Origin of the sequence: Nocardia sp. NPDC059154, assembly GCF_042755705.1 — a bacterium.
Lineage (GTDB): Bacteria > Actinomycetota > Actinomycetes > Mycobacteriales > Mycobacteriaceae > Nocardia.
The window spans coordinates 1-57,671 of sequence record NZ_JBHZCS010000061.1 but is presented as its reverse complement, the minus strand read 5'-3'; the positions used below and the strand labels follow the sequence as shown (position 1 = coordinate 57,671).

At 65.9% G+C, this 57,671-nt stretch carries 39 protein-coding genes and 1 pseudogene (1 of these 40 running past the window's edge); 7 read left to right on the top strand and 33 right to left on the bottom strand.

Annotated elements, in window-relative coordinates:
- The 11 genes from ACFXN1_RS38285 to ACFXN1_RS38235 all read right to left on the bottom strand — a co-directional run.
- Nucleotides 1–601, bottom strand: the beginning of a protein-coding gene (locus ACFXN1_RS38285; protein WP_379440750.1) for a protein kinase. It extends 2,642 nt beyond the left edge of the window; 601 of the gene's 3,243 nt are visible here — the first part of the coding sequence; the start codon lies at nucleotides 599–601; its stop codon lies off the left edge, out of view.
- Between the two features lie 741 nt (nucleotides 602–1,342).
- A complete protein-coding gene (locus tag ACFXN1_RS38280) occupies nucleotides 1,343–1,930 on the bottom strand; it encodes a 3-hydroxyacyl-CoA dehydrogenase NAD-binding domain-containing protein (RefSeq protein WP_379440748.1) in 588 nt (195 codons plus the stop codon).
- A gap of 731 nt (nucleotides 1,931–2,661) precedes the next feature.
- The gene (locus tag ACFXN1_RS38275; RefSeq protein ID WP_379440747.1) at nucleotides 2,662–3,138 is read right to left on the bottom strand and encodes a hypothetical protein; all 477 of its coding nucleotides are present in this window, start codon (nucleotides 3,136–3,138) and stop codon (nucleotides 2,662–2,664) included.
- The gene (locus ACFXN1_RS38270) at nucleotides 3,135–5,204 is read right to left on the bottom strand and encodes a hypothetical protein (RefSeq protein WP_379440745.1); all 2,070 of its coding nucleotides are present in this window, start codon (nucleotides 5,202–5,204) and stop codon (nucleotides 3,135–3,137) included. The genes ACFXN1_RS38275 and ACFXN1_RS38270 overlap by 4 nt, the downstream gene beginning before the upstream one ends.
- Nucleotides 5,201–6,163: a hypothetical protein gene (locus tag ACFXN1_RS38265; RefSeq protein ID WP_379440743.1), complete on the bottom strand. Its 963-nt coding sequence runs from the start codon at nucleotides 6,161–6,163 to the stop codon at nucleotides 5,201–5,203. Before ACFXN1_RS38265 ends, ACFXN1_RS38270 begins: the two co-directional genes overlap by 4 nt.
- Nucleotides 6,075–6,986 carry a hypothetical protein gene (locus ACFXN1_RS38260; protein ID WP_379440742.1) on the bottom strand — a complete coding sequence of 304 codons (912 nt, stop codon included), beginning with the start codon at nucleotides 6,984–6,986 and terminating at the stop codon, nucleotides 6,075–6,077. The genes ACFXN1_RS38265 and ACFXN1_RS38260 overlap by 89 nt, the downstream gene beginning before the upstream one ends.
- A gap of 68 nt (nucleotides 6,987–7,054) precedes the next feature.
- A complete protein-coding gene (locus ACFXN1_RS38255; protein WP_379440740.1) occupies nucleotides 7,055–8,491 on the bottom strand; it encodes a tyrosine-type recombinase/integrase in 1,437 nt (478 codons plus the stop codon).
- A 26-nt stretch (nucleotides 8,492–8,517) separates the two neighbouring features.
- Nucleotides 8,518–8,802: a hypothetical protein gene (locus tag ACFXN1_RS38250; protein WP_379440739.1), complete on the bottom strand. Its 285-nt coding sequence runs from the start codon at nucleotides 8,800–8,802 to the stop codon at nucleotides 8,518–8,520.
- A 43-nt stretch (nucleotides 8,803–8,845) separates the two neighbouring features.
- A complete protein-coding gene (locus ACFXN1_RS38245) occupies nucleotides 8,846–9,340 on the bottom strand; it encodes a hypothetical protein (protein WP_379440737.1) in 495 nt (164 codons plus the stop codon).
- Nucleotides 9,333–10,727 carry a cytochrome P450 gene (locus ACFXN1_RS38240; protein ID WP_379440736.1) on the bottom strand — a complete coding sequence of 465 codons (1,395 nt, stop codon included), beginning with the start codon at nucleotides 10,725–10,727 and terminating at the stop codon, nucleotides 9,333–9,335. Before ACFXN1_RS38240 ends, ACFXN1_RS38245 begins: the two co-directional genes overlap by 8 nt.
- Nucleotides 10,728–10,783: 56 nt before the next feature.
- A complete protein-coding gene (locus ACFXN1_RS38235; protein ID WP_379440734.1) occupies nucleotides 10,784–11,851 on the bottom strand; it encodes a Rieske 2Fe-2S domain-containing protein in 1,068 nt (355 codons plus the stop codon).
- A gap of 484 nt (nucleotides 11,852–12,335) precedes the next feature.
- Here ACFXN1_RS38235 and ACFXN1_RS38230 point away from each other — a divergent pair, with 484 nt between their 5' ends.
- Both ACFXN1_RS38230 and ACFXN1_RS38225 read left to right on the top strand, forming a co-directional pair.
- Nucleotides 12,336–13,925, top strand: coding sequence for a DUF4365 domain-containing protein (locus tag ACFXN1_RS38230; RefSeq protein ID WP_379440733.1), 1,590 nt, complete (start codon nucleotides 12,336–12,338; stop codon nucleotides 13,923–13,925).
- 280 nt (nucleotides 13,926–14,205) lie between these two features.
- A complete protein-coding gene (locus ACFXN1_RS38225; RefSeq protein ID WP_379440731.1) occupies nucleotides 14,206–15,318 on the top strand; it encodes a hypothetical protein in 1,113 nt (370 codons plus the stop codon).
- A gap of 153 nt (nucleotides 15,319–15,471) precedes the next feature.
- Here the strand turns inward: ACFXN1_RS38225 and ACFXN1_RS38220 are convergent, their stop codons facing one another.
- From ACFXN1_RS38220 to ACFXN1_RS38180, 9 genes are all read right to left on the bottom strand, one after another.
- Nucleotides 15,472–16,143, bottom strand: a complete 672-nt coding sequence (locus ACFXN1_RS38220) for a phosphotransferase (protein ID WP_379440730.1) — start codon at nucleotides 16,141–16,143, stop codon at nucleotides 15,472–15,474.
- Nucleotides 16,144–16,226: 83 nt separating this feature from the next.
- Nucleotides 16,227–16,745, bottom strand: a complete 519-nt coding sequence (locus ACFXN1_RS38215) for a hypothetical protein (RefSeq protein ID WP_379440728.1) — start codon at nucleotides 16,743–16,745, stop codon at nucleotides 16,227–16,229.
- A 47-nt stretch (nucleotides 16,746–16,792) separates the two neighbouring features.
- Nucleotides 16,793–17,806, bottom strand: a complete 1,014-nt coding sequence (locus ACFXN1_RS38210) for a hypothetical protein (RefSeq protein WP_379440727.1) — start codon at nucleotides 17,804–17,806, stop codon at nucleotides 16,793–16,795.
- Nucleotides 17,800–19,518, bottom strand: coding sequence for a carbamoyltransferase (locus ACFXN1_RS38205; protein ID WP_379440725.1), 1,719 nt, complete (start codon nucleotides 19,516–19,518; stop codon nucleotides 17,800–17,802). The genes ACFXN1_RS38210 and ACFXN1_RS38205 overlap by 7 nt, the downstream gene beginning before the upstream one ends.
- A complete protein-coding gene (locus ACFXN1_RS38200) occupies nucleotides 19,515–20,459 on the bottom strand; it encodes a thymidylate synthase (RefSeq protein WP_379440724.1) in 945 nt (314 codons plus the stop codon). The genes ACFXN1_RS38205 and ACFXN1_RS38200 overlap by 4 nt, the downstream gene beginning before the upstream one ends.
- Nucleotides 20,460–20,473: 14 nt before the next feature.
- Complete coding sequence (locus ACFXN1_RS38195; RefSeq protein WP_379440722.1) at nucleotides 20,474–21,427, bottom strand: NAD-dependent epimerase/dehydratase family protein; 954 nt, start codon at nucleotides 21,425–21,427, stop codon at nucleotides 20,474–20,476.
- A gap of 65 nt (nucleotides 21,428–21,492) precedes the next feature.
- Entirely contained in the window at nucleotides 21,493–22,857 is a 1,365-nt protein-coding gene (locus ACFXN1_RS38190) for a UDP-glucose dehydrogenase family protein (protein WP_379440720.1), read from the bottom strand.
- A 120-nt stretch (nucleotides 22,858–22,977) separates the two neighbouring features.
- Nucleotides 22,978–23,796 (bottom strand): phosphotransferase, encoded by an 819-nt coding sequence (locus ACFXN1_RS38185; RefSeq protein WP_379440719.1) that lies wholly within the window; start codon nucleotides 23,794–23,796, stop codon nucleotides 22,978–22,980.
- A complete protein-coding gene (locus ACFXN1_RS38180; RefSeq protein ID WP_379440717.1) occupies nucleotides 23,783–24,445 on the bottom strand; it encodes a histidine phosphatase family protein in 663 nt (220 codons plus the stop codon). The genes ACFXN1_RS38185 and ACFXN1_RS38180 overlap by 14 nt, the downstream gene beginning before the upstream one ends.
- Before the next feature lie 361 nt (nucleotides 24,446–24,806).
- Here ACFXN1_RS38180 and ACFXN1_RS38175 point away from each other — a divergent pair, with 361 nt between their 5' ends.
- Nucleotides 24,807–26,195: a hypothetical protein gene (locus tag ACFXN1_RS38175; protein WP_379440716.1), complete on the top strand. Its 1,389-nt coding sequence runs from the start codon at nucleotides 24,807–24,809 to the stop codon at nucleotides 26,193–26,195.
- Between the two features lie 10 nt (nucleotides 26,196–26,205).
- Nucleotides 26,206–27,099 (top strand): aminoglycoside phosphotransferase family protein, encoded by an 894-nt coding sequence (locus ACFXN1_RS38170; RefSeq protein WP_379440714.1) that lies wholly within the window; start codon nucleotides 26,206–26,208, stop codon nucleotides 27,097–27,099.
- 302 nt (nucleotides 27,100–27,401) lie between these two features.
- On the opposite strand, the gene ACFXN1_RS38165 is transcribed toward ACFXN1_RS38170, so the two are convergent.
- The 5 genes from ACFXN1_RS38165 to ACFXN1_RS38145 all read right to left on the bottom strand — a co-directional run bounded on the left by ACFXN1_RS38165 (nucleotide 27,402) and on the right by ACFXN1_RS38145 (nucleotide 30,207).
- Nucleotides 27,402–27,836 (bottom strand): hypothetical protein, encoded by a 435-nt coding sequence (locus tag ACFXN1_RS38165; RefSeq protein WP_379440713.1) that lies wholly within the window; start codon nucleotides 27,834–27,836, stop codon nucleotides 27,402–27,404.
- 251 nt (nucleotides 27,837–28,087) lie between these two features.
- Nucleotides 28,088–28,933, bottom strand: coding sequence for an SAM-dependent methyltransferase (locus tag ACFXN1_RS38160; protein ID WP_379440711.1), 846 nt, complete (start codon nucleotides 28,931–28,933; stop codon nucleotides 28,088–28,090).
- A 15-nt stretch (nucleotides 28,934–28,948) separates the two neighbouring features.
- Nucleotides 28,949–29,206: a hypothetical protein gene (locus ACFXN1_RS38155; protein WP_379440710.1), complete on the bottom strand. Its 258-nt coding sequence runs from the start codon at nucleotides 29,204–29,206 to the stop codon at nucleotides 28,949–28,951.
- A gap of 213 nt (nucleotides 29,207–29,419) precedes the next feature.
- Nucleotides 29,420–29,632, bottom strand: coding sequence for a DUF397 domain-containing protein (locus ACFXN1_RS38150; protein WP_379440708.1), 213 nt, complete (start codon nucleotides 29,630–29,632; stop codon nucleotides 29,420–29,422).
- A 128-nt stretch (nucleotides 29,633–29,760) separates the two neighbouring features.
- Nucleotides 29,761–30,207, bottom strand: a complete 447-nt coding sequence (locus ACFXN1_RS38145) for a hypothetical protein (RefSeq protein WP_379440707.1) — start codon at nucleotides 30,205–30,207, stop codon at nucleotides 29,761–29,763.
- A 710-nt stretch (nucleotides 30,208–30,917) separates the two neighbouring features.
- Between ACFXN1_RS38145 and ACFXN1_RS38140 the strand changes: the two genes are divergently transcribed.
- Both ACFXN1_RS38140 and ACFXN1_RS38135 read left to right on the top strand, forming a co-directional pair.
- A complete protein-coding gene (locus ACFXN1_RS38140) occupies nucleotides 30,918–31,772 on the top strand; it encodes a helix-turn-helix domain-containing protein (RefSeq protein WP_379440705.1) in 855 nt (284 codons plus the stop codon).
- 32 nt (nucleotides 31,773–31,804) lie between these two features.
- Nucleotides 31,805–32,176 (top strand): DUF397 domain-containing protein, encoded by a 372-nt coding sequence (locus ACFXN1_RS38135; protein ID WP_379440704.1) that lies wholly within the window; start codon nucleotides 31,805–31,807, stop codon nucleotides 32,174–32,176.
- Between the two features lie 46 nt (nucleotides 32,177–32,222).
- Here the strand turns inward: ACFXN1_RS38135 and ACFXN1_RS38130 are convergent, their stop codons facing one another.
- The 7 genes from ACFXN1_RS38130 to ACFXN1_RS38100 form a co-directional block, all read right to left on the bottom strand.
- A complete protein-coding gene (locus ACFXN1_RS38130) occupies nucleotides 32,223–33,569 on the bottom strand; it encodes a cytochrome P450 (RefSeq protein WP_379440702.1) in 1,347 nt (448 codons plus the stop codon).
- A gap of 143 nt (nucleotides 33,570–33,712) precedes the next feature.
- Complete coding sequence (locus ACFXN1_RS38125) at nucleotides 33,713–34,633, bottom strand: oxygenase MpaB family protein (protein ID WP_379440700.1); 921 nt, start codon at nucleotides 34,631–34,633, stop codon at nucleotides 33,713–33,715.
- Between the two features lie 315 nt (nucleotides 34,634–34,948).
- A complete protein-coding gene (locus tag ACFXN1_RS38120; protein ID WP_379440699.1) occupies nucleotides 34,949–35,287 on the bottom strand; it encodes a hypothetical protein in 339 nt (112 codons plus the stop codon).
- Nucleotides 35,288–35,301: 14 nt separating this feature from the next.
- Complete coding sequence (locus tag ACFXN1_RS38115) at nucleotides 35,302–35,943, bottom strand: MspA family porin (RefSeq protein WP_379440697.1); 642 nt, start codon at nucleotides 35,941–35,943, stop codon at nucleotides 35,302–35,304.
- A 462-nt stretch (nucleotides 35,944–36,405) separates the two neighbouring features.
- Complete coding sequence (locus ACFXN1_RS38110; RefSeq protein ID WP_379440695.1) at nucleotides 36,406–45,741, bottom strand: neuraminidase-like domain-containing protein; 9,336 nt, start codon at nucleotides 45,739–45,741, stop codon at nucleotides 36,406–36,408.
- A 19-nt stretch (nucleotides 45,742–45,760) separates the two neighbouring features.
- On the bottom strand, nucleotides 45,761–53,368 hold the full coding sequence (locus ACFXN1_RS38105; RefSeq protein ID WP_379440694.1) for a SpvB/TcaC N-terminal domain-containing protein: 7,608 nt from the start codon (nucleotides 53,366–53,368) through the stop codon (nucleotides 45,761–45,763).
- A gap of 1,664 nt (nucleotides 53,369–55,032) precedes the next feature.
- Complete coding sequence (locus tag ACFXN1_RS38100; protein ID WP_379440692.1) at nucleotides 55,033–56,283, bottom strand: DUF1173 family protein; 1,251 nt, start codon at nucleotides 56,281–56,283, stop codon at nucleotides 55,033–55,035.
- A 792-nt stretch (nucleotides 56,284–57,075) separates the two neighbouring features.
- On the opposite strand from ACFXN1_RS38100, the gene ACFXN1_RS38095 reads away from it, so the two are divergent.
- Nucleotides 57,076–57,306: a hypothetical protein gene (locus ACFXN1_RS38095; protein WP_379440691.1), complete on the top strand. Its 231-nt coding sequence runs from the start codon at nucleotides 57,076–57,078 to the stop codon at nucleotides 57,304–57,306.
- An 18-nt stretch (nucleotides 57,307–57,324) separates the two neighbouring features.
- Here the strand turns inward: ACFXN1_RS38095 and ACFXN1_RS38090 are convergent.
- Nucleotides 57,325–57,671: pseudogene (locus tag ACFXN1_RS38090) on the bottom strand (hypothetical protein); the annotation flags it as partial.

Genomic DNA, 57,671 nt, shown 5'->3' with positions numbered 1-57,671 from the left:
GAGCGCAAAACAACGTGGCACCCAGCCCATACACATCCGAGGCGGGGCTCGGTGCACCACCGCCGAGGACCTCGGGCGCGGTAAACGCCGGTGAACCGGTAACCGCACCTGTCGCGGTCCGGAAGCTTCCGGCAAGGTGAGCAATACCGAAGTCTGTCAATGCCGCGTCGTCATAGTCGGTGAGCAGAATATTCGAGGGCTTGATATCGCGATGCAAGATCTCAGAGCGATGCGCCGTTTCCAGCGCAGCGGCCATTTTCACTCCCAAGCGGACCACGTCCTCCACAGGCAACGGGCCGTGATCACGTATCCACGAGTCCAGCGAACCGAGCCGGTGGTACGGCATAACCAGGTACGGGCGCCCGGACGCGGTTTCGCCCACCTCGAGTACTCCGACGATATTCGGGTGGCCCGTCAAGCGGCCCATCGCGCGCTGTTCGCGGAAAAAACGCTCCCGATTCTCCGCAGGCCCCCCGGTGAGGACCTTGACCGCGACCACCCGATCCAGCGCGGGCTGCCTGCATCTGTATACGACACCGAAACCGCCCTGCCCGATCTCCTCGGCATCCTCTAACCCTGCCGCGCTCAGCTCCGCGACCACTCCAAGATCACGTTGCGTCTTTATCGATCGGCGTCCATCCCCGGCCACTCGCAATACTCCTGTCAGGGCTATATCAGACTACCCAGGCATTCGGAGATTAAGTAGTAGGTACCGCAACGCGGCCACCATACCGGACATGAAACGACAAAGGAGCCCGAGCGACTGTGCAGCGACATCGGCGAATTCGGCCCGCCGTGAGCCGGTGAAGCCGTAGGCCAGTCCACCGAGCGCGTGCGGTGTTCCGACGACGACACCTCGCCCGCCGACTGCATCGAGCAGGAGGCGTGACTTTAGCCTTATTTTAGCCTGGATCGTGTCTCACGCCGTGGATCTCGCCTTCGCTAGCTTCTTGTTGTAGCAGGTGAGTGCGGCAGCCAACGTCTGGAAGGCGCTGAAGTGGATCCCTTTGCGCTCGAACCGCAGGTTGAGCCGGTGGTAGGCGTTCAGCCACGAATCTGCGCTCGATGACCCAGCGATGCCGACCAAGGTGCTGCGACGATTGGGACTGCCACGCGCTGATCTCGGATCCATCGACGCAATTCGGTGATCTCATATGCCTTGTCCGCGTGCAGGCATTCACCGTTGATGTTGGCTCAGTGGACCCGAACGGTCACATCCGGCTTCGTGGGGTGGTGCGGCGTCGGCGAGGGGCGAGGTTGTCGGTGAGGGGTGGTGAAGCAGATTTCATCGGGTTCGCGGTTTACGTTGGGCGGTGTTGTTTTCGTTGAGCTGGATGCCCGGCTAAAAGGGTCGTCGCCGGACTGTTGCAGGCGGTCCGACGACGAGTGCGGGCCAGGTGCGAAGGGTTCCCGGGCCCGCGCCCCTCCCCGGTCCCGGCGCGCACGCCGGCAGCGCCGGAACCAAAACCTGATGGACGAGAAACGGATTCGAGCGTGCGGTCAGTAGCTGTAGAACCCGCGGCCGGTATTGCGGCCCAGGAACCCGGCATCGACCATGCGCCGCAACAACATCTCGGGCGTAGGCGGTGACTGTGTTGACGACCGCACGATCCGTCTTGAGAGTGGCGGCGATCTCGACCAGCGGCAACACCGGAACTGGATTGAAGAAATGCACTCCGACCACGCGTCCCGGGTTGGCAGTGACGTTGGCCAAGCGGCTCACGGGGATGGAGGAGGTGTTGGTGGCCAGGACCGCCCCCGGCGCCACGATGGGGTCGAGTTTGGTGAAGAACTCGACCTTGAGTACTTCGATCTCCGATACATGTTCGATGACCAGCTCGCGGTCGGCGAAGTCATCGATGGAGGTGTTGACAGCGATCCGGTCCGCAGCCCGGTCAGCGATGTTCCGGGCGAGTTTGCCGGCCTCCACCGCACGGCTCAGCGATCGCGCGATGCGGGCGCGGGCGGCGACCTCGGCGATACCTGCACCCATAGGGCGCCACCGATCACACCGATACGGTGCATCGACACTGCTTATCGTTACTCGGGTGAAAACCGTTGATCCTGAATCGGTTCCGGATCAACTTCGGAAGCGGATGACGTGAGCGTGATCGGCTGTGTCCACCGCCACCGAACGCGGTCGCGCTGTCGAGGGCGCGATGCCTCTGCGGCCGGTGTGGTGCCAGGATCGCTCGCCACCGTCTGTGAGCACGCGAGGCACGCTCGGCGAGTGGGGTACTGCGGGCACCGCTGGTCAACCATGCAGCCCCGGAGTGGAGCTCCATGAGAAGCGCGGTGAGAAGGGCGAGAGCGTTCATGGGTAGCGATGCCATCGAGGACCAGCGGCGCTGCGTTGTCGGTGCTGGTACGAGCGGCCAGGCCAGGTGCCTCCGCGGCGGGTCAGCTCCCGGCGGCGGTCGAGGTTCAAGCCCTCACCCGGTTGCTCGACACTCTGCCCACCGAACCCGGATACCTAGACGGCAACGCCTTATTCCAGAGCGGCGCGCTTCCACGCCGCTGATCTAGAGCCCTGCACTCAGGATACGAGGTGTGCGTGCGGTGCCCGCCCGCCGCCGTCGATGCTCCGAACTTTGTCGGCCGAGCCGGCGACTCCTAACGATCATTTATCTGAGCAGCTGCCTGTCTCACATCCGAGTCGAGCTACTCGGGAGGGCCACCACCCCCACGATGGTTGGAATTGTTCTGCGCTGGGCCGCCTTTCAGACGGTCAGGAAGCATGCGGAGTTCTCCCTGCTCGGCGAGTGCACGGCGTAGGGCGTCGTTGTCGAGTGTGAGGGCTTGAACATGTTGCGCCAGAATGTGATTCGTGCGCCGCAACTCGATGATCTCCTTGTTCTCGGTACTCTTGAACGCAGTGAGTTCGGATTCCAGTTGCCGGACACGAGCTCGTAGGGTCGCCGGAATCTCCGAGTCGGTGCCCGGTTGACGGTCTGCTCGTTCGGTACGTAGCCGGGCGAGGATCGCGGTTGCCCGGTTCGCCGTCGCTCGGGAGACGCCCGCTTCACGGGCGAGATTCGCGACGGTCAATTCGCCGTCGGTGCATGTGGGTTCGCCGTCGAGCAGACGTTCCAGCGCCTTCTGCAGAGCCGCTGCGGTGTTGATGCTGACCTCGGTCATGCAAACCCGCCCTCGACCGGCAGGAGGGCCGCCATGGTGGCGATCTGGTTGTGCAGGGCGGCGCGTTGGATCGGTGAGAGCCGTTGGATGGCCAAAAGTTGCTCCGCGTCGGCTATGACCTGCCGGATCGCCGGTTCATGGCGAGTGGTGACGCACGAATTGCGGCACAGCGCAGATTGGCAGTGATTGATGATCGGTCCCGCCGACTCAGGTGAGTCTGCGCGGTGGTGGCGTTGGCACAGCGCGGCGGCGGGGTCGAAATAGCAGTCGTTGAGCACTCCGGGGTGATAGGTGCGCGCGGTGTTGGCCAACATCGCCCGTAGTCGAGAGGTGTCCGCGATGCGGCCGGGGAAGTCGCCGAGTTCGGCACGGATGTGGTCGAACTGTTCGATCAGCCGTGCTGGGGTGCGGACGCCGGCCTTGTAGTCCTCGTACTGGTCCAGAATGGAGTCCAGCCGGGCGAATTCGCGTTCAGCGTCGATCTCGGAGGGAAATCCGGATGCGCTGGTGCCGGCGTAGCCCTCGAAGATCGCGACCCGCACATGCTGATACTGGATCTTCCCCGCGACCGCGCCGAAGGGCTGGCGGGCGATGTGCCAGGCCACCGTTCTACGGAACTGGCGGGTGGTGAACCGCCACTGGCGGCCGTCCACCTCGGGAATCGGGTCATGGGGGCGCACGGCGGCAAGCCGATCACGAAAAGCGTTGAGCCACACGTTGATTTCCTGGGCAGGCAGGGAGTCGATCTGGTCGCGGTTGTGGGAGAAACGAGTGAACAGGTACTCGCTGTCGGTGAGCTGCTCGAGGATCGCGACGGCACGAGCGACGGGTTCGGTGACCACCCAGGTCGCGGCCTCGCCGGTGGCTTTGCGGCCCTTGTAGACGGTGCCGCGCAGTTTGTGTCGCAGCAGGATCCGATCCTCGGTGTTCTCGGTGAAATGGCAGCCGCGCCGCAATGCCTGGACCTCGGAATCCCGCATGCCCGACAGGTAGGCGGTCACCACGTACGCTGCAGCGAGCAGATGCCGACACTCGATGTGCAGGTCCGGCAGGTCGAAACGGTCACGCCACGGCGCTGCGGTATCCGGGTCCAGGCTGATCGGGGAATCCATCCCGCCGGGTTCGAGTCCCAGTTCCGCAGCGGCGGTGAGGATCCGGCGCCGATGAGAAGCGCATTTGAGGGCCTCTTTACGAACACCGATCATGCGGGCGATCAGGGCCAGGTTGATCTGCTCACCGAACCGCGTCACCACGTTCGCCGGCGCCGCGGGAAGCCCCCGCCCTTCGTTGCGCCGTTGCCGCAGGAACAGCTCCAACCGCTGCGAGATCTCGCCCCGCTGCGAGGGAATGAAGCTGTTGTCCAACCTTTTCCGCTCTTCCACGGCGGCGAGGATGTCGCGGCTGGCGGTCTGAACGTAGAACAGCGCGCCGCGCAGATAGGGGGCCAGGACCTGCGGGGGTATACGCGGCGTGGCGTTGTCGCGGTTGTTGCGTCGTCCCGAGATCTGGCGGGCGGTGCGCCCCTGAAACGGGATGCGGGTCAGTCGATCGAAGGTGAGCTGGTCCCCGGACCGGTGGAGCAGGGTCAGCAGCCAGGCGTGACGCGCGCGTTCGTGTGGCTGCCATTTCGTACTGCCCGCCGTAGCGATGATCACGAAGCGATCCAAAACCATGTCGTCATCGATGTCGGCCAAACGCAGCCCGGGGTGATACTCGGCGAGGTAGGTGAACAGGACACGCAGAATACGTATCTCGCGCGCCACGGTCGCCACCGAGGGCAACCCCTGGCCACCGCGGTCGACGGGCGTGGTCAGGCGGGCAGCAGCGTATTCCTTGGCGGTGATCCGCCAGAACCGATCACCGATCCGGTCGAACCGGATCCTCAGCCCGCTGAGGTGGGTGTTGGGAGCATGGTGTGCCGCCGACAGGTCCCAGATGTCGTCACCGAACCGCGGTCCGACGCCAGCACCCGGGCGTAGTGGCCGGCCGACCAGCACCAGTGCATCCTGTTCGACGTGAGCCGACCGGAATTCGTTCGCGGGCTGCCTGATTGGGTGCGGGTTCATTCGCGGGCTCCGATTCCTGGCAGCAGCGGTGGCAAATGTTCGAGCGGATTGTCGGCCTCGGCGATCGCTTTGGCCACCACCACGACATCGACGGGAAACGCAGGAAGGATTTGGGTGAGAATCCGCTGCCTGGTCCTGGCATACGCGGCATCCCATGCTTGTGCTGGGAGCGTGGCTCGCTGGGCCTCGATGTGGTCCAGGAACGCCAGCACCGCAGGCAGTTTCCGGCTGGTGATGATCGCGTTGGAGCAGTCCAGGCAACTCCAGAACGGCACCGGGCATGGCTGCCCCGGGCTGCCGAACGGGGAATCGGTGAAATCGCGACAGGCCGAGAGCCACACATCCATTTCCCCGATCAGCAACGGCTGTACGCGCTCGGCTGCAACACCGATCATCGCTGGTGCCCGGTCGGGGTCGGCAGTCAATTGCTGCTCGTCGCTGATGGTCAGCACGCGGAATCCGACTGCTTCGGTGAGAGCCTCGGTCAGCCCGTCTGCGACCGCGTTCTCGTGGATCTCGCGCAGCGCGGGAATGTCGGCGTAGTGGGTCGCGGCTACCTCGCTGGAATGTCCGCGGGCCAGCAATGGCAGCTGGCCGCCGGTGGCGCGGTAGAACTCGGCTTTGTAGGTCTTGCGCAGTCGCAGGAAGTTGACCTGCAACGGTGCTCCGTCGACGTCGATCAGGCCGTACCGTTTCACCAGCGCCGCGCTACCGGACCGCGGATGCACCCCAATCCCGCTGACGCACAGGCTATGTGGCGTGTGCAGACAGCGTAGCCACAGCTCGCTGTGCCCGGACAGGTGAACCCGCGCCTGCCTGGTGAGACGTATCGCCAACCGCAGCAAACCACCCGGAGTGGAGGCGTTGCCGTCACGCACACGCAGCCGGTTCCATTCCTGACCGTGTCGTCGCCGCTTGAGGTATTCCACCTCCACATGCCCCGACACAGGGTTCTTCAAGCAGTCGATCCTCAGCGCGCGGACCGACTCCGGCTCCAGCCCGGAGTCGAGCACGAACAGGATGGCAAGAGCCGCGAGGTCGATGTCGGCCGGATACAGCAGATGATGCAACCTGGTCAGATCCGGGTGTCGAGGACCTGCCCCCCGCGTGATCGGGTCCGGCCTCCCGTTCGTAGTCGCGAACACCGAACACGCCGCGCCGATGGATCTCCCACAGCAAATTCGCGTCGCTGTGCCAGCCGCCCACGCGCGGATCCTGCCCTCGGGCCAACAGCGCCGGACCCTCGACGGTGATGCGGCGGACCGCGTGGCGAATCTGCTCTCGACACGCCGCCCGCAGCGCGGTGGCCACCTGCGACGCGTACGCATCGGCACCAGCCGTCGGTCTCGGACACGGCATCCTCCCGACGAACCGCAGCCGCGCGGGCATGTCCGGGTGCAACACAGCGGGCCGAAGATCACGCAGTTGGCGCAGCAGCGCCACCACCTTCGTCAGGTAGCCGAAGGCGGTCCGAGGAGCGGGGGCGTGCGCATACATCTGTGCCTCGAACCGGTCGAGCAGTTGCGGCGTGACGTCGGCGAGCGTGAGCTGCGCCGGATCTTCTGTTGCGGCCGTGAGGAATTCGTCGAATTTGCGGATTCCTGTCAGATAGGCATGGGTCGTCGACCGGGACCGCACCCGACCGCCGACCTGTGCGAGCTGCCACATCGCGCCGGCCAGCTCCCGCGCCACCTGCGGGCAAGCAGCGGCAGACAAGTCGACCGTGCATTCGCGTTCGTTCGGAAACCGCACCGTAAACACCGGCGATACCAGATCGAGCACTCCGACCCCCGCGGCGGTGGACGGGCAGAGCTGATCAGGGAATTGGGCCCGACGGCGGGCGCCACGTGTCATCGCAGGATCACCCCGGCCTCGGTCAGCAGATCTTCCAGCTCGGTATCCTCGACGCGATCGGCAAGTTCGGCGACGGCATCATCGATGAAGTCCTGAGCCTCGGCCACCGAATCCAGATAGATGAACGTCGTGGTGACCGACGCGTGGCCGAGCAACTTCTGTAAGCGCTCCAACGGATCCCGCATCACTCGCCTATACGCGTTGTGCCGCAGATCCGCCGCCCCAGAGCGCATCCCCGCAATCTGACGACGCACAAGCTGGGTCAGCAGATGCACCGCGAAGGTGTGCCGCAACGTGTGCGGGCCTGCCGCGATATCCAGCCCCACACTGCGGCACCGTGCGCTCGCCCGGCCGAACACCGACTCCCAGGAGCTGGCCGACATCGGCGTGCCGCGCTCGCTCACCCACAACGCCAAAGGACCGATCACACGGCCGGTCTCATCGACTTCCATGAGCCGCGCACGCAACTCCGGAGTGGCGTTAGGCCACTTCCACGCCGACCAGGGCCCGCACACCATGTGGTCGGCGTCGAACCCCGACCCGACCACACCGCCGTGGCGATCAGGCATTCGGACCGGCAGCCACCGGCGATCCTGAGACCACCCGCGAGCCTGCGCGCGCTGAATCGCCACCGCGCGTTCGGCTTCGGTGTAGTCGCGGACCTGACGCAGCACCCTGTGTGGCAGGTAGACCACACGGCCTCGTCCACCCTTGGCGACCGGAGCCGGCAAGTCGAACCGAGCCGAGCGTGCGCCATCAGAGACGTCGATCACCGGCAGTTCGCACGCCAGCAGGCTGTTGACCTCGGTCAATCGCAGCCCGGTCGTCACGCACAGGTCCGCGAAAACGGCATTGCGAGAACCACAGCGATTGACGAAGTTCGGATCCTCCGCGCCGGACGGCTGGCAGCCGCGCAGACCCACCTCCCGGAACCCGGTATAGCGAGGCATCGACAGAAACCGCACATCACCATGGCGGGCTGCCTTTTCCCGCGCTCGGACCACCGAAACACCGCCCGAGGACCGCTGCTGAACCGGTCCGAATGGCGCTATCGGCAGCAACTCGACCGCCAGCGCCCATTGATAGAACTTCTCCAGCGCCGCGTCCGAACGGTTCCATGTAGTCGCCGATACCTGAAACGGCGGGTCCGACAAGCGGCGCGCGGCGTAGAACGCCTCCAGATCCGAACGGTCTGCAGTCAATAGCGTGCGCCCGCGGCGCTCGAGGAGAAACCGTTCCCAGGTCACCAAGTCCCGTGCGTATGCCCGCCAACTGCGTCGCGATCGCACCCCTAGCGTTGGCAGGGCGCGCAGGAAACGGTTCAAGACCCAGTGATACGAGCCGTCCGAGGCCAGTATGAACGGCAACCCCTCGGGAATCACCCACCACCCGAATCGATCCGCGCGCTGCCCGGCATCCACCGCGCCGACCACGCCCGGAACCGGTGAGGCCAACAACCCTACATGGGTGAAGAAGATCTCCATGGACTCGGACCGTACAAGGCAGTGAGACAGTGAGACGCAATCACTGTGAGCAGATAAATGCGGAATTGTCCGGCCTGCAGGGTGGTGATCGCGGCGCGGTGATCGTCGGTCAATGCCGCGGTGTAAGCAACGTTTTGGTCGGTGCCTGTGATCTGCAGGGCCGGTGGCGTGGCAGGGTCAGCGCTCGCTGGCGCGGCCGCGAGGACGGTGGACACGGTCAGGAAAATCAACGTCGGGGCAAGGCATTTGGCGATTCGCATGGTTCTCTTTCGTGGTGTGGCTACGGCTCGCGGATGCGGACCTCTAGCTGTCCGGACCGTGTCCGAGTGCTTCAGTGCCGTCGGCCGAGGCGGATTCGGCTGTGGCCTTCACGTGTGCGAGCAGCCGTGTTTGCGCGGTCGCGACACCGCGGTAGACGATCGGCAGGAGCACCGGGGGCGCTGTGACGTCCACGGTTTCGCGGACCCGGGTCTTCTCGCCGTCTGCCTGGCAGGTGTGGCGGGTGTGCAGGTGGATGCCGAAGGGGAGTTGGGTTGCGTAGATGACGGTTCCGTCGTTCTCGTCCCAGGTGATGCGGGTGCGGTAGCGGATGGTGAGCGCGATCGGTCGCGGGCCGATCCGGTCCAGGACGGCGTAGTCGTCGATGCTCTGCGCGCCGTCGCTGCGGCTGCGCAGCAAGGCGGCGTCGACGACGTAGCGGTCGTGTGCGGGAATGTCGTGGCGCAGGGCCGCGATCTGGTCGCGCACGAACGCGAGTGGAGCCGCAACAAGAAGATCCTGCTGGAATTGCCTATGCATTCGTCAGCACCGCCTGCGGTTTCGGTGCCCGCACAGGCAATTCGGCCACGACCGGCCCGCTGGGGTAGGTCAGATGGACACGGCACCGGCGGGCGGGAATGGGGCCCGGGAACGAAATCTCGCGGGCGGTGAGGATCGCATCGCACACGCCGGTGATCAGCACCCGCGAGTACTCCGCTGCCACGCACGAGAACGGGCCGGCGCCGAACAACCGTGGCCGCGTTACGCCTGAGAACCGTTCGGGCAGATAGTCATTCGGCCTGTCCCAGGTCTCCGAATCACGATTCAGCAGCCACGGCGCAACGCCCGCGAGGGTGCCGGCCGGCAAGTAATACCGGTGTCCATCGTGGCTGTACTCGAGGGGCTCGCTCAGGCTTCTCACGAGCGAGGATATGGGATTCAGACGGATCGTTTCCCACATGCACCAGCTGAGAAGGGTGGTCCTTTGGTCGGTGGTGGCCAACGCCTCGCTGGTGCGGGCATCGGTCACGGCGTCGACCAAGGTAAACAAACTGTAGCTGCCCGGGTACGCGGTGGCATTCCACAACACATACATCGTCATCCACGAGCAATTGTCGCGGTGCACCCCGGCGGCATGGATCGCGGCGAACAAAGGCGAGTCGGCGTCACCGATTTCGCGATGCGCACGACGCAAGATGCCGACGAGCCGCCGCGAGGCTCGATATTCACGCATCGCAAATCGCGCCGGCGTGACTGCCAAGGCAGCTCGAGGGATATCAATGCCATCAGCGATTGACCTCAAGACCGGGATGAGCTCCTCACCGAAGCGAGACCAGAATTCCTCGCCCGCGAAGAACCGGATCGAGATCTCGTACACGGCCTCGTAGAGGACTTCCGCCAGGTCCACGGATGTGCCCCAGTGCCGCATCCGATCCCGCGTGACCGTCTCGATCAGGGCCGGAAGGCCCGCGACCCGGTCCGGGGACAGCATCTGCGCCATGATCCGGCGGCCCATCAGCACCAGTTCTTGCAGCGAGTCGTGATCATCGATGCGGCCGTGGCGCGGGTACCACATGCCGATCACAGGGACCCGGGAGAACACCTTTCCCATCCCGGCATCGCTGGCCGACAACCCCATCAGGGTTTCGTAGCCGTCCTGTCCCGGCAGATAGGTCAAATCGAATTGGCCGGGAATTCGGATTGTCCACGGGCGGTCGCCGGCGTGTGCGGCGGCCTCACGGACGAGACCGATGGGATCGAATATGGTGCGCCACAACCGAGATGCGATGCCGACGACAGGCAGGGCGTCGGGGCCGTGAAAAGCCAGCGGAACCGGCTCGAATCCGGCCGGCACCACAGGCGGGCACCGATAGACGGACTGCCCGCGGCCGCGCGCGATGGCCGTGAGCGATTCGACGACCAACATAGGTGAGTGCATGAGCAACCTCGATGAGAAAGGAAAGGGGGAGTGAACGAGTGGGGTCAGTCGGCCGAGGCGGGCGCGTTCTCGCGGTAGAACTGCTTGGCCCAGCGGCGGTAGGGTCCGATCGGCCCGTCACCGACGGCGAGGGTCGGCCGGTCGAGGTATGCCTTGTGCCGCCAAATCTTCAGGTCGGAGTTCACCTCTCCGCGGAACCGCACCATGACCGCTGCCCGAATGAGGTAGGCGATCGCCGTCCACAACCAGCCCGGTCGGCGGTCGGGTCGGCGGACGCTGACGGCCAGACGCAACTCGAGGGTGCCGGCGTCCGTGGGGGTCGGCATCACCAGCTGACGCAGAGCCCATCCGGAACCGAGGAAGCGGTCCAGGTCGGGTAGGCGAGTCTCGACATGGCTGAAGCCCAATCCGTCTACATAGACGTCGAAGTCGACGTTCAAATGACCGATGACCGGCACCCGGGCCAGGCGTGCGCTGTAGGCGCTGCGCAGATACGGGCCATCCGTTTCCAGTGGGCGGCGGACCGTGACGGCCCCGAACTGATGCAGGATCGACAGGTGCCCGAGATCGACCGAGTTCTCGGATACCTCTTGCGGATGTCCTCCGGTGAAGCGAATAACGTTGTGCCGCAGCGGTGTCCAGCACTCATCTGGATCCGCGGAGATGTCCTCGACTTCCCACTGCGGGTCGCCGCGGTCGGGACCGTGCCACACCAAGATGGTGCCGAGAACCTCCCGCGCGTGCAGCATCGCCAGCCGCGCGGTGCGCGGCGGCGGACCGTACGGGCGGGGCGTTGCCGCGCACCGGCCGTCTGTGAGGTCGAACTCGAAACCGTGGAAGGGACAACGCAGCAAGTTCCCGTCCGGGGTCACGGTGCCGCCCTGGCCGAGATGGGCGCCGAGATGCGGACATGTGGACTCGGACACCGCGAGACGGCCCGATCGGAGGCGAGTCAGAACGACGTCACGGCCCGCGAGGCGGCGCGTGATGACCTGCCCAGGCCGAACATCCGCACTGCCCGCAACAGCGAACCACCCGAACGGAAAGGGGGGCAGCGGCTGCGGGTGCCGCGCCGGGCGTAGATGACGAGCGGGAGCCGAGACAGAGGCCATTGGCAGGTACTCCGGTGCACGTGGCACCGTGCTGAGAGCCGGCGCCTGGTTCGACGACGAAACCAGCGATGAATATCGCTGGCTGACAAGACATTCCGAGTAGATCGGGAGGGTCTTGGATAATCGCTGTCGCTACCGGCGTCCAGCATCGCTACCGAGCATTCCTAGCCGGGGACCGAACGTCCCAGCTCGCAGTGATTTTCGGTGCGGCAACCTACGGTAGCGTAAGTTACCCGGCCGGGCCAGCTCAGGCCCCGCACACGTGTTCCAGTGCTTCGGCAGGAATCGCATCCCACCATCCGGCAGTGCTAGTTGATGGCTGGCGCATCGTTGTGCCTGGGAGAAGCACCACCGGCGGTGCACAGGCGCCCCACAGGCGAGTACCGCTCGCCGCGCTCGGTCGGTGCCGTCGCGGGTGTGTGCGCTGCGGAGACTGTTATCGAACCAACGACGTCGGTGTGAGACTCCGGTTACGCTGCCTCGCATGGAGGATTCTCCGTCGACCGACGATACCGGCCAGATGGGGGAATGGGGTGTAGGGCTTTTGGTCATCCGCGAACTGCGGTGGAAGTACCGGGAACAGAAGGGCGCGGACTACGGCATCGATGCCCAGGTGGAGGTCTGTGAGGGCCGTCCTGACGGCAGGTTGTTCGCGGTACAGGTCAAAGCCGGCCGCAGCTGGTTCTCTGAGCAGAGCACAACACCTCGGGGATGGATGTTCCGGCCCCGCGCTCGGCACGTGAAGTATTGGCTCTCGCATACGCTTCCAGTTCTGGTGGTCCTGTATGACGTGGAGCAGGAGCGCGCCTATTGGCAGCACATCGCTCCCGAGAACGTGGCACGCACCTCGGGCGGAGGCTACAAGGTCCTCATCCCGCAGCGGAACCGCCTCGACCACACCGCCAAGGACGCGCTGCTCGCGGTCCTGCATCGTCACGAGCAACGACGAGCAGCCGCCCACACCGGCATCGAGCACACACCTGCGCATCCGGATCGGGTTGCCGACCAAGCGGTTTCGGAGCAGTGGAACCCGTCGTTCACCGTCGCGCGGCCCCGCTCCGCGCGCACCAGCGACGCGATCGTTGTCCTGCCCGGGTTCGCCGGCAGCACACTGACGGACCAGGACTCCGGGCGCGTGGTGTGGAGTCTGCGTCCTGGTTCGTTGTTCCGTAGTGCGGCTGGTTCTGGTGCACTGGACCTGCGTGTGGAGAATCCCAGCGAGCAGGTCCCTCTCACCGCGGCCGATCCAGTCGCACTGTCGATCGGAGGCGTGTGGAAGGTCGATCCCTACACCTCGTTGCTGCGCGCGTTGCGTCGTGCGGCACCGATGCCCGAAGCTGTATTGACGTTCACATATGACTGGCGTTTAGGGTCGATGCACAATGCGGCCCTGCTGGCTCAGGCCGCGGAGAATCATCTGGCCTGGTGGCGAACCCATCCCGAGGCAGGACCGGATGCGGAGCTGCTGCTGATCGCGCACGGATACGGCGGTCTTGTCGCCCAGGCATTCACCGGTGTGCTCGGTGGCCGCGACATCGTGCGCACGACATACACGCTGGGCACTCCGTATCTGGGCAGCATGCGTGTACTTCAGAATCTGTCCGGCACTGCGGTCAAGATTCCCGGGCACCGCGATCTCGTTCGCGCGTTGCGCACCATGCCCGCGGTCTACGAGATGCTGCCGACCTACGCCTGCGTGGAGTCCGAGGCGAGCCTGCGTGAGCTGACCGGCGCGGATGTCGAATCATTGGGCGGCAACGCGGAATTGGCGGCGAAGGCCTTCGCACACAATCAGCGGATGCGCGCTGCGAATGTCGGCGCTTTGACCACTATCGTCGGAGTGGGACACCCGACCTTGCAGTTCGTGCGGATCAGTGACGGCGTCCCACGGTTTCTGCAGCACTCCCGATTCGACGGGGATCGGCGTGGACGGCACCGTGACGGTGATTCGCTGGTCGTGGCGGCTGCGGCAACCCGCGGCGACTGTAACGTGCTGCGGCTGCCGCAGACCAACAACGCGCTGCCTACGTCTCCGGAAGTACGCGACTACCTGGTTCACGAGATGACGTGGTAACGACACCTCTCCGGTGCACGTGGCACTGTGCTGAGGTCGGACCCCTGGATCGACGACGGGTCCAGCGATGAATTTAGATGGCTGACAAGATTTCTCGGGTTGACCGAATCTCGCCTGAATCACTGTCGCTACCAGCGCCCTGCTTCGCTACCGTGATCACTTGGCTGGGACGAAATATCCCGGCCCGCAGCGATATACGGCACAGCAACCCACGGTAGCCTGAGTGATCTATCCGGGCCGGCCCTGCCTTGGCCGACGGTCCTGCAGTCGAGGGGGCTCCATGATCCGACGAGCAGACTCAGGCGTCTTCACCGCCTGTCACGAAGACCTGGTTCTTCGTGGCTGGTCGGCCACGACGAAGGAGATGCACGACGTCCTGGCGCGGCTCGGGATGAGCGGCGCAGCGATGACGGGCCCCGAGGTCTCACACGTCGTCGCGCTCTACGACGCCGCGCTCGTGAGAGGAGCCGAGCTCGACAGCGACCCAGAGGGATGGGCCGAACACCTGCAGCGGGTGGTTCACAGGCCAGAGCGCCTGCACCTGCACGATGCCTTGTCGATTCTCCTTGCGGAGATGCCGGAACCTGGCCCCCAAACAGCGAGGATGCGTTACGTGCGCGATCCAGACCCAGGGCGCGAACTTGGCACCTGGCTCGATATGCGAGTGGCACAGGTGAATTCGATGTCCTCCCAGGCGCGGCTGATTTCCGCCTTCGGATCGGACATGGCGCCTGGCGGCGAAGACGGCGCGCAAGCCCACTATGTCGCCTGGGTTGACCCAGTGTTGGTGGTCAGCACACCGGACCATGTGCAGTGGGGCCGATTCGATCGGGATGAGGCGTGGCGGCGTTCGCTGGCCTGGTTTTGTGTGCTCCTGTACGAAGCCGCCGCAGCGGACCGACTTGACGAGTGGATCGACACGTTCATGACCGGCCACTTCCAGAAGCCGGTCCGACTTGAACGCGTCGAAGGCCCGGCAGGGCCGATATTCGCGGTAGGTGGTGATGGAACCCATCGAGCCCACTTCGCACGAGTTTTCGGACTTCCGCTGATGGCACGAATACAGACCAGCCCGCTGCCGCGGCCGCTCTTAGCCGTCGACTGTCCGCCGTCGTACGGTACGTCCGCTCAGGGATGGGTGTCGCTCTGGCGCGGGTTACGCGCGCTCGGACTTCTCGATGCAGTCGAAGAGCCGGACCGGATGATGTGGACTCCGACAAGCATCTGTGCCGAGTGGATGCTGTTGGCTCCCGAAATGGCCACAGCCGTGAATCGCGTTTACGACCAGGCATATCCGCAAGCGCTGCGCGAGGCAACCGGTCTGAGCAACACCCAACTTTTCGACGCCGAGCGATGGGCCGACACGATGCTTGCTTGGTCGCACAGCTGTTAACAGTTGCGTCAACTTAAGTTGACATAGCGCACATTATCGGCATAACTAGATATAACTACGATATATCGACAATGTCCGATGCTGCCCGACCCCCGCAGGCGACATCCACGAGCTCAGGTCGGACAGCCGCCGCTTCTTGTGTCGGATGCGGCCCTACCTCCACGAGTCGACATCGAGCCAGGAGTACCGGTATCCGTGGCGGCCCTGATAAGGCGCAGTAAGAAGGTGCTGGAGTGTCGCATACTGCCGCAGGCGATCTTCTGGACATTGCAGGGAGGGCGGCAGTTCGCTGTTGTACCCATCGAGCGCGGATCTGACTCTGGTTCTACCGAAATGTCCGTGGGTCATTGCGCAGCTGACGATGAGCTTGGCGAGGTCGTATCCGAACGGTGCCAGGGTGAGCTCGTCGAAGTCGATGACAGCAGTTCCGGTCGGCTGTACGACGAAGTTTCGCACGTTGGCGTCCTTGTACAGGGCAACCGGCAGTGCCCGGAATCGGCGCACTTGCGAGCTGAGGGATCGGCGTGGCGTGAGGAAGTCGGCCACGGTCAGTTCGTTGCTGACCACGAATGGTCGATCCAGGCGCGCGCTGGAGAGGTACTCGCGGTGTGCGGCGGCATGAAGCTTGCCCAACACGATTGCGGCAGAGCGCATGTCGTCAGGTTCGACCGCGTGCCCCTCGAGGTGTTCGAAGAGCAGTGTTGTGCCGTCCTGCCCGAGGAGGACGGGGAGCCGGACGCCGGAATCCAATTGATGTAACCAGCGATAGTGACGTCGTGCGGTGTCGGCGTAGGAATCCGTTCGGTAGTACTTGCGGAACTCCATGCCCGGTCACCTACCCATGCCCGAGCTGTCGCAAGGGACCCTGGTCGCGGCCGGCGGCCCACCGTGCCCGCTGCCGTCGGCCGCTAGTGCTTGTCGGCTCTCTCGGTTACAGCGCGAGCAAGGTACTCGTTGACCGCCTTGCGGCTGGTGAGTACGACCAGGTCGGCATGGTCTCCATGTTCGCCGAGAAGGGATTCGACTTTCGGGCGCATCGTGGTGCGGTAGCCCCAGATGTAGCGGATGAAGCTCCACGTGATTCGGTCGTAGACGCCGTTGGCGTGTTGACCGCCGTGGTAGCGCCAGCGTCGCTGCAGGATCCCAGCCAGGCAGGTGATGGCCGGCAGATCCAGGAAGATCACCGTGGTGGCGGCCTTGAGACGGATGGCCATGCTGGACGCGTGGTTGCCCTCGATCAGCCATCGACGGGGCTCGACCAGTCGATGCTGTAATGCCTCGAACTCGTTGGGCGGCAGGGGATTCCACTTGTCGTCGTAGTACACCGCGTCGAGATGGGTCAGGGGCAGACTTAGGTGCGCGGCCAGCTGATTGGCCAAATGGGTCTTGCCTGAGCCGCCGCATCCGATCACTGCGATTCTGTCCACGGGCACAGAGAGTAGCCGCCCGAGAGGCCACAACACCGCGCTCCGCGTCATATGAGCAAATCATCGAGCACCTTCAGCTGACGTGACAGGCGGAACATCTCCAGTCGGACCAGGCATTCCTTGATCAGATCGGCATGCGTTTCGGTTCCAGTGGCCTTGATCAACCACGCCAGCGTGTCGGCGACACGCCTGCCATCGGTGACGTGCAGCTGCGGTGGTGTGAACAGTTCGGCGTTGCGAATCGTGCCCGGGGCCAGCGGCAGACAACCCTGTAGAACTGCTTCGGGCAGACGTTGCGTCATCTGTCCGACTGCGCCATACCGGTCCGGCAGGAGCAGGACAGTGGCCGTCGCGGTGGAGTAGATCTCGCTGACGTGGTGGAACGGCACGCGACCGACGAACGTCAGGTCCGGCCAACGGCGGGTGTCGGGCCATTTCCCGGCGATGATGTGCGGCCACTTCCTCGCCGCCGGAGCGAAATATTGGTCGAAGACGTCGTCGCGGTCGTACTGATTGCCGACGTAGGCCAGCGGGAGCCAGCGCGGCTGAGCTGCCAGTGCGGCAGGATCGGCGGCGTCGAGCACGTCGTCGGCGACCGGGAACAACAGCGATGCGGCACCAGGTGTCGGGTGCAGGGCTGCTTCGCACACGGTGACCGCAGCCGAGGACCGCAGTGGGTCGTCGGCGGGGAGTTGGCGGTCTTTGTCCCACACGATGGTCGGTACCCGCCTTGTGCGGGTGTAGTGGTCCAGCAGGCGCTGTTGCCGATGCAGATCGCAGGTATGGCCGGGGGCGGCGCAGTTGGTGGTGTTGCGGCCCGGGATCGGCCAGCGCCATTCCAGCATCAGCGCGTCGATGGGTGGATAGCCGTTGTCCCAGCGGTAGTGCCCGGTCAGGTCGAGGTTCGCGTCGAGCCGGTCGCGGTCGCGTTGGAGAAACACGACGTCGTGGCCGCGGGCTCGGAGCCCGTCGATGAGAATCCGGCGATGGCTGCGGCCGCCGTCGGGAGTGTCGGTGACGCCCGCGCCGAGGAACCCCCAGAAGCTGTAGCCGATCAGCATTTGCGCACCAGCCAGCCCTCGATCAGCAGCGCGTCGAGGCCGGACTCGATCAGGCAGTCCAGGGCCATGTCAGGGCTACCGCAGATCGGCTTTCCCTTGACGTTGAGAGAGGTATTGATCAGGACGGGTACGCCCGTCAGAGCGGCGAACCGACCGATGACCTCGGCGAGGAACGGGTTGCTGTCGCTGGTGACGGTCTGCACGCGTGCGGTGCCGTTGGCGTGGACCACTGCTGGAATTCGATCGCGGGCAGCGTCGGTGACGGGCGCGGCGATCGACATGTACGGAGACAGCTGCGGCAGCGTGAACCAGTCCGGCGCGGTGGCGGCGAGAGTGACGGGCGCGAACGGCCGGAACGGTTCCCGGAACTTCACTGTGGCGTTGAGCTTGTCGACGATATCGGTGTCCAGCGGCGAGGCGAGGATCGACCGATTTCCCAGGGCACGCGGGCCGGCTTCGAGAGCACCCCGGAACAGCCCGACGATCTGGCCGCGCGCGAGTTCCTGCGCGAGCACCTCAGCCGCCGGGCCCGCCGGCCGGGTTGCCGATAGCCCGGGTCGCGGTGTGGGTGGCAGGGCCAGGTCCGGCCATGCCGGACCGAGGTAGGCACGGCCGACGACATTGTCGGCCAGGCGGCCGGTCATTGCGAGATTGGCAGCCAGGGCCGCGCCGATGGCGGTGCCGGAGTCGCCCGGAGCGGGCGGCACGTGGACCTCGTCGAAGATGCCCGCTTCGACGATCTTGCCGATCGCGACGCAGTTGGCCGCGACACCACCGGACACGCACAGCAGTTGCGCGCTGGTCAGGGCGCGGGCCCGGCGGGCCAGATGCAGCATGACCTGTTCGGTTCGCTGTTGCAGCGCCGCCGCCAGGTCCCGATGCGTCTGCTCGATCGGTGCGTCGGGCGGACGCGGCGGGCAGGTCGCTGCGGCGAACTCCGCGGTCACGCGCGGGAAGCGTCGGGAAATCACCCGCAGCGCGAACAGCTTGGGGTCCAGCGCGAACCCGGTATCGGTGATGATGATGGCTCGTTGGATCAGGTCCCGGAATCGGGCAGGGTCGCCGTGCGCGGCCAACGCCATGACCGTGCCTTCCTCATCGCTGCGCCGCCAGCCCAGATGCTCGGTGATCGCGCCGTAGGCGTAGCCCAGCGACGCCGGATCGGAACCGGCATCGAGGATCCGGTAGCCGCAACCGTGGCCGGCGCGACGCAGCGCGTGTCCGACCGTGGTGGCCTGGACTTCTCCGAGGCTGTCGGTCACCAGGACCGCGGCCTCGTCGTATCCCGACGAGGCGAAGGCATAGAGCCCATGCGCGTAGTGATGCAGTGTGGACCACACCTGCGCGCGCGGGAATCGATTCCCGAGGTCGCGGGTCCGTGCGCGGGTCCGTGCCGCGACGTGGGCGAAGCTGCGGGCGCGGGGTATCGCGCGGGGACGGGTCGCCGGATCGAGCAGTTGGCGAGGTAGCTGGCGCAGCGCGGTCAGATATTTGTTGGCGGTGAAGTTGTAGGCGACCGCGCCGACGGTGTCGGCGGGGAGTTGTTGGCTGTCGAGCAGCCATTGCACGGCGAGGGCTGGGAATTGTTTGGTGTGCTTTTCGCCGTTGAGTCGTTCTTCTTCGGCGAAGCCTCTCAGCTGGTTGTCGACGATCAGCGCAGCTGCCGAATCGTGTGTGCCGGAGCAGAATCCGAGCACTGCGGGTCCGATCATGAGGAAATCTCCGTGCGTCGGGGGTGGGTGGATAGGTGGTCGTACCAGCGTTCGAGGGCGCGTGCGAGCGGGTCGTCGACGCCGCGGAGCGAGGTTCTGGCGCGGTCGCGGTGTCCGGAGGTCCAGTCCCGATAGCTGGCCAGGATCGCCGCGAACGACGCCCACGGTTGGGGTAGTTCGGCGGTCCAGTTGTTGACGGTGTCGGCAACGGTGGTGGCCAGATGCGGCCATTCGACTGCCACGGCAGGCATTTGGTCGCAGGGCGGTGGTATCGCGGGGAGGTTGTGCGCGGGCCCGGTGTGCTGCTGGTACAGGTGCAGGGAGTCGATGTGGTGGTGGTAGTCGCCCAGCTCGGCACCGAGCCAGCCCGCCATCAGCTCGTGCAGCACGGTGGCAGCGAAGAGGTCGTAGGGCAGTCCGAGCCACAGATCTTGGCTTCGCATGGTGGTTTGCATGCGCAGACGGCCTCGCCGCAGCTGGAAGCGGTAGTTCAGGGTGCACGGCACGTCGCGGTGCCCGCGGGTGTCGCGGGCCGGGTCGTAGAGCTGGATGACGGCCTGGCGGGTGTCGGGATCGCGTTGGAGCAGGGCAAGGACGTGTTCGAGTTGGTCGATGCCGTGCCAGTCGCGCATGCGGGGCCCGTAGGCACCCTGCAGGATGCCGTCGTCGCTGAATTGGGTGAGCGCCTGGTTGTAGCGGTAGATCCAGGGCTCGTCGGAGCCGGACAAGATCCATAAAGCTTCAGCGACGGCGAAGGCGGGATTGAGCCGGCGCGGGCCGACGTCGATGAATCGGCGCCGCGGATCGGTCAGGCACAGATGTGCGCCGAGCACTTCGGTCGTGGCCATGCCGCGCGGGCTCACCGGTAGCCCAGTGTCGAGGACCGCGCGACAGGTGGCGGTGTAGAGCTGGTTCGCTGAAGGTGCGGTGAGCACGAGCATGGTGGGATCTCGGTTCAGTCGGTGAATTCGGACAGGGCCGCGGCGTCGAGCTCGGCCATCCAGGCCGCATGCCGGCGGAGCCCTTCGGCCAGGTCGATGCGGGGGTGATAGCCCAGGAGGTGTTGTGCCAGTGAGGAGTCCGCGCTGGTGCAGTCCACGTCCCCGACCATGGGCAGGCATTGTTCGAGTTGGACGGGGCGCCCGGTGACCAGGCCCACCGTGTCGATCAGCGACTTCATCGAAATGCTTTGACCGCCACCGACATTGACGACTAGATGGTGATTGCCGGTCTGTGCTGCCGCGATGGTTGCGGCCACCGCATCGTCGATGAAGGTGAACTCCCGTTGCTGGGTTCCGTCGCCGTAGAGATGGAACGGCGTACCGGTGAGCGCGGCGACCAGTAGACGCGCGATAGCCATGTCGGCGCGCTGGCGAGGCCCGTAGACGGTGAAGTAGCGCACGACTGTGGTCGCCAACCCGGTGTAGCGGCGCGACGAGTGCGCGGCGCACAGGTTCTCGGCGGCAAGCTTGCTGACCGCGTACGGGGAGTACGGCCGCGTCGGGGCTTGTTCGTCGCTGGCGCCTTCGGCTTGGCCGTACACACTCGACGAGGACGCGAGCACCAGCCGGTGCACCGCCATGGCTTCGCACGCGGTCAGGATCCGCTCGGTGCCGACGATGTTCGCCATCGCGTAGTCGGTGAACGACGTCCCCCACGAGGACCGGACGCCCCCGATTCCCGCGAGGTGAAACACGGTGCGGACCTCGGGCAGAAGGCCTGTCACGTCGTCGGCGCTGAGATCGATCCGATGGAACGACAACCGCGGATTGCTCAGCGCGGCAGCGAGATTGCGGACAGCGACGGGATGATCGGCACTGCGTCGATCCAACGCGACAACTTCGTGGCCTTGCGCGAGTAGAGCATCGACCAGATGCGATCCGATGAAACCGGCCGCGCCGGTCACCATCACCCGAGCCGGCCCAGCGGCTGACACGAGAACCGGAGGCCTGCCGGTCATAGGATCGGGCGCGATCATGCCGACCTCACCGCAGACGCCGCGCTGAACGCGGAGACCCAGCGCAGCCCTGCGCTGGCTACGCTGTCTCGATCCAGACAGTGGCGAGCATCGACAACGATCTGACCCGCCATCGTGGCGGCGACCCGGTTCCAGTCCAGCGCCGCATAGTCGTTTGCGTCGTTCAGCACGATTACCGCATCGGCAGCCTCCGCCGCGGCATACGCCGTTGCGCAGATCGTGATTCCGCCTATCGGCGGTGCCTCGGCCATCGGATCATGGCCGGTGACAATCGCTCCCGCGTCACTGAGCCTGCGTGCTACCGCATGCGCGGCCGATCCGCGGGTATCGCTGGTGCCGGCCTTGAACGCCAACCCGAACAGCGCGACGCGCCGCCCCTGTAGTCCGCCGGGAAGGGCGGTGGCCAACACTGCGACGCACAGTTGCTGATGGTGGACGTTGGCCTTGATCGCGGCATCGAGCACGCCGAGTGACACCCCGACCTGGAAACCCTGCGCGCGCAACGCCTGCGCGTCCTTGGGCAGACACGGACCGGCCCAACCGGGCCCAGGACGAAGATAACCGTGTCCGATGCGCGGGTCAGCGCCCAGCGCGGTCAGCAAGGCGTCGATGTCGGCGCCGCACCGCGCGCTCACCTCGGCCAGGGCGTTGACGAAGGACAGGCGCACGGCCAGGTATCCGTTGGCTGCGTACTTCACCAGCTCCGCAGTGGCCGGGCTGGTTTCGACGATCTCGCACGGCAGACCGGTGTAGAGCGCGCGGACGGCTTTGGTGGCTTCGGGGTCGTCGCTACCCACGACGATCCGCGCTGGCTGCAGGAAGTCGAGGATCGCGTGCCCCTCGCGAAGGAACTCGGGATTGGCCACCACCGAAATACTGTGATCCCGCAGCATCTGCTGGGCCCGCTCAGCGGTCCCGATCGGCACCGTCGACTTGATGACGACCGTCGACCCGCGCCGGGCGTGCCGTCGGACCGCCCGTAGCGCGGCGTAGACCGATCCCACGTCGGGCTGGTCGGATTCCCGCCGTGGCGGCGTCGCGACGCAGATCATGATGATGTCGGCGGTAGCGAGCACCGTGGAGTCAGTGCTGAATCGTATTGCGTTGTGCTGCAGTGACTTCTGCAGCAGGTCACGCAGGTGTGGTTCTTCCGCCGGGCACATGCCGCGCGCCAGGTGGTCGATCAGCTCGGCGTCGGTGTCGATGCACCCGACGTGATGGCCCAGCGAAGCCAGGCAGACCGCGGTGGTGAGCCCTACGTAGCCACACCCGATCACGGCGACGTTCGAAGAGTCGGGGTCTATGGAATCGGATCGGCCGAGCAAGGCCTGCGTGAGGGCGCTGTCGAGCAATTCGGACATGGTGAACTGCCTTCCTTCAGCCAGCGTCCGGCAGCAGCGGGTCATGTCCTCGCTCGCGCGTTTGGCGGTGAGGGCCTGCCGCTGTGCGGTGTGGAGAGAAACAGTGGGTGGGCTGGCTATTCACCAGCGCGAATCGATGGGTTCTGCGTCGGGCAAGCGGAGCCCTGCTGCGCGTACCGAGGCCGTGAGGTGGTCCAGGGCCGTGCAGTGCTCGATCACTTGCCGGTCGAGGTCCGACACGGGTGGGTAGGTGGAGAAGAACGCCTCGGCCAGCTCCGGCCGGTCACGGAAGTATCGGTCGGTCAACCTCACGAGATCGCGGGCGGCGAGATCGAATCGAGCATGCTCGAAGTCGATGATGTGCAGCATCTGCTGGTCACGGTCGAAGATCATGTTCTGCGGGGTGAAATCGAGATGGCACGGCACCGCGGCACCGACGTCGAGCGCCTCGAGCAACGCAAGGTGCGCGCCGATGTCATTGCGCTCCCGTCGGGACATCACGCCTTCGGCGAGTCGAAGCCACGCGCGGCCGCGTTCAGCGAGCCAGGCTGCCACATCGATCGTCCCTCTGACCGATTCGGCTGCATGGAACGCGTTCAGCAGGGTACCTGCCTGAGCCAGAGCGGTCAGCTCGTCTGCGAGGCCGAGCTCCGCGCTGGAGACAGCGACCCCCGCCACCGTGGTAAGGAACAGTGTCGGCGGGTTGTCGATTGCGCCGAGCAGCCGGGGTGCGTGCGGGGCGAGCGTCGGCACCCACCGGCGGTAGGCGCGCCGTTCGCGGTCGTAGCGCGAGCGGTGGCGGTGGGCCTTGACGAAGACGCCGCCCGCGGTGGGCGTCATGCACCGAAGCGTCCGATCGTCGCCCCGGTCGGCGGCGACCGGCTGCGCCTGCGGGTCGATGTGCTGGCGGCACAGAGTCAGCGGATCAGACGTTGTCATCGCACATACCGTGCAGATGGCTGACGTCATTGTGGCTGTCCAGAATCCAATAGCACTGCCCGAACCGGTTCACATGGCGCTGCCACCGTGTCAGCGAGGCATGGCCCACGGTGAAGCGGACTTCGCGACACGCTCCGGGAGGCAGGCCCAGCAGCAGTGTGTGCGCGGACTCGACGGTCTCGCCATGGGCAACAACCAGAACCCGCTGGCCTGCATGCCGATTCAGGATCGTCCGCAAGGCTCCCGCCGTCCGGGTGAGGTAGGCGTTCCAGGGCTCACCGCCGATCGAGTACGAGCGCCCGGGGTCGGATTGCGGGGGGCCGCCGAACGCCGCTTTCACTGCAGTCCACGGCCGCCCGTCCGCCTCGCCGTGATCGGGGCCGCGTAGATCGGCGTCGACCACGACGTCCAAACCTACTGCGGCCGAAACGATCTCGGCCGACTCGAGCACCCGCCGGCGAGGCGTGGCAATAAGCACATCGAACGGCGCGGTCGTATGCTCCTGCGCAAGCGATTTGGCCAGACTATGCACCTGCTCGCGTCCACGCGCCGACAAACCGCGACAACCCCGCTCTCCCCCGACAACACCCTCGACATTGCAGATCGCTTCCCCATGGCGAACCAGAACCAGTTCAGTCGAATTGGCCATTGGAGTTCCTCCCTCGGGTCCAATACACGTCACTGCCCCCTGCTCGCCGATCCGGCCGACCTTCTGCGTGCCCGAACAAGTCCGACCACCTCGCAACCGAGCAAGCGAGCCTTGCGGGGTCATCGTTCCAGTGAAGACCCGACCCGCCACACCAGTCCACGGCAACGAAATACGTCAGATACGTCATCGGATTCGTGACAAATCCACGCGTAACCGCCCCGGCGAATTTCCCTCCCTCCGATGCACTCGGCGGCCCCGGCCATGTCGATATCGGAACTGTCCGTTGAGTTTTCGCCAACAAGGCGGTACTGAAACTGCGCTGGCTCTACCCTGAGTTCTCGGGCAGCATGAGGAGGACACCGTGCCTGCAGCACTGCCAACTCGACCTTCGATGTGGGCCACTGAAATTCGGCATTTCCGCAAACGCGTGTTGGACTTGTCTCAAGGAGACTTCGCCGCTCAGGTGCGAGATGCCGGCGCCAAACTCGGGCTGGATCTCAGGTGTGACCAGCAGGCAATCTCGCGATGGGAACGCGGCGGGCTGCTGCATCCGGGAGTGGACTACCTTGCGGCGCTGACATTCCTGGGAGCCCCGCTGCCCGACGCAGCCCGCACCGACTCCGCGAACCCGGCCCCGCAAGCATCCGTGGCCGGAAACCGCAACGCCGATCAGCTCCTCGCCGCAGTCGCTGCAGCAGTGACAGAAGGTTCGGTCACCGCATTGATGGCCTGGATACCGCCCAGCCCAATTGGCCCGACCGCCGTTGCGGGGCCGATGGATGTGGAACTGGTTCGGGCGATGACAGGAAAGCTTCGAGTGCTCGACCAGCAGCGCGGCGGGTTCGCCGTCGCCGATACCGCTGTGAGCCTTCTCAATTGGACTCGCGGCCTGACACACATGTCGGACACCTCGCCCACTGCCGCAGCCATGGCGGTCGCCGACGCCGATCTCGCGCGGCTGGCCGGATGGGCACTCCACGACATCGGTGACCACACACGCGCCCGCCAATATCTGGCGCTGGCTCTGGTCAACGCCATACGCACCGGTCAACGGGGACTCGCCGCGTCGATCCTGTACGTCCTAGGCCGGATCAGCCTCGTCGAGCACGACCCAAGAACGGCGCTGCGCCTGTTCCAATACGGGCAGATTTGCGCCCAAGACGCCGCCAACAGCGTGGAGGCCGCACGGCTGCTCGGCAACCAAGCATGGGCATACGCGATGACAGGAGACCACCGCCAAACCCGTGATCCGCTCGCCCGCGCCGAATTCGAACTCGCCCGCGCACACGAGGTCGAACCCATCGAACCATGGACGAAGGTGTTCCTCACCGGCGGCGAGTTCGCTGGCCTGGGCGCGGTCGTGTGGCACGAACTGGCCATCGCCACCGCCGGCGACGATCCCCATACCGCGGAAAAGTACGCCGGACGCGCCCTACAACTGGCCCAATCCTCACTGGCCTCAACCACCCCCGACCGCCCCGCACGCTCGATCCTCTTCGACCACGCGACGACGGCCGCATGCCTATTCCGTCTCGGCGAAGTCCGCGCCGCGGTCGAATCCTCGGCATCAGCTCTCACGCTCGCGACCGAAATTTCCAGTGCTCGCGCTCTCAGTCGGCTACAGACAATGGCAGTGACCGCCAAGCCATTTCGTCGCTACGCAGATGTCCGCGAACTGCGCCATCAGGTACACCAACTGACGGTGCCCGCACTACCCAGGCCGATCGCCCCGGCCTGGATGCCGGTTTAGGATGGCCGCCGTGTCGACGACACTGTCCACCGACCGAGCCGAACAGCTGCAGGCAGTGCTCAGCACAGCCTGCACGCAGGTCGGGCTGTCCGCCCACGGCGCCACGCTGATCAAATACACCGTCAATGCCGTCTACCGCCTCCGAACCCCCGTCATCGCCCGCATCGGCACCGGCCACGCGGCAACCCCCCGCGGGCACCGGCAGGTCGCCGCGGCCCAATGGCTGACCAGCCGTGGCGCACCAACCACTCCCCTGCTCGACGTCGACCAGCCGATCACCGTCGGCGAACACATAGTCACCTTCTGGCCAGAACTCACCATCCGCGACACCTGGTCACCACAGCAACTCGCCGCCCCGCTACGGGAACTTCACGACTTGACGCCGGACGCGAATGTGCTCGAGCCCTGGGATCCATTCACCACTGCCCGTCAACGCCTCGACGAAGCCGGAACCTTCCTCTCACAGGACGATCACCGCTGGTTGGAAAAGCGATGGCTAGCCGTCGAGGAGCTCTACCGCGAGGCGGAGACCTCGATGCCGCTGGGGGTCATCCACGGTGACCCACACACCGGAAATCTCCTCGCCGACGGCTCCGGCCGGATCGTTCTCTGCGACCTCGACGAACTCGGCATCGGGCCGCTCGCATGGGATCTCGTCCCGCAGGCCGTCGGCGCAACGCGATTCGCTCGACCTGACTTCTACCGTGAGTTCGCCGACGCCTACGGCATCGATGTCCGCAATGACCCGCATTGGCCGATCCTGGCCGCACTTCGTGAGCTGGTCATGGTTACCAGCGTGCTCCCGGACCTGCGCCACCGCCCTGCGGTGGCTGCAGAACAGGCCCGCCGCCTCGCATCGCTACGCGCAGGAGACACCCAGATGCGTTGGGGCAAGTACGCATAGAGCAGCGCCTGCTGCCAATCTCTGGCCGCAGGACGGCTACGATATGTAGGCATCTTCTGTCAAGGGGCAGGTGAAAGCGGTGCCCGGTTGGCCGCCACAATATCGCCTTCGTCGCCATCTCCCAGGTCGTGGTAGGTGGGTTCAGCTCCGCCGCTCTCGCATGCCCAGGGCTATGCGGCAGGCAATGACGTACTCGCCCAAACGACAGGTCATCAGGCACAGCTACTCATTCTTAACCAGTTGCCGGTGGGGAGACGGTTGGCTTCCGTCATGAAGCGCTGCCATAGTGGCCAGCGGCAGTTTCACACGTCCAGCGCCACCATTTGCACAGCGAACGAGTCCCCGGTTGTGAAGGTGACGGCACCGGGGTCGATCCACATGGTCGTGTGCAACGGCAGAAGCGTCATCCCGGGCGTGGAGAAGCCAGCCGCCGCCAACGCCGCTCTCAGGACGTCGTCCACCTCGGACCAGCCAGTACACAGGCACCGGAATGGTCGCTCGTCGCCCTTCATTCGCTCAGCTCGCGGCTGCGGCCAGGCCCACCCCGGAGACCGGATCAACTCCAGCAAAGTCGTCTCCAAGCACTGCCAGAACCGGGCCACTTCCTGCGCGGTCGGCGATGCCGTCACCTCGATGATCCTGCCGTCTACGACAATCGGTGCCTTGTCGAGGTCCCCACGGAACTGATGCGCCCACCAGCGTGCTGCCGCTCGTGCTTCTGCCGTACCGTCATTCACTCATTCGCCCTCTCGCCGTTGTCAGGAAAGCTTCGACCGCGCCCCGAAATCGGCACTGTCGCGACCGGCGACTCGCCGGCCCGACGACCGCTCTCCAATCCGCCAGCGCGCGGCGGCGGTCAGGGTGCGAGGCAGGCAGGGTCTGCCTCGATCCCAGCCTCGACTGTCGCAACAGCATTCGACGCAGGTCATGGGGCCGGTACGCCGGTGGATTCTCAGGAATCGGCCCTTGCGTTCGCACCCTGGCAACCTCACTCGGCAAGGCGGCGCCCGATCGTGGCCCTGCAGTGCAATTCGGTGTGCGCGGGCCCGTCCAGTTGCTCTCGATCGACTGGGAGTGGGCCGTCGTCGATGACGTGCCAGCGGTCGGGCTGGATCATGCCGGGCACGACGAGTCCGCGTCCGGAGAACATCGCGCTGAGGTCGCCACTGGATCGAGGGTGAAAGTGCAGTCCACGATTCCGGTACTGCGCCGCAATGGCTTCGACGAGTTGCTCGTCGCTGTCGGTGACGATGTGGCTGATCACCAGGAAGGATCCAGGCGCAACCGCAGTGGACAGGGTGCGCACGACGGCTGCGGCGTTCTCGATGTGCTCGAGCACTCCGCACAGTGAAACGACCATCGGCGCACCGAAATCCAGTATCGGGCGCGCTTGCTCTATCAGGCCTACGGTGTCGGTGATGTCGGCTTCCAGGAAGTCGGTGTCGTCGGCAATACCGAAGGCGCGGTGGTGGGCGGCGACGATTGGATCGAAGTCCACATACAACACCTTCGCCTCCGGGTTGACCTCGCGGGCGACAGTGTGCACTGCCCACGAATTCGACGGATACCCGGCGCCGAGCTCGAGGAACTGCCCGACACCCTCGGCCGCCAGTCCGCGTGTCGCGCGTAGCTGGAATTCCCGTGAGGCCCACAAGCTTTCACGCAAATCGGGGAACACCAACAGCAGGCGCTCACCGAGATCGCGGTCCTCCGCGTAGCTGTTTTTGCCCCCGAGAAGATAGTCGTGCGTGCGCGCGTACTGCGCGTATCCAAATCGCGCCTCGTCGGCCAAGCGGGGAGTGCGGTAATGCACGGGGGCCCAATAGGAATGCACGGTGCGGCTCCTGGATCACTCGGTCGGTGTCCGCCGCTGCGGCGGTGTCGTCGGCTCCGGATCGCGTCCCTTCAGCGCCGCGATCACCCGCCGCATCACCTCCACCGACGGCGGCTGCACGGAGACTTCTGTCCGATCAGTGAAGAGGAGATCGTCGGCCTCGGTGCGAACGCGGCCGCATCGGAGACCGACGGAATGACCCTCGCCGAAATAGGCGAAGATCTTGTCGCCGACCTGGGCCACGTCAAACTGCGACGGTTCCTCCTCCCGCACACCGAGCTCGGCGAGGCGGACGCCTGGAATTCGTTGGGGTAGTCCGGTTTTCATCAGATTCTCTTTCGCTGGTGCCGGAGCGGTTCCCGCGCTGTGTGATCTGCGAGTTCCGTGTCGGCGGTAGGCGGCTTCCACCGCTGGGCACGCGCGGTGCCGCCTACCGCCGAAGCGCGGGGTGCCGGGCACCAGCACCCCGCACAGTTGGGCGGCGAGCTAGAACTCTCCGGCGATCAAGCCCTTCTTGAAGGCGTCGACCTCACCGAGGTCGAAGGTCAGGACCGGGCCGCGGCCCTCGTCCTTGGAATCGCGGACCTGCCATCCGCCATCGGGGAGCGGCTTGATCTCGACGCAGTTGCCACTGGCGTTGGAAAAGGTCGACTTGCGCCAGTCGTTTTCGTGCACAGAGGTAACAGAGGTATCCGACATGACTGTTGTCCTTCACACTGGAGGGTGGATTGGTTGAGATGACCGGTTCGCGCGACGGCGGGGCAACAGCCTGCACGCTGAATCCCCGCCGCCTTCGCCCGGGGGCGCGCGGGATGCATAGCTTCCTGTCATGGCTGGTTCTCTGCGTCTGGAACCCCGCTCAGGGGTGCGGCGTCGTCAACGCCGGCGATGCGACGCAACTGCGCTTCATGGCTGCGGCGGGCCATCACCTCTCCAGTGGTGGCGCAGACGATGGTGATGACCCCCCGCACGATGCTGCCGCCGTCCGGCAAATGCCGGAAGTTGGGAACCACCACGACATGGCATCCGCTATAGGCGCAGTGGAGCAGGACTGTGTCCAGTGCCGTGGGGTCTTCCCATCCGACTGCCACCACCTCGAGCACAGGGTGGACGTAGGACATCGGCGGCGGGTTCCAGCCCTTGGCCTTAATGAACTCTCGCACGAGGTCCTTGTCGGCCTGCAGGTTGGTGCTGCTGCGGCACCACACCAACCCGAACGCGTGCACCCCGCGCGAGTTCAGATCCTTCGGCGGCAGTCCGTCAGCGATGAACATCAGCGTGCCTCGTCATCGGCAACGGACAGGCGAGCATGTGCGGCCCGGGCGGCGAGATAGCCCGGCCCGTGGTGCGCGTGTGTGCCCCAGATGTTTTCGGGCTTCCCGCTATGTAAGGGTGTGCCGCTGAGCGCATTCAGAGCGAGCATGCCGGCCGTCGGTAACACACTGGTATGCGAACCCCGCTCGCAGAAGGGATAGGAAGGGTCGCACGCCTCGCCCTCAGCGCACTCGCGCATCTGCCGGACGCCATCGTCGACGCGGCCCTCCACTAACTCCTCGCGCAGGTAACCGTGTGTCAGCGGTCTCAGCCCCATCGCGATACCACCCCTTTGTTCGAGAACTTCACATGTGCTGTGCGCGAATGCCTGCTGCTTCGGGGAATCCGTCGATCACCTCGCGCAGGACGGTGTCACCGTCGGCGATCGCCGGGACCGTCATCGCAGGTCGATGACGGTCGCGAGTGCTCGGGAGAGACGCGAATGCTGCCCGAACCGGGGGCGGCAATGGACTGCATGGTCACCACCTCTTGATCTGCGAGGCCACCTGTCTGGCTGGTGTGACTGGGGACACTTGAGAGGCTAGAGCCCGCGCACTAGTGCGTCAAGCTGTTCCGGATAGTTCCTGTGCAGACGGCATGACAGCTGTCATTCTTGGGTGGATGTTACAGTGACGGAGCTGCGACCCGGGAGGAAGGGAGATCGACTGCGATGGCGCCGAGGTCACCAGCTGTAGCGCGGTGGGAACTGTCGCATCGGACTCGCCGGCGACGCGACGAGTTGGGCATCACCGGCCCGCAGATCGCGAAGGCGCTGAGTTTCTCCTCCACGTATTGGCCGAAGGTCGAGCGCGATCAGCGGATCCTGTCCGAAGACAAACTCGTGCAGCTGCTTCAATTTCTGAGCTTCACCGATGAGGAGCAAGCAGAACTCGTGGGGCTGCGTCAGCTGGCCCGCGAGCGCGGCTGGTGGTCGGAGTACGAGGGCCTGTTCAGCGATCAGCAGCTCAGGTTGTTCGGCATGGAATACGGTGCCGAGGAGATCAGCACTGTCGAGTCGCTTCTCATCCCGGGACTGTTGCAAACCGAGGAATACGCGCGCACGCTGATCACCGGCGATACGGCCTTCATCCGGCAAATCGAAGTTCAGCAGCGCATTGATGCTCGCATGGAGCGCCAGAAACGTCTCCAGGGCGAGGATCCGTTGCGCCTCAACGTGGTAGTCAGCGAGGCGGCGCTCCGTCAGCAGACCGGCGGACCCGAAGTTCTACGAAATCAGCTGCGGCACTTGATCGCGATGGTCAAAGATCACCAATCCACGATCGACTTCCGAGTACTGCCATTCACCAGCCATGTCGGTGCGATCCGCGGATGCTCGACTTTTCACATCCTCGACTTCGCCCGCCCGAGATTGCCGACGCTCGGGTGGAGCGAGGTTCCCACCTATGACGAGCTGGTCGAAGATCAGGAGCGGGTGCGGAACATGGGAATCGTCTTCGGTCACCTTCAAAGCGAAGCGCTCGGCCAGGAAGAATCCCTGAGTCTCCTCGAACAACTCGCAGATTAGGAACAAAACAGCAGGTGAGTAGGATTTCCGACATGATTGGCAGCCCCGCGCAGCACTGGTTCAAGGCGACATTCTCGAGCTCTTCGTCGAGCTGTGTGGAGGTCTCATTCACCGGAGAGGCGGTGCTCATCCGTGACAGCAAGTACCTCCGCGACCTCCGCAACGACACAGCCCAGCAACCCATCGTCGCCGTTGCGGCCGAACAGTGGGCGGAGTTCCTCGAAGCGGTCGAGAACCGAGCTGCCGCAGGACATGACGGACTTCCCGCTATCGCCTACGCAGCCGACGGAGGCGCGTCAATCCGTTCTGGCGCAATCACACTCACCTACACACCTCAAGAGTGGACCGCGTTCTGCGACGGGGTCCGCGCGGGCGAGTTCGACCACGTTGAGGTAGCTGTATAGCCGCCTCGTTCGCTACCCGCGGACTCGGCCACGGCCTGAGCAGGCTTCAGGCGGATGTCTGCGCCGGATGTCCTGCAGTTCCGGAGCGGCGTCGGTAGGCGACCCGGCACGGACTCGCGGGCCATTTGGATCCAGCCGCACCCTGCACCGGCTGCGGGGCGCCCGTGGTGAGTTTCATGTCGAAGGCACACAGCAGAAGGCCCACGATCAGGGGGATCTCCTGCTGCGCAACCGGTTTACCGAGGCACCGGTGTGTGCCCGCGCCGAATCCGAGCAGGTTGAGGCGCAGATTCTTCGCATCCGGGCCGAGGAACCGCTCCGGGGTGTAGCCGACCGGGTCGTTGAGTCCCTCGACCAGGCGGTGGGTCATCGTGGGCGCGGTCATCACCATTGCGCCGGCGGGGATTTCGTAGTCGCCGATGGTGAGGTCGGCGGTGGCGCGGCGCAGCAGCACCGGTGAGATCGCGTGCCAGTTCTCGGTTTCGTCGAGGCAGGCCCGCAGGAACGGCATCGCGTCGATCGCGCCGCGGTCGAGCGGGCCCGTGGCCAGGGCCTGTTCGGCTTCACCGCGGGCGCGGGCGAGGAGGTCCGGATGCTGCAGCAGGTCGGTGAGCATCCACGCGACCATGGCCGAGGTGGTCTCGTGCGCGGCCCAGGCCAAAACCAGGAGCAGGCACTCGATGACCTCGTCCTCCACGGCCGCGCCGTCGTCGTAGGTCCGCGATGCGAGGGCCTGGATGATGTCGGGCTCGGGCAGCGGATTCTCGCGGCGGCTGGCGATCAGGACCCGCAGCGCGGCCTTGAGTTCTCTTCCAGCGCGGCGACTTCTACGGTTCCGTCCGCTGGGGATCCAGCCCGGGGCAAAGGACATGCCCTCGGAAAACGCCCTGAACTTTCGGAAGAAATCCAAATCCATGTCATCGGCCACCGCAGGCGAGATGAACGAGACGGCCGCGATCCGCAAGATCAGCGGGCCCAGGGCGTCGTTGACATCGAACTCGCCTTCCTCACCCAGCGATTCGATGAACCGGCGGGTCTCGGCGGCGATGGTGGGAATGTAGCTGCTGACCGCGGAGTGGTCGAACAGCGGCTCGACGAGCCCGCGCTGGCGACGATACTGCGGCTCGGGCGCCATCGAGAAGAAATCCTTCATGAACATGCGCTCGAAGAACGGCATAGCGCCACGATGAGTCAATCGCCTGTCCCGGAAGAAGATTCGGACATGCTCGGGGTCGAGCAACACGATGATCTTCTGACCGACCACATCGATCTGGAACGGCGCGCCCGCATACTCGGTCAGGCCCCGCTCGAGCACGGCCTCGGGCTGGCGGCCGAATTCGCGAGCGTGCCCGAACAACGGGCGTGAGCCCGACACGATGGATGGCGTGGCCATGGGATTTTCCCTTCTGCGGGTGTGCCGGGTCAGGCTCGACGTCCACCGGGCACATGGGCGTGGCATCGAGACAGCCGGAATGTCCGTCATCAGTTGTGCGGCAGCAGCATTCGGTCCGGCAGGATTTGGCTGGCCGTGTGGTCTCAGCGCGGCCGCTGGGTGAGGATGGCTTGCAGGGCGTGTGCGGCGCGGTCGGCGCGGCGGGCCTCATAGGCGATGGGCAGGTAACGCAGCCGTTCGGGCATCAACCCGACCGCACCGCCGACCAGCCGGCCGAGCAGCCGGAGCCTGCGTTCGTCCCGGCTGCTGAACGAAAGCCCGAGCTTGGCGCGAGCCGCGGGCGGCAGCATGCCGCGGGCGGCGAACACGAGCAGCCTGCGGTACGGCGCGACAAGGGCCGGCCACAGCGCCCGCAGCGGCGCGGGCAGCGCGGACGGGGCCGGAAGGATCCCGATGAGCTGCCAGTAATCGCGTGCGGTGACCGTCGCCTCCAGTCCGGTGGCGACGTAATCGTCGAATTCGCTGCGCCATTGGTGGTAGGTCGGGGGTATCTCCTTCGGCGCGACGTGCAGCATCCGCATCAGGGCCACGCAGTCGCGCTGATAGAACTGCTCGAGCTCGGCGCCGCTCATGCCTTGGCCGAAGTAGTCGAGGCGCACCATGATCGAGTACACGGTGGCGTGCATGACCCACGCCCACACGTTGCTGTGCAGGGCATGGATCGTGGTGCCGTCGGCGGCCGTGGCCGAAAGGTCCTTGTGCGCTTTGCGCAGACGCTCGGTTTCGGCGAGGGCTTCCTCTCCCCCATACACGGAGGTCAACACCGACGCCGCTGCCCTGGCGGCCCGCCCGGTCGGATCGGTGCGGAACCGGGCTCCGCGCTGCTCGGCGACCGCGGAGAACGCCGGGTGCATGCACGCCAGCAGAAACGACGGAGCGAGCTGGAAACCCATGGTGATCAGGCCCAACTCGCGCCACAACACACCGTTGTCGGACGTCAGGGGCGTGCGCTGCAAGCGATCAATTCCCCGCCGGGGTTCGACGGGAGTGGTCACGGCGGTCATAGCGGGACTTCCTCCAAACAACGTACGGCGATAGCGCGCCCCCTGGTCGGCAGGCGCAGGGCAGCGGCCCCGCCCCCTGAGTGGAGGTGGGAGAACCACACAGGGTGCGGGGCCGCCAGTGGCCTCCGGTCAGCTGCCGGAGGAGCTCAGGGTGGACGCGCTGCCGGAGCTGCTCGCGCTGCCGGGATTGGTCGCCAGCTGGACGAAGGCGAGAATCAGCTGGAGCAAGGTCATGGGGGGTTTTCCTCCTACGTGGTCCCGACGGATCGGGGTGATCGGCACTGCGCCAAGCGCGTTCGGCTGAGGATCGGACTGTCAGGGAGCCCAGCTCGCGGGCGGGGCCGCCGGGGCACCCGGGTCGAGTGCGAGTCCGGGCAGCACACCGGCCGCCGCAGGCTTCTTGGTTGTGGTGGTCGGTGCGGTCGTCGAGGTCGACGGCGTGGGAACGAAGCCGCCACCACGAGCCGGCGGCGTCGTGGTCGGCGGCGTCGTGGTCGGCGGACCGCCGGTCGACGACACCGTGGTCGGCGGCGTCGTCACCGTGGTTGTCGGGTGCATGGGATCGGGTGTGGCCGCGGACACCGACGCGACCGCAAGCCCGGCCGTGACCGCCGCGACGGCTAGCGTCAGAAACGCGAAATGCCTGTGCTGCACGGGATTTCAGTCCTTCAGATGGGGAAAGGATCGCCGTAGACCACGGTCGAGTCCTTACCTGCCTTCGAGTCGATCGACAGCGACGCGAACGCTCGGACCTCGGCGGGGCCGAGGCAATCGTCGATCGCCATGTGGGTTTCGCGGACCCGCAGACTCGTCTCGGCCGCCTCGAGCGTCTTCGCTGAGACGGGGTAGGTCTTGATCTCGCCGGGAGACACCGACGCGTTGACGGTCGGGCCGAAACTCGCGCCGATCTGCCCCTTGGGAATGACCGGCACCGGGAACCCGGGTTCGATGCTGCCGCTCGGGGAGACCGAGGCGCTCGCGCTGACGTTCACCGAGTTGAGGTTCACAAAGCAGCCGATCACGTACCCGACCTGCACCTGAGCCCCGTCCAACGGCGCCCCGTGGCCGCTGACCTGGACCTGGGCGTGCAACGACCCGAACCCCTCACGGCTGGTGCCGGCCCGGTTGGTCGGGGGCACCTTGTTCCAACTCTCGTCATCGAGCAGCAGGCTCACGTGCCAGCCGTCGTCAGTGTCGATATCCCGCTGGTGCGGGGCCAGGGTGATGACCTCGGCATGCGCCACCGACGGCAAACCGATCCCTGCCGCCGCGCCCAGCGCTACCGCCCCCATCAAGGTCTTCAACTGCATGTCCGAAATTCCTCGTTCCCGCGGCACTCCCCCGGCCCGCCGCCGAATGCGACGCGACGTAGAAGGGGCTGTGACGCGTGTTGCATGTGGTGCCTATGAGGCACCTGTTACCTACGGTTCCGTAGGTTACGGCACCGTAGGTTAGAAGGCCAGGGGTGAAGTGCGGTCAGCACCCGCGCGCATCACGACGTTTGTAGGGTCTCGAAAGTCGTGGCCAAATCTCAAAATGAGTGGCCACTCGATGGCCAATTGGCCATCGTTTTGAGACGGATCCGGCTCTGCCCCACTGACCAAGGCGTGGTGGCTCGTCTGACGAGATGCCCCTCGTCGCGTGCGGGGGCTCTTCAGACGTGAAGCGATTCGCCGTTCAAGTCCGAGATCGGGAAAACCTTCACCCGAACAACAGGATCGAGTCGAAGAGAAAGGATGTGGTTCACCGTCGTGACACACGTGGATTCAGGTTTAAGTGATCGTGTAGCTGACGAATAGTGTGAGGTCATCTAGGTGGCTGGCATCGCATGCGATCGACACCGGTGTGTCGAGGGTCGGGTTGCCCGCGTCGCCGATGCACAGGGACTTCATCGTCGCATCCCGGTTCAACGAAATCGCGGCGCCGTCGACGGTGATCGCATACTGTGCTGGTGCGCCTTGGACTTTGGCCGCCCACGTGTAAGCGGTCAGGGTCGGGTTGTGGCTGCGGGCCATATAGGGCAGATGTTTGTAGTCGATGGTGATGGTGGTGGCCCCGGTCTCTTTGAGTTGCCACCATTCGTGGAGGAAGGTATCGCGCACGCTGAACGCGATGTAGAGGCCGGTATGGCTCCCGGCGAGCTTGGTTTGGGCCATTACCGCCTGCAGGGCTGCCTCGTTTCGTTTCCGGAACGCCGCGCCACCCTCGTCGGCGGTGTAGCGCATGTGCAGGATGAGATCACTGATGGTGTCGTAGTCGAATTGTGGGTAGGCCGTGGGCAGCTCGATCTGCCATGTGCTGATCGCACCGGCGCCTTCGAACGGCAGATAGCGTTCGTCGTGGAAGTTAAGTTCGAACAGCCCGGAGTCCGACACGGCTGTGCTGGTCGCGATAGACGCGATGGTTCCGGGGTTATAGGCGAATCGGTCGTCGTTGCCGGGATCTTCTGCGTAATCGTTGGGTGCCGGCTTCTCAGCGATCGTCTTGCGGTATTTGTTGGCGACCAGCGACAGTGTCATCCCCACGGAGGTGTAGGGACCCGCGCTGCAGAGCATCGTGACACTGAGGGACTTGATGCGGCGCTTGAAATGGTTTGAGTAGTCCAGGTCGAAGGCGACTTCGGGGATTGTAACGGTGGCGCTGCCGGTCGTCTTGAGTTGCAGCAGGGCGAACGGGTCGACCTGTGCCAGCGAGATGTGCTTGGTCAGCTCATAGTCGCGGGTGTTGTTGTCGCGGTAGGCCCTTTCCATCCGCTTGATGTCATGCAGCAGCGCGTGGGCAGCGGTCAGGCCCTTCTTCTGGCTGTTCCAGTAGCCGAAGTTGATGAAGGTGTCGTCTCGGGCCAGTTCATAGCAGTAGCACCGCTCCAGCATCTTCGCGCTGTCGTAGGCAAGTTGGTAGGCCGGGTAGTACACGGCCGACACCTGGCCCGCCGTCCAGATGTAGAGCTCTTCGCTGGTGAACTTCGTCAGCATGAACTGCTGAAGTGCGGCAGCGTTTTTTGCCTGCAGATCGTGGGCGGCGAGGTCTTTGTTCAACATGTCCAGGTGCAGGTTGACGTTGGCGATCTGCTGCTGGTTGGCGGCGAGCTCTTTTTGGGCCACTGCGAGCTGGAAGGTCCAGTCGTCCTGGCGGCGTTGATAACTGGCCTGGGTGCTGGCCATCGCTGCGGATTTGTCGACTACGTGCACGTTGGAAGACAGAGCGGCTACCGCGCTTTCGGCTGCGCCGCCGATACTTTCACCGCCGGTGGACGCGTTGACGGTGGGTGATCCGCCGAACCCGGCAGCGCCGGCCATGAAGTTCGGGACCAGTTTCAGGTCGCCGGCAAGCACGTGACCCAACGCGACGGACGCTTCGCCGAGGAGTGAGGCACCATTCAGCGCGGCCGCGGTGGTCTCCCAGGTGTTCATGAATTGGCGCGACGAGTAGTAGTCGATACGCGCCTGGATGACGTCTCCACTGCGTTGCAGCGCGGCCAGCGCACCCTTGGCTTCCTCGATCGTCGCCAGTTTCACCGTGCGCATCGCATCGAGCACGGCGATCTCCTGGGTTTGGCGCAGCCGCGCCATCGCTTCGGAGTCCTTCTTCTCCAATGCGGACTGCAGTTCCGCACCCAGGCTGTACACGTGTTGGGCCAGGTCGGTGACCAGCGGCGCCATGGCGACGAAGCGGTAGTTCGGCAGCCGCGCACCGAGCCCGGCCAAAAACGAGGAGATGTCCAGGCCTGCGGCCGCGGCGCGCGCCAGCGCTCCGGGGTCGATCGGCGGGGAGAACAGTGCAAGAGAGGCCGCGATGCCGTCGATGTTTTGGCAGTTGCGGATCTTGAATAGCCGGTCGGCGACCAGATCCCACAGGGCAAGGAGGTTGTCGTTCGGCGGAATGCGGAAATACAGGGAGGTCAGCGTGGCAGGCGGTGGCGGCAGCTCGGCCCCGTGATGGGGCAGCGAGTTCACCTCGGGGACTAGGTTTTCCAGATCGAGCATCGCGTTGCTGAAGATGTCGATCTCGGGTTGCAGCTGCTGATAGTTCATGTCGGGGACGGGCACGGCGGGCGGTACGACGCGCGGTTTGGGGCCCAGCAGCTTGTCGGCCAGCACGTAGAGCTGGGTGGCTTGGTTCACCGATTCGCGGGTGAACTGCCGAAACAAGTTGTCGCCCCAGTCGATCAGGTTTCGCACATAGTTGATGACGATGGCCATCTGGTAGGCGACGGGGCGTGAGCGCGCCACCACGTCGGGTTTGAAGGGGTTTTCGCGCCACTGCGATACCGCGAACGCCAGGTCGCCGATGCCGGCGACGGTGGGGTCGGCGGCGATGGTGTTCATAATCGTATCGATGCGTTCGTTGAGGTAGTCGTTGGCGGTTGTCAAGAAGAACGGCTTCGTGTTCCAGAACCGGCTCGGGGGCGGGTAGTCGCCGATGCCGACCGGGTTGAAGATGTAGTGGAACCAGTCGCGCGCCTTGTCGAACTGCTGGTCGGCGCACAGCATCATGGCGACGTCGAAGGGGACGTGGAAGAACAGTTCCCAGTTGTAGGAGGCGTACGCGCCGGCGAGTTCGAAGTCGACGTTTTCGCGCGGGTAGGGCCTGATCACTTCGGGACCCGGCCGGTAGGTCGCGGCGAAGTCGAAGCCGGTGTCGACGAGCTGAGTGTCGCGCGCCATCAGCGCATTGATTCCAGAACCGTTGAGCTGCTTGCGGAACGAGCAGACCAGCGGATGGTAGAAGTTGGCCACCTGCAGGCCGTAGCGCTGTTTCAGGTACTGGCGGATTTTTGCCAGGATCGCCTTGTAGTCAGGATCTGCGAACATCTCTTTGAGCAGTTCGGCCACCGGGATGCTCGGATCCTGCTTGTGCTTGCCGAGGTATTTGTCGACCAGGGCCATGACTTCGTTGATCAGGGGCAGCACATCGGACACGGTCTTCTTGTTGGCCTCGATGTACTTGTCGCCGATGATCAGCTTAGAGGCGGCGACAGGATCGAACCCGTCGGCCTCCACGAGTGCTTTCATGTTAGCGCCGCGCACATTGGTTACACCCTCCCGCGGTTCACGCGGGTAGAAGCCGGGAATGATGACGTAGTCGCGGGCGAAGTCGCCGAAGTAGTAAGGCAGCAGCGTTCCGGTGGGCACGGCGATGCGGACGTCCGGGTAGGTGGCGTTACGGCTCAGCGCCCACAGCTCCACCATCAGCAGGATCCAGTCGAGGATCGTCATCTGCAGCGGGTAGGTGACGTCGTAATGGCCGGCTGGGGTTTGGCCGAAGATGGTTTGCGGCTTCTGCCCGGGCAGCGCCACGATCGCCAGTTTGCTGCCCAGGGCGCCGGCCTCGTCGAAGCGTCCGGCCTCGAGCAGGGTCGGGACGAACAATGGGTACAGCCAGCCGGACATGCTGCCACTCTGTTGGACCTCTGGCACACCCTTGCAGCCGGTCAGCGCGAACGAGCCGAGGAATTCCAGGTTCGTTGCGGCGCCTACGTAGGTCGATGCGGTGCCGAACTGTCGGAAGCACGACACGGCTTGGTTGTCGCCGAGCTGCCACACCAGCATGGTGAAGGCGTTTTCGTCGGGCAGGTCCGCTGCGTCGAGGTAGCCGGTGTACAGCGCGGTGTCGCTGACGCGTTTCTCCCGCCAGCGGCCGTTGGCGTACTCGCTGACCGCGAGTTGAATCTTCCAGCGGTGGCTGGGTTTGGAGGTCGCCTGGCCGCCCGACAGGCTGGCCGGGTCGGGAACGTCGGGCGGGTTCTGGGTGTCGTCGGGTTCCTTGGTGCATTCGGGCCAGGCGATGGTGAGCCGGGAGTTGCGCGAAAAGGCCAGCAGCTGATCGCCTTTGATGTCCAGTGGCACCTTCTCCCACGGTGTCCAGGCTCGTTCCTGCTGGAACTCGCGGTGGTAGTAGACCGCTGGGCTGCCGCCGCGGGTGCGGGCGAAGACGTGCTCAACCTCGCGCACTGTGTCGTAGTAGGCGGCCATCACGTCCAGGTGCGCGATGTCGTCGAGGCCTTCGAGGTAGCTGTCGATCGCCTGAGCGATGGTGTCCTCGGTGAGTTCATTTTGCTGCAGTGTGTTTTCGAACTCCACGAACAGTCCGGACTTGTCGTCGCGCAGGTCGGGGGAGATCCAGTTCTCCGGCCACAGAAAGATTTTGCGGTTGGCCTCCCACACCCGGAAGTTGGCCATCCAGTCCCACTGTGTCCAGCCGTCGTCGTTGCCGACGCTGGCCACGGCGGCCGGTTCCAGGCCCATCAGGCAGCGCATCACGAACAGTTGCACCGTGGCATGTGCCTGCACGATCCGCGACGTCGACATGCCTGCGGTCATCTTGGTGTCGATGAGGAAGTGGTCGTAGAGGTCCTCGACGGAAGCCAGGTCGGGGTTGGCGGCGAGCATATAGGCCACGAGCGCATCGCGTTTGAGTTCCCGCAGCGGGTCTTGGATCTGTTTGAGTACACCCAGCCACTGGTCCGGCGAGTAGCGCGATTTCAGCGCCATCCGCATGGCCATCGCGTCGGGCAGGCCCAGCACGGGTTTGGTGACCTGGATCGCGGTGGGCACGTCCAGCCCGAGGGTGCGGAGCAGGGTGACGACGGCCAGCAGGCCGGTAACGGTGGCGGGGTCGCGGTAGCGGGTCAGGCCGGGTGCGGACAGGCCCAGCTGGGTGTCCAGCGCGGTCAGGACCGCCGCGTCGGTGCCGGTCAGTGTCGCCAGGTAGGCGAGCACATCGGCGACTGACCCGGTCAGGACCGTATCGAAGAAGCCGCTGACGGTGAACGGCTCTGCGGCATCAGCGGGGTTGGCGACGTCGGGGTAGTTGGCGGCCAGGGTCAGAAAGCCCGCGAGCTTGTCCCATGTCGGGTAGTCGGTCGCTGGCTGACCCGGTGCGTAGGGCAGGTGGTCGAACTCGAGCCAGCCCAGCGTGTGCGCGTTGGTCAGCAGCCAACCGACGATGGGGGTGGGCAGGGCGAGTTTCGCGAGCGCGATGGTCATGGTGTTCAGCAAGGCGACCGCGCGCTGCTGGCGATCGGTGGCGGCTGGGGTGGACGAATCGTTCAGCAGGACGTCGCGCAGCAGCGGTTGGCCCGCGGCGGGCGCCTCCTTGAGCGCGGCGTTGGACAGCAAGGTCCAGGCGAGGTCCTCGTCGAGCGAGAACGCCTGCGCGATCGCGGTTTTCAGCGCTGCCTGCCGGTCGGTGTCATACAGGTAGCCGCCGACTGCGGCGGCGACAGCGGCGATCACGGCGTATCGGTCGGCGTCCGAGTGCGTTGCCTCGCGCGCGGTGAGCGCGGCTTTGATCGCGGTGGTGTCGAAGTGGCTGCCCAGGGCGGTGTCGAGGAACGCCGATTCGGTGACGGTGGTGTTGGTCCAGGTGTCGGTGAGCAGTGTCTGCAACTGTGCGAGGGTCTCGGCGCTGATGCCGCGGAGCGTCGCCAGGAAAGGCTGCACCGCGGTGGTGTTCTCGTTGACGGTGCCTTTGGATGAAATGGGCACCGTATCGGCGGTTTTCGCGCCTGCGTAGGTGTGCTGTAGGCCGGTGAGCAGAGTGGCGATCGCTGTTGCGGGCATGTCGAACGTGGTCAGGTGGGCGGACTCGTGGCGCAGCAGGTAGCGCCAGGTGGTGATCGACAATGGTGTGGCGCTCATCGCGACGGCGGCGTCGGCGAATTCACCCAGCGCGGCGGCCGAGGATCGGGGGTTGGTGGCGGTGATGGCGAGCAGGTCGGTCAGGGCGGCCACCGTCAGGCCCGCAGCAGGAGCCAGTCGTGACAGCGCGTAGGCGGCGCTGAGGCTGGCGGCGGTCAGGGCGGCGTCGGCGCCGACGGCGGTCAGGATCAGCGCTGTGTCGGCCGGGGAGGTGCCCAGTGCGATGGCCAGAGGCGTTGCGGCGGCATCGAGTTTGATTCCCGATCCCGGGGTGGTGGTTTCGGTGGTCTCGTTGGCGTGGACGGCCGTGGGCAGGAAGCGGGCGTCGACGGCGCCGACCTTGGCCGGATCGAGGAAGGTGGTGGCGTAGGTGCCGGCGGGCTCGTCGATGTCGAGTGTCTCCAGCAGGTCGAGGGTGGCATCGACGGTGAGCGACAGCTTGCTGACCGCGGTGTTGATGGCGGTGATCGCGATCAGGCAGGGGTCGTCCAGGGCGCCGTTTCCACCTGCGGTGCTGCGGAGGACCCGGTCGACGGTCGCGCTGGCCCAGCCGGTGGCGGTGCGTAGCCGGATGAAACGGTGGATGCGGTCCAGGGCGGCGTCGTCGAGATTGACGATGCGCTTCTGGGAGAGGTCGGCGCTGGAGTCGAGGTGTTGGATGAAAAGATCGGTACCGCTTCGGATCCAGGCCAACTCCAGGAGCGGCAGCAGCTCCTCATAGGTGATGCCGGAACGAGTGACGAATTTGTCGACGTTGTTCAGGGTGTTCGACGCCGGCGTGCCAGGGGTGTTCCAAATCGTCTGCTGGGCACCGGGGTTGGTGGTGACGACCAGGCTGCGCTGGGCGTCGGACAACCCGAGGGCTTCGGCGGCGCACGCCGCGTCCGACGGTGCTCCCCCGGCTTGCAGCCGGTGCATCAGGTCGGCGCGGTCGATGCCGAACTGCGCGAAATAGCGCCGGGTTTCTTGGTGGGCGAGGTCGAACGGCAGGGTGAAACACCATGTGCTGGCGGCGAGTTCGATGTACGACTGGGCGTTGACGTATGCGGGGGCCGCGGCGAGTTGGTCGTCGGTGCCGAAGGTCTGCTTCAGCACCCGCGCGCGCCAGTTGGCTCCGTCGGGGCTCAGTCCGACGACGATGCCGATGTCGCGGACCACATATCCCGACGAGGGTGACGGACCCAGCGCGCCGTACACGATGGCGTTGTCGGTGACAGCCAAGTTCGCGCTGGTCAGCGCGGTCAGCAGGGTCGTCGAAATGGGACCTGGCGCAACGGGTCCGGTGTAGAGCAGGCCGGGGTCGGGTGCCACGGCGTCTTCGAGCAGCTCACACACCACATCCAGGTAGGGCAGGGTGGTGTTGGTGTTGGCGCAGTTGAGGTCGGTGATGGCCAGATCCGGGCGGCGGCCGAACAGTACGTCGCGCGCGCCGGTGAAGGTGACCGCCGGTGAGGTGGTGGTGTCCACGACCAGGCGGTCGCCGAGAAACTGCAGCACGTCGGCGAGGTAAGCGGCCGCGCCGTGTACGGATCGGCAGTCGTCGCATTCGGACATGTCGATCGCGTTGAACAGGCTTTTCATGCTGGGGAAGTCTTTGACGACCGGCTCGATTGCGGCGGGCTTGGTGGCGAGGGCAGGCAGTTGGGTGGCGGTCGCGGCGCCGTGTACTTGACCCGCGAGGACGAGGCTGGCGGTGTGCACGTCGGCGGCGCTGCGGAAGGCCGCTGTCGCAGCCTCAGCGGTGAACGCGCCGCTTTGCACGGCCTCGCGCACGAATCGTTTCTGGCCTTGCCGCACAACCGATGCCGCCGAGGTGACTCCGCGGTTCAGCAGCGCCTTGGTCTGTGTATAGGCGGGCGCGAGCCGATAGACGCGTTGGGCGGTGCGCAGCGCGGCTGCGGTGGCGGTGTCGACGTGCTGGCTGTGGGAGGCCAGCAGCGCGGAGACGTTTCCGGTGGCGAGGTTGAAGTCGGGGTGGGCGGCCAGCGTGTCGGCGACCGCACTGGCCTGGGGCAGAGGCGGATTCGGGTCAGTGGCCAGGTTCGCGGCGAATGCGGTGGTCGGGAAGCGGGCGGTCATGCGGGCGGCCATCGCGGCACCCTGCTTCGCTGTGGCGGTGGCGTCGGCCCCACTGACGGCACTGGCCTCGGCGATGGCGCCGGCCCAGCCGTCTGCGCCCTGTGCGGCCAGGTTGTGGGTGTCGGCGCCGCCGATGATGCCGAAGCGTTGGCGCACGGTCTCGATGAGTTGCGGGTCGTCGCCGAGCACCTCGGTCAGCGACAGGGTGGCCGCGACGTCGGCGGTGTCGGCGGTGTCGGGCACCAGTTTCAGGTCGGTCAGTTTGGTCAGCACCGAGGGCAGGTCCCCGAACGGGTCGGTGGCGATGATCGTGTTCAACTGGTCGGACAGGTCGGAGGTGACCAGGTGGTTGATCTGGGCGCTGATCACCTGTTGGCGTTGATTGCGGGCCCAGGTCTGGGCGGCCTCGGTGCGCGCGTCGAGCGCCTTGCGGATGGCGTCGAGTTCGCCGGCGAGTTCGTCGGGCACGACGAACGTGGTGATGGCGGCACGGGCGGCGGCGTCGACCTCGCTAGTGGGGAGCAGCACGATGTCGTAGAGCAGCGGCTCCAGTGGGGCGGTCACGCTCAACGTCAGTCGCGGCGTCAGTGACACCCAGCGCTGCGCGGCGGTGAGCACGCCCTGAGTGAACACGGCGTAGAAGAAGTACGGCGGGATGTCGATAGTGGTCGACATCCGGTGTGCCAGCACCAGTGAGGTGATCCGGTCGAAGTCGGCGCCGGATTCGCCGGCCAGGAAGGTGATGTCGCGGTGCTCGCCGTCTTCGGTGAGGTCGTTCCAGGACAGCTGGACCAGCATCGGTTCGATCAGACGGGTGAGGCGCTCGAATTCGCTCTGTTCGGGGGCGACCCGGGTCGGCAGTGACACGGTGATCGACACCAGCGCCGGGGCGTTGAATATGGTCTGCTCCAACGGGGTTTCGTAGAGGACCCGGTCGCGGTGGCGCGCTTGCACGTAGACGTCGGCGGTGCCGATTTCCAGCTGCTGCGCCCGCTCGGGGGTGTAGCGCACGCGGTAGCAGCCGTCGTCGCCGGTGGCCGCGTCGCCGAGCAGTTGGCTGGTGCGCAGGTCGCGGTCCAGTGCGCGGATCTGCGTGTGTGGCACGGGGTTTTGGTCGGGGTCGAGAACCTGTCCGACGACGTAGCAGTGGTGCGCCGCGTCGGCGCCTTGCAGTGCGGCGACGGTGTCAGCGTCGGCCACGCCGGTGGCGATCAGTCCGGACTGCTCCTGCAACGTACTCACCGCACGGCGGGTGGTGGCCCCGTAAAAGCCCTCGACGAGTTCGTCGTTGTCGATCGAGGCGCCCAGGTCGAGCAGGCGGGCGTGCAGGGCGTGTACGTCTGCCCCGCTGCTGCCGAGAGACAAGGTCCGTGCAGGTTCGTTCATGATGACTCCCGAGGTCAGGTCAGAATCCGAGCTTGTCGATCAGGGACCAGGCGAGCTTGTTCTCGTTCTTGTAGGCGGGCTGCTTCGGGTTGTCGGGGATGACCGACGAGACGAGCTTGTCTTGCGCGTCCAGGGCGTGGGCGATTCCGTTGGACGGGGACAGATCGACGCCGAAGGCCGCTTTGGAGGCTTTTTCAATGGCCTTGTCGGCCGGGCCGCCTACGGTGTAGCCGACCGAGAGCTCCTCGCCGACCGGGCCGCAGTACATCGCCACGCCAGCGGCCAGATCGCCGGCGGCGACCAGCCGGTCGCTGTTGTTGGGCGCGGTGGCCAGATCGGCCGCGGCGACCATCACGCCGAGCGGTTTGGCGATCTCCCCGACGACTTTGACCACTGGCGCAACGACTTCGACGACCGGTCTGGCGACCTTGACGGCCCCGCTGACCATCTTCGTCAGTGCGCCGGCTTCTCTGGTTGCTGGCACCAGCGACTTGGCAACTGGGGTCGCGGTCTTGGCGAGCGCGCCGACCGCTTTGGCGTCCTCGGCGACCGTGGCGGTCTTCGCCAGGACGCTGGCGTCCTTGCTGGCGTTGGCGAGCGTGACGGCGTCTTTGGCTGCCTCGGTGGCCTTTTCGGTGTCTTTGGCGATCTCGGCGGCTCCGGCGGCGTCTTTACCCACCTCGGATACGCCGGTGGCGTCCTTGACCACGGTGGCGGAGGTCTCACCGCCGGTAAGGGCCGGGGCTGCGGCGTCCACGGGCTTGGTCACGGTGGTGGCGTCGTTGGCGGTCTCGACAACCTTTGTGGCGTTGGAGGATTCGGCGGCGGTGTCGGCGGACTTGAGCGCCTCGGCAGGCGGCTCGGGTGGACCCGCCGCCGGTAGCGGCTCCGGTGGCGAGGCTGGTGCGGGCGGGGACTTGGGTGCAGGGGTACGTGTCTTGGGCACCGACTCGGCCGCGGCGGCGGGTTGACTGCCCGTACCGGGCAACTCGAGTTGCTCTGATGGGGCCGCGGCAGGTGCTGGCTCAGCTGGCGGTTTGGCGGCCTGCTTGGCCTTCCAGGTTTCGATCGCTTGTTCGTATTGGAGACCTTGCTCGGACGTCGGCCCGTAGCTGGGCCGCACGCCACCAGCATCGGGCAGCGGGGGCTGCCCTTTGGGCGCATTCGGAACTTCCTGGGTTGTCTCTCGGCCGGTGCGTTTGAACTCTCCCCTGGCTTTGGCCGCTTGGGCGTCGGCGCGCTCCCCGCGAGACTGGCGGAGGTTGGCCTCCGCGGATTGGATGCCCACCATCGAGACGGTGCCCGCTGGTTGCTTCCACAACGGCAATTCTGGCTCGTGACCAAGGTGATACTCCGATGGTGCGCCCCATAGATCGCGGAGCGTTCGCGCATAGTCGCGGTGCTTCGTTTCGACTCCGGAGCCGCTCTTGGTCGCCTTCACTGGGAACCGAAGCATGGACGATTCGGTGAACCAGAGCTGCGGCTCCTTCCAGGGCTTCTTCCAGCTCTCGCCAACGAGCCCGCTGGGGTCGGAGCGTGAGGTCGGGTTGTTGCCGGCGTAGCTGTAGCGGTTGGTGCCGTCGATGAGCCCGGCGGGGTCGGGAGAAAGCCAGCGGCCCAGCCAACACATGTAGTATCGGGCTCCGGCAGCGTAAAGCCCTGTCTCGCTGTCCTTTTCCTTGCTGAGGTAGCGGTAGCGTTTGGTGCTGACGGCCGCAGCGTCTCGTGCCAACCACAGCGCGGTGGTGCCGAACGGGTGGTACTCCTCGTAGGAGATGACCATGCCGGTCTCGTCGCATTCGGCGGCGCTGGATCCGATCAGGTCTGTCAGCTGGAAACGGGTACGCGGCGCGGTGTCGAATCCGGGGTGGTCGGTGTCGACGGTTACCGTCTCCACCAGCGCCGCGGTGCGGTGACCGTCACCGATGCGCACGGTGCGGCGCTCGAAGACGAGTGTGCTGGAACGGTATCGGCGGAACAGTTCCAGCTCGCCGAGGTAGATGCGCTCCTCGCGCAGGTCGCCGAGGCGCTGCCAGATCTTGCGGGCCCGGTTGCCTGCGGCGTCGTAGTGGTAGGTGACGGTGCCGCCGCCGCCGAGGTCGATGGTGGCCACCCGGCCGGAGTGGCTCCAGGTCAGCGATGTCATGCCCGGTGCTGCGGTGGTGTTGCCCCCGGGGTCGTAGGTGAAGGTTGCCGAGTACGGTCCTGCGTTGCGGTCGCCGGGGATCTGGTGGGCGGCAAGGCGGTTGGTGCCGGGCGTGTACTGGTAGCGGCGTGTCCAGCTGGTGGTGGTGCTGGCGTGCGCGAACGCGGTGATGTTGCCGAGTTGGTCGTAGGTGTAGGTCTCGGTGAAGTTGCGCAGTGCGTGGGCGTCGTTGGGGTGCGGAAGGGTCGGCATCGCTGGATCCGCTGGGTCGGGCTGCACGCCGAGGCTGGAGTGTTCACGGCCGGTGGCGGTGCGCAGCCGGTAGGTCGCGTCGTAGGTGAACAGGGCTCCGGGAGCGACTACGGCGCCGTCGAAGAAGACGGTCTGGTTGGCGCCGTCCCGAATCTGGACGACGTTGCCGACCGGGTCGTAGGTGTAGTCGAGTTGTTGGATGAGCGTCGCGCCGGCGCGGGCGTGAATTCCGACGGGGCGCCCGGTATCGGAGTCGAACTCATGGGTGAATGCCACGCCGTTGCCATGGGTGATGGCGGTGCGGTGCCGGTGAGCGTCGTAGTCGATCCCGGTGATCACCGGCGTGGACGCGGCGGCGCCGGCGTATTGGGCGTCGACGGTGTTCAGGCCGCCGGTGGTGTACCCGAGGGTGATGAGGGTGCCGTCGGGCAGGTTGTGGTTCAGCGATTGGCCGACGGCATCGAATATGCCTGTCGTGGTGAAGGTTTCGGGGTCCAGCAGGCCAGCGGTGGCCGCGTCGAGACCGCCCAGCGGGGCTGCCGCGGCGGGGGTCCAGTCGGGCGGGGTGGGTGCGGACAGGATCTGGCGGGTGCCGTCGATGAGGTTGCCTGCCAGGTCGTAGCGGTCGGCCAGGGAGTAGCCGGCGTCGTCGTAGCGGCGGTGGAGTTGTCCGACCATCATCCGGTCGGTCGCCTGGGGGTGCGCTTCCCCGTAGACGGTGAGTTCGGCGAGCCGGTCGTTCACGGCGCCGGGATCGCGCACGAGCAGTTGGATGGGCCGCCCGAGCAGGTCGTACCGGGAGGTGACGATGTGTCCGGCGGCGGTGAGGTTGCGGATCTGTCTGCCTGCGGCGTCGGGGACGGCGACTTGGGTTCCGGCGTCGATGCTTTCGGTGCGCACGACCCGGCCGGCGGCGTCGCGCAGTTGGGTGCCGGTAGGGATGCCGCGCGCGTCATGGACCTCGGTGATCTCACCGGCGAGGTCGAGGAGGTAGCGGGTTTCGTAGACGCCGTCGGGTCCGTTGTCTTCCCTGATGCGCACGAATCGGCCGAGCGGGTCGCACAGCTGGACTTGGGGGGTGTTGGCGTGGGCGGCGGCCAGTGTGGCGGCGCGGCGTTGGTCGGCGGGGGCGGCGCCGCCGGGTTGGCGCTGCGCATACCAGGCGCTCTGCAGAATGGTGTCGTTGCGGTCAGCGTTGCTCTGCTGCCAGGGCCCGATGGTAACGGTTTCCAGTGTGCCGTCGGGGTGATCGACGCGGATCAGCCGGCCCAGCGGATCGTAGGTGCGCCGTTGCAGCACAGCATGTTTGACCAACGCGTCGGCGGTGTCGAAAGCGGTGTCCACGGCGAAGTACGGCTCGTATTGCTCGACGGGTTGGCCCTTGTTGTTGAATACGGTGCGGCCGGTGGCGACCCAACGCGGATTCGGGGTGGTGTCGACGGTGATGACACCACCGGCGCCGTCGTCGGCCCAGGCGTCACCGGGCTCGACCGACGTCTTGGTCATCGCGATGCGGCCGAACCCGTCGACGAACATCCGCTGTTCGCGCCATACGCTGTTGGGGTCGCCGTGGTTTGCGCGCAGCGCCGAGTGTGACCAGCACGGGCCGACGCCGCTGCGCCAGTCGTCGGTCCCGTATGTGTAGACCACCCCGGGCAGCGCGTCGGGATCGCCGCTGCCGTCGGGCGCTTGCCGCCACGACCGGCTCACCCGGCCGAGTGCGTCGAATTGGACGCGCTGTATGACGCCGTTGGCGTCGGTGAGTTGGTTGTGTGTCAGGGTGGTGTAGTCGTTGACTGCCCGAGTGGTGTTCATCGACAGGGGAACGGTTGTCGATGCCTGCACCGTAGTGACCAGTAGGTGATATGCGTCGTAGGTGGCCGTGGCAGTGTTGCCGAATGGTGTGGTGTGCCAGGCCGGTAGGTAACACGTCGCGGGGTCGTAGCCGCGGATGCCGTCGCTGGCCCACCACAACCCATCAGCCAGTTCGTAACCACCCTCGCCGGTCAGGGTTGCGGCGGTGGCCAGGGTGTCGAACACGGTCGCGACGAAGGCCGGGGTCATGGCGAAGCGCAGCACCCGGCGGGTCAGCGCCCTGCGGCCGACCTGTCCGCTGGGAAGCGCGGCGGTCAGCGTGTCGTCCCAGTACTCGTTACGGGTGGCCGCGCGCATCCGGCGCTGCCCGAGCCCCGGGGTGACCGGGTCGGCATAGTCGCGTTCGGCGAGGGTGGGCAGCAGTGCCGCCAGCACATCGGTGGTGTAGCGGTGGGTGGGGGGCACCGGGACACCGGTGATTTCGTATTCGCGGCTGGCGGTGGGTTCGGAGACCCGGTACGCGTCGCCGGAATCCAGGCTGGCCAGGTCGGTTTGGGTCCACGTCATCAACGCCTGGTTCTGTTCGTCGATCGCCGGTGCGCGGCGGGGGTAGGCGAGGCTGACCGTCGAGTTGGGAGTGCCGTGGTCGTCGGTGCCCAGGGTGAGGTCGTGACTGACGCGGGGGTCGTCGGTGGTCTGCTCGTAGTGGGCGGTGAGGGCCTCGAGTGGCTCGACGCGGAACACCGCCGCCCATTGGCCTCGGTGGGGTTGCAGCTGTCGCACGCACGGGCGGGTCTGGGTAACGACGACCGGTGGCGTCGAGGTGCCGTCGTCGACGTAGGTTTCGGTGCGTATCGGGCGGGCCGCGAGCGCGCGCGCGGATTGCTCGTATTCGAGCCCGCCGGTGACTCCGATGCGTTGGGCCGCTTCGAGGCTGATGGCTCGAGGGTCGGCGTCGAACACCCCGGACGGCGACTCGCCGGGGCGGCCGGTGGAAAACCATTCGCGGGTGCGCACCGGCGGTAGGTCGAACACGCCGCCGCCGGCGCCGATTGTTTCGGCGTCGAAGGTTTCGGCGTATCCGAAGCCGCGTGATTCGCGTTCGTAGGGATCGAAGTAGGCGTCGCGGTAGGTGTAGCGGGTCACGTGCGAGGTTTGCGACACCTCGTCATCGGCTTGCACTTTGGTCACGACGACAGCGACGCCACTGGTGGTTGTCTGCCAGGGACGTCCGGCGCGACGCGCGGCGAGTTGTTGGCGGGCGGAGGTGTCGTAAACGAAGCTGGTGCGCGCACCTAGGTTGTTGACGATCGCCGAGAGCTGGTTCGGTCGTCCGGCCACGGCCAGGTCGAGGTAGCGCGCGATGTGGCCACACGGCTCCGAGCTGCTCCACACCAATGCGGGGGTGCCAGCCCCGAGGATGTCGAGGATCTGCAGTTCGTCGAGGCTGGCGACCGGTGGCAGCGGCACAAGCGGCTGCGGCGACACCCAGGAGGTGCCGGAATTGTTGCGCCACACCGTCACTGCGCGGTCACCGAGGTACATCAGATCGGTGGTACCCGACCCGTCGATATCGGCGAACCGGATCCGGGTGCCGTCGATGTGGTCGGGGCTGTCCAGAGCCAGCGTGCCGGTCATCGTGACGCGCGCGCCGTAACGGCCCCAGCCGAGGTTGGGCCAGTAGTCGACTCGCCCGGCGTGAACCCGCACGAGGTCCGCCAGGCCATCGCCGGACATGTCGGCGTTGAACCATTCGTGTGCGGTGTCGTCGCGGGGCGGACGTGGTCCGGCAGCATCGGTGGCCGCGGTCGGAATGCGAGCGGTCGGGCCGTAGCCGTCACGCCCCAGCGAAGTCGCCCAGCTGATCTCATCGGCGCCGCGCCGCACGAGCTCAGGCCGGCCGTCGCCGGTGAGGTCGATGCGCTGCAGCCGTGGGTCGGTGAGGTCGGCGACGGCGCGGGTGTCATAGGCCCGGTAGCGGTCCCAGCTGCCATCGGGTCGGCGTACCGAGGATCCGGCGAGCCCGTCGATCTCTGCCGCGACACCGATGCGGCCGGTGCCGTCGACGTCCCGCATCCCCGCGGTGCCGCCGGACCCGGTGGGCGGCAGTTGGGACACGGGACGGGGCGGCTCGTACTGTCCCTGGCCGGCGGGGCGTTGGTACCACCAGCCGCCCGGGGTGGTGGTCAGCACCCCGGGCAGCCCGTCGCTGTCGAGGTCGACGAAATGTATGTGAGCGCCGTCGACTATCGAGGTGATCTCGAGGTCACGGATCGTGGTATCGACCTGCGGATCGACGTAGCTGAATTCCAACGGGGACAAGTCGCTTTGGTCGTAGCCGACGCCGTTCCAGCGATATCCGACCTGACGCAGAGAGGTCAGGCGCGACAGGGAAGGTTCGTGGGCCAGATCCAGCGCGCGGACCAGCCGCGGAGTGGGTCCCGGGCCGAGGTCGGCTGAAAAGTCGTGAAACACCAACAGCCGCCGGCACAGCCGCCAGGTGCGGATCTCGAACCCTGCGGTGTAGGTGGAGTACGCGTCGGGCCGCGCTGCCCATGTGTGTGTCTCGTCGGGTGCCAGGTCGTGCTCGCCGTAGTCGAGAACGATCAGCAGCCGGGTGCTGCTCGCGTCGTCGGGGACGGCGTTGGCGTAGCGGATTCGTTTGAGGTAGCGGTTCGGCTGCGGTAGCGCCCCCGGAGCGAGGCGGTGCGCCTCGCCGAGTTGGGGAGTGACCCCTGCGGTGTTTTCTTGCTTGTACTCGTAGACCGCCAGGTTGCCGCGGTCATCGTGGACTTCATCGAGCAGCCACTCGAATACGCGGGCACCGGATGGATCGGCAGGATCGCTGATCCGGCTGCTGGCGGTGCGCCCAAAGAATCGTGAGACGTTGCCAGCGTCAGTGGTGCGCCAAAACGGCACTCCGCCGCCGCTGGGAAGGCATTGTTCGATGCGGGTACGGGTGTCGTCGGTACGGGGGCGGAACCGCCGCACGTTGTGCGCCACACCATCGATCTGTTCATGATGCTCGACTACCCTCCAACCGCCTGCACCATCGCTTTCCAGTTGTGGGACAAGGTCATCGAGGCCAGGCAACCCGTAGATATCGGAGCTGTCGTATCGCGGCAACCGCTTGTTGGTGCGCCGGCTTACCGACGGGACCGATAGGCCCCATCCCAGCCCATAGGGCGAGCGGCCGCCACCATTGCTGAAGTTGAGCGTGAGGTCGGCGGCGCTTGCCCCCCGGCCAGGACTCGCCGGGACTGGCACGCTCACCGACAACGTCCCGGTCTGGGTGCTGACGTTCCAGTGCACCCCGAGCCCGTGGGCGGCCAGTCCGCCCTTGGGTAGTTCGACTGTGGGAAGGAAAGCGGTGTCGGCCTGCGAGGCCGAAGGAACGGCGGACGGCGCGCTCATCGTCCACGCTCATCAGGGCCGCGGCTGCAGCTAGACTGCGTCCGGCGGTTCGGAGCGGTGTCTTGTGTGCCAGAGCGTCGCGCACGGCATCGGACTACGTCCACCGTCACCTCCCGAGCGAGAAATCTGGAGCCGCTCTCCTCTCAAACGGTAAACCTGGAATTTGTGAGCCGTCAATGGCTTGTATATGTACATACGATCTCTGAGAGCGCATTCGCGATGCTGTCGATACGAGTACAGAATGAAGCCGAATCTGGTTGTATCGCAACTCGATATAGGCGACGCGCCGGTGTGAGCGGGCAGGCCGCCGCCGAGCAGACTGTGTCCGTGCCACCACGGTGGCCTAGCGCGAGCTGGGTGTGAATACGACGGTAGCTGTAGGTGCCGTCGGAATGCTCGAAACAGAATCGGATCTCGTCTTCGAAGATCTCGTGGCGCGGCGCGGCGGCCGATGGTCTCCGGCCCCGCCAGGCGTAGTAACCCGACCGCGAGACTTTCGCCCACCGGTACATGGACACGACGGAATGATTACCTTCCTTGGAGGAGATGCAAGCCTATTTCGCTGTCATCGATGCCGCGATCTCAGCGGCCATGGAGCACAGACGTTTTGCGAGGCGACCATTGAGGTGCCCGAAGGATGTCGGACAGTGGCCCAAAGTAGGATTGGGTATCACTGAACGGAGTTGTGTGTGGCACAGAAGAAGTCACGGCACTTCAGTCCCGAGTTCCGGGAGACGGCGGTCAGGTAGGTTGTTGAAAGGTCGCAGCCGGTCGAGGACGTAGCCCGTGAGCGATGGACGACTTTTCGGGTGCGTAGGCGTCCGGATTCGTGGAGATGGGGCACACCTACTGTGTGCTCGGCATCTGGGTGGCTGGGGTGTTGAAAGAGGCGGTCGACACCGCAGCCACCTTGTTTCAGGTGTTCCGGCGTGCGTCAGAAAGCGAAGAACTGCCATCTATTTGAGACTGGGCCTCGAATGCGGTGTGTGGCAGCGATTGGATATCCGCTGGTCATAGTGAGACCGTCTGCCATCGGACGTGAAATCCTAAAAGAGATTTTGTCGTGTCTCAAAAGTCGTGGTCAAATCTTAAATGACATGGCCAATCGATGGCCACTTGGCCAGGCTCAATGGGACATCGCTGGTCAGGGCTGTGCGCGTGCCTGCGCGGTGGCGCGAAACCTGAAGAATGGCCACCATTTTGAGACAGATCGCAGTGGCCAAGTTGTGAGATGCCGTCAGAAGGTGCAGGTCAGAGGACTGACGCTGGCCACGAATTTTTAGACCCTACAGCACGCAAATAAATCAGGGTGTGGGAGCAACGGCTTCTCCAGTCCCCCTGTCTCACAAGACATGCGGCGCAGGATCACCGAGCAGCCGACAGTCGGAAGTTCGCCCTCGGCGGGGGTCGGCCGCGAGTCGAATCCGGTTGGCCAGACGCGAGCAATCGACCCGGGCCGGTGGTGTCCACGACGAGCGTCGGTGTCAGTCCGAGCCGCGCAGCCTGTGCGGCCCAGGCGTCCCAGTCATCGAAATGCGGACCGCCACGCGGCCGCGCACACCGCGACCGCCTTGCTCACCGGCGAGATTCGCGCGGCCGGGCACGGAGCCAATGACCCTGGGCGGCAACAGGACTGATCGATCGAGGCGGGCCCGCCGTGTGCACTATCGCACGGTTAGGTCCGGGAGCTTGCCGCGGCCGTCCCACGTCACCACGAACTGGCCGGCCGCCCTGTAGATGGCTTCCTTCTCGGCCTTGCGCTGGTCGTAGGCTTCCCGGCCCCGAACCCCATACACCTCGACCGGAATATGCGGTTCGGTGTCGGTCAGGATGAAATCGGGCAGCACCACCTCGTGCGCGGCGTCGAACCGCAACGGCTTCACGAACCCGCGACCATGGGAGACCAACGCGTCGGCCATCACCAACTCCAGGCTCGAATCCACCGGAATCCGGTGCGCCGTCGTCAATGCCACCGCCATGTCCACCACACGCAGATTCTTCTCCGACGCACGTTCGACCAGCAACAACGCGAGCCGGCGGCCACCAGCGGCCCGGCCCGCCTCAGCGAACGCGGCCGGATACGACGCGCGCGCGGCCCGGTCGAGGTCGGGCGCGACGAACACCGGCGCCGCGTGGTTGGCGAGGTGGTAGGCCACGTTGTACTTCGCCGGCCGGACATCCCGGATCTCGCCCAGCATCAACCCGCGCGGAACACTCGCCCTGCTCGGCCGCAACCGGTCGAAGAACTCCTCGAACCCGCCCTCCCCGTGGCCATCTTGCCTACCGGCGTCGCGGTCTTGCCTTCCGGTGTATCGAGGAACCACATACATCACCTCCCCCAACGCCCGCCCGCCCGTGACCTGACACATGCCCGCCACTCTTCGCAACGCCACCACACACTCACCCCAGCCACGGTCGCGAGCTCCCTTGCGCCACACCGTCAACCGCGACTCTTCCAGCAGCAAATGCAGCAAACCCAGCAGCCCCACCGCCCGACGCGGGGCCCGCGGATCGGCGTCCACTGCGCGGGGCCGCGGTGTCGGCGTTCGGCGTTCGGCCGTCACGCGGGTCAGCGGCGCGGACAGCCGGATCGAGAACCCGTCCTCGGTCTCCACGATCGCCGCCCCGCCATAAGCACTGCGCCCGGTCAACGACTCGTCGAGCCGATGGAACGCGCACTCGCCATCATGCTCGAGGTCCCCAGGCCACCTCGCCACGTGGTAGCGGCCCGTCTTCCTGTTGGTCCGGATCACCAGGCGACGCGGCGGACTCGAACACAAGCATTCGACATGCCCCACAGTGGCCTTCGCGTGCGCCAACGCCGCCGCCACCCGACCCGGCTTGTCCCGCAACACCGCCAACCGATACACCGCACCAGCCACCCGCACCAACCCCACCCCGCCCTGATCGTTCATCAACACCACCCCGAATTCCTGCCCACCCCAACACTGTTCCCCCACACCACCGCATCCCGCCACCCCTTGCAGCAGCCGTACTGGTGGTGGCGTCGGTTCTGGACAGCGACGCGGAGAACCCCCGAAACACCCTCCGCTCACCACCCGAACCTCCCACCAGCCACCAACCCACCCCGGTCACCTGCCTCCCCATCCCCGCCCACAACCAACCCCACCACCAGTACGGCTGCCGCACTCCTCCCGCACCCCGCCAACCACAACCCGCGCCAGTTCAGCACCGCTGCCAACCGTGAGTCCCCCACCCCGCCAACCGAATACGGCCACCACCCGCACACCACCTGACCAGCAGCGCCCCACCCGGCCGGTGCCCGCACCCGCTCCTCAGAGCTGCCGCGACACCGAGCCCTCCCGCCACCGCGCAGCTCCCGCAGGCTCACCACCGTGCCGCGCACCGGTCGAGCCCCTCCCACCCGGCGCGGACCTCCCGCCCGCGGACCGCTCACCAACCCCCGCGGGCTCCGCCCGCGCGCCGCCGCGTCCGCGCCGCCGCACCCCGTGGTGGTCCCGTCACCGGTCGACCTCACCTCCGGTCGGGCAGTTCGTCGATGGCGGAGCGAAGGCGCGAATTCCTCCCGTGTACCCGACGAATCTGCCCCAAGGGCGTACCAGGCGAGTTCGGCCCGCACAAGGCAAACCCCTACGGGGGCGCGCACGCGCGCACCTTGCACGAACCGGACTCGCCTGGTCCGGGCGGAGCCCAGATCCACCGAGCACCCGAAAGGAACACCCACCATGAGCTCCACCATCGACGAACTGCCCGACCTCAGCCCCATCGGCGGCCACTGGACCATCGCCACCGTCCACGCCGACCACACCTTCACCCACGACACCCTGCGCGGCCTCGCTCACCTCCCCGGCGTCGAGTGGGAATTCCAGCCCGAGAACTGCCCCATCCCCTGGGGCGACTGGTACCTCGACCACACCCTGCTCCTCTGCAGCGGCTGCGGCATCGACGCCACCTAACCGCCCACGGCGGGGCCCTCACGGGCCCCGCCCCAGCCGGGCCTGCCGGCCCGGCCGCACCAGCACCGAACACCACCAGCAACCTCCGCGGCCGCCGGATCCCAACCCACCACCACATGCCTTGAGCTGCCGCGACACCGAGCCCTCCCGCACCCAGCGCAGCTCCCGCAGGCCCACCACCCAGCCGCCCTGCGCCCGCGCCGGTCCCGCCCCAGCCGGCCGGCCCCGCTCGGGCGCCGGGTCACCTGTCCGCGAGCCGAGCTCGCGCGGAGTCGCACCCGTCCGTGGTGGTGGCCCTCCGGATGGCTTGTCGGGGCGGTGACGGGCGGGTGAGGGGGCATAAGCCGGAAAAACGTGGCTTGCGG

Bases quoted from the DNA above. Each gene is read 5' to 3' on its own strand.
- ACFXN1_RS38210 (WP_379440727.1), bottom strand. From the start codon at position 17,806: ATGCTGATCGGCTACAGCTTCTGGGGGTTCCTCGGCGCGGGCGTCACC.
- ACFXN1_RS38095 (WP_379440691.1), top strand. From the start codon at position 57,076: ATGAGCTCCACCATCGACGAACTGCCCGACCTCAGCCCCATCGGCGGC.
- ACFXN1_RS38225 (WP_379440731.1), top strand. From the start codon at position 14,206: ATGATCCGACGAGCAGACTCAGGCGTCTTCACCGCCTGTCACGAAGAC.
- ACFXN1_RS38235 (WP_379440734.1), bottom strand. From the start codon at position 11,851: ATGGCCTCTGTCTCGGCTCCCGCTCGTCATCTACGCCCGGCGCGGCAC.
- ACFXN1_RS38180 (WP_379440717.1), bottom strand. From the start codon at position 24,445: ATGGCCAATTCGACTGAACTGGTTCTGGTTCGCCATGGGGAAGCGATC.
- ACFXN1_RS38130 (WP_379440702.1), bottom strand. From the start codon at position 33,569: ATGGCCACGCCATCCATCGTGTCGGGCTCACGCCCGTTGTTCGGGCAC.
- ACFXN1_RS38150 (WP_379440708.1), bottom strand. From the start codon at position 29,632: ATGTCGGATACCTCTGTTACCTCTGTGCACGAAAACGACTGGCGCAAG.
- ACFXN1_RS38200 (WP_379440724.1), bottom strand. From the start codon at position 20,459: ATGCTCGTGCTCACCGCACCTTCAGCGAACCAGCTCTACACCGCCACC.
- ACFXN1_RS38185 (WP_379440719.1), bottom strand. From the start codon at position 23,796: ATGACAACGTCTGATCCGCTGACTCTGTGCCGCCAGCACATCGACCCG.
- ACFXN1_RS38245 (WP_379440737.1), bottom strand. From the start codon at position 9,340: ATGCATAGGCAATTCCAGCAGGATCTTCTTGTTGCGGCTCCACTCGCG.
- ACFXN1_RS38240 (WP_379440736.1), bottom strand. From the start codon at position 10,727: ATGTTGGTCGTCGAATCGCTCACGGCCATCGCGCGCGGCCGCGGGCAG.
- ACFXN1_RS38125 (WP_379440700.1), bottom strand. From the start codon at position 34,633: ATGACCGCCGTGACCACTCCCGTCGAACCCCGGCGGGGAATTGATCGC.
- ACFXN1_RS38205 (WP_379440725.1), bottom strand. From the start codon at position 19,518: ATGATCGGACCCGCAGTGCTCGGATTCTGCTCCGGCACACACGATTCG.
- ACFXN1_RS38100 (WP_379440692.1), bottom strand. From the start codon at position 56,283: ATGAACGATCAGGGCGGGGTGGGGTTGGTGCGGGTGGCTGGTGCGGTG.
- ACFXN1_RS38190 (WP_379440720.1), bottom strand. From the start codon at position 22,857: ATGTCCGAATTGCTCGACAGCGCCCTCACGCAGGCCTTGCTCGGCCGA.
- ACFXN1_RS38220 (WP_379440730.1), bottom strand. From the start codon at position 16,143: ATGGAGTTCCGCAAGTACTACCGAACGGATTCCTACGCCGACACCGCA.
- ACFXN1_RS38250 (WP_379440739.1), bottom strand. From the start codon at position 8,802: ATGCGAATCGCCAAATGCCTTGCCCCGACGTTGATTTTCCTGACCGTG.
- ACFXN1_RS38270 (WP_379440745.1), bottom strand. From the start codon at position 5,204: ATGAACCCGCACCCAATCAGGCAGCCCGCGAACGAATTCCGGTCGGCT.
- ACFXN1_RS38275 (WP_379440747.1), bottom strand. From the start codon at position 3,138: ATGACCGAGGTCAGCATCAACACCGCAGCGGCTCTGCAGAAGGCGCTG.
- ACFXN1_RS38110 (WP_379440695.1), bottom strand. From the start codon at position 45,741: ATGAACGAACCTGCACGGACCTTGTCTCTCGGCAGCAGCGGGGCAGAC.
- ACFXN1_RS38230 (WP_379440733.1), top strand. From the start codon at position 12,336: ATGGAGGATTCTCCGTCGACCGACGATACCGGCCAGATGGGGGAATGG.
- ACFXN1_RS38195 (WP_379440722.1), bottom strand. From the start codon at position 21,427: ATGGTGACCGGCGCGGCCGGTTTCATCGGATCGCATCTGGTCGATGCT.
- ACFXN1_RS38105 (WP_379440694.1), bottom strand. From the start codon at position 53,368: ATGAGCGCGCCGTCCGCCGTTCCTTCGGCCTCGCAGGCCGACACCGCT.
- ACFXN1_RS38140 (WP_379440705.1), top strand. From the start codon at position 30,918: ATGGCGCCGAGGTCACCAGCTGTAGCGCGGTGGGAACTGTCGCATCGG.
- ACFXN1_RS38115 (WP_379440697.1), bottom strand. From the start codon at position 35,943: ATGCAGTTGAAGACCTTGATGGGGGCGGTAGCGCTGGGCGCGGCGGCA.
- ACFXN1_RS38145 (WP_379440707.1), bottom strand. From the start codon at position 30,207: ATGTTCATCGCTGACGGACTGCCGCCGAAGGATCTGAACTCGCGCGGG.
- ACFXN1_RS38135 (WP_379440704.1), top strand. From the start codon at position 31,805: ATGATTGGCAGCCCCGCGCAGCACTGGTTCAAGGCGACATTCTCGAGC.